At 68.3% G+C, this 57,671-nt stretch carries 49 protein-coding genes, 1 tRNA gene and 2 pseudogenes (1 of these 52 running past the window's edge); 21 read left to right on the top strand and 31 right to left on the bottom strand.

Annotated elements, in window-relative coordinates; all coding sequences use genetic code 11:
• From LBW94_RS28465 to LBW94_RS28445, 4 genes and pseudogenes are all read left to right on the top strand, one after another.
• Positions 1–252: the 3' end of an NADPH-dependent F420 reductase gene (locus LBW94_RS28465; protein ID WP_225059908.1), read on the top strand. Its footprint begins 366 nt before the window's first position; only the last 252 of its 618 coding nucleotides appear in the window; its start codon lies beyond the left edge, outside the window; it ends in the stop codon at positions 250–252.
• 97 nt (positions 253–349) lie between these two features.
• Positions 350–1,669 carry an NAD-dependent epimerase/dehydratase family protein gene (locus LBW94_RS28460; protein WP_323137953.1) on the top strand — a complete coding sequence of 440 codons (1,320 nt, stop codon included), beginning with the start codon at positions 350–352 and terminating at the stop codon, positions 1,667–1,669.
• A 154-nt stretch (positions 1,670–1,823) separates the two neighbouring features.
• Positions 1,824–2,675 carry an LLM class flavin-dependent oxidoreductase gene (locus LBW94_RS28450; protein WP_225059907.1) on the top strand — a complete coding sequence of 284 codons (852 nt, stop codon included), beginning with the start codon at positions 1,824–1,826 and terminating at the stop codon, positions 2,673–2,675.
• A 66-nt stretch (positions 2,676–2,741) separates the two neighbouring features.
• A pseudogene (locus LBW94_RS28445) lies at positions 2,742–4,010 on the top strand (IS3 family transposase).
• Between the two features lie 115 nt (positions 4,011–4,125).
• On the opposite strand, the gene LBW94_RS28440 reads toward LBW94_RS28445, so the two are convergent.
• A complete protein-coding gene (locus LBW94_RS28440; protein ID WP_225059906.1) occupies positions 4,126–5,478 on the bottom strand; it encodes an acetyl-CoA C-acetyltransferase in 1,353 nt (450 codons plus the stop codon).
• Positions 5,479–5,667: 189 nt separating this feature from the next.
• On the opposite strand from LBW94_RS28440, the gene LBW94_RS28435 reads away from it, so the two are divergent.
• Positions 5,668–7,029, top strand: a complete 1,362-nt coding sequence (locus LBW94_RS28435; protein ID WP_225059905.1) for a 3-oxoacyl-ACP reductase — start codon at positions 5,668–5,670, stop codon at positions 7,027–7,029.
• A complete protein-coding gene (locus LBW94_RS28430; RefSeq protein WP_323137952.1) occupies positions 7,026–7,898 on the top strand; it encodes a MaoC family dehydratase in 873 nt (290 codons plus the stop codon). Before LBW94_RS28435 ends, LBW94_RS28430 begins: the two co-directional genes overlap by 4 nt.
• A gap of 122 nt (positions 7,899–8,020) precedes the next feature.
• Here LBW94_RS28430 and LBW94_RS28425 read toward each other — a convergent pair whose 3' ends face one another.
• The 6 genes from LBW94_RS28425 to LBW94_RS28400 form a co-directional block, all read right to left on the bottom strand.
• Entirely contained in the window at positions 8,021–8,620 is a 600-nt protein-coding gene (locus LBW94_RS28425) for a TetR/AcrR family transcriptional regulator (RefSeq protein WP_225059904.1), read from the bottom strand.
• A gap of 141 nt (positions 8,621–8,761) precedes the next feature.
• Positions 8,762–9,928: a glycoside hydrolase family 3 N-terminal domain-containing protein gene (locus LBW94_RS28420; RefSeq protein WP_225059903.1), complete on the bottom strand. Its 1,167-nt coding sequence runs from the start codon at positions 9,926–9,928 to the stop codon at positions 8,762–8,764.
• 206 nt (positions 9,929–10,134) lie between these two features.
• Positions 10,135–11,322 carry a damage-control phosphatase ARMT1 family protein gene (locus LBW94_RS28415; protein ID WP_225059902.1) on the bottom strand — a complete coding sequence of 396 codons (1,188 nt, stop codon included), beginning with the start codon at positions 11,320–11,322 and terminating at the stop codon, positions 10,135–10,137.
• A 143-nt stretch (positions 11,323–11,465) separates the two neighbouring features.
• Complete coding sequence (gnd, locus tag LBW94_RS28410) at positions 11,466–12,494, bottom strand: phosphogluconate dehydrogenase (NAD(+)-dependent, decarboxylating) (RefSeq protein ID WP_225059901.1); 1,029 nt, start codon at positions 12,492–12,494, stop codon at positions 11,466–11,468.
• A gap of 260 nt (positions 12,495–12,754) precedes the next feature.
• Entirely contained in the window at positions 12,755–13,837 is a 1,083-nt protein-coding gene (locus LBW94_RS28405) for a DUF4185 domain-containing protein (protein WP_225059900.1), read from the bottom strand.
• A gap of 185 nt (positions 13,838–14,022) precedes the next feature.
• Positions 14,023–15,858 (bottom strand): acyl-CoA dehydrogenase, encoded by a 1,836-nt coding sequence (locus LBW94_RS28400; RefSeq protein ID WP_225059899.1) that lies wholly within the window; start codon positions 15,856–15,858, stop codon positions 14,023–14,025.
• A 281-nt stretch (positions 15,859–16,139) separates the two neighbouring features.
• Between LBW94_RS28400 and LBW94_RS28395 the strand changes: the two genes are divergently transcribed.
• Positions 16,140–16,742: an alpha/beta family hydrolase gene (locus tag LBW94_RS28395; RefSeq protein ID WP_225059898.1), complete on the top strand. Its 603-nt coding sequence runs from the start codon at positions 16,140–16,142 to the stop codon at positions 16,740–16,742.
• Positions 16,743–16,770: 28 nt separating this feature from the next.
• On the opposite strand, the gene LBW94_RS28390 is transcribed toward LBW94_RS28395, so the two are convergent.
• The 3 genes from LBW94_RS28390 to LBW94_RS28380 form a co-directional block, all read right to left on the bottom strand.
• Complete coding sequence (locus LBW94_RS28390; protein ID WP_225059897.1) at positions 16,771–17,427, bottom strand: class I SAM-dependent methyltransferase; 657 nt, start codon at positions 17,425–17,427, stop codon at positions 16,771–16,773.
• 86 nt (positions 17,428–17,513) lie between these two features.
• Positions 17,514–18,587 (bottom strand): DUF4185 domain-containing protein, encoded by a 1,074-nt coding sequence (locus LBW94_RS28385; protein ID WP_416276980.1) that lies wholly within the window; start codon positions 18,585–18,587, stop codon positions 17,514–17,516.
• 480 nt (positions 18,588–19,067) lie between these two features.
• Positions 19,068–19,853: an alpha/beta fold hydrolase gene (locus LBW94_RS28380; RefSeq protein ID WP_225059895.1), complete on the bottom strand. Its 786-nt coding sequence runs from the start codon at positions 19,851–19,853 to the stop codon at positions 19,068–19,070.
• A gap of 91 nt (positions 19,854–19,944) precedes the next feature.
• Here LBW94_RS28380 and LBW94_RS28375 point away from each other — a divergent pair, with 91 nt between their 5' ends.
• A complete protein-coding gene (locus tag LBW94_RS28375; RefSeq protein WP_225059894.1) occupies positions 19,945–20,184 on the top strand; it encodes a hypothetical protein in 240 nt (79 codons plus the stop codon).
• Positions 20,185–20,394: 210 nt separating this feature from the next.
• On the opposite strand, the gene LBW94_RS28370 is transcribed toward LBW94_RS28375, so the two are convergent.
• The 8 genes from LBW94_RS28370 to LBW94_RS28335 all read right to left on the bottom strand — a co-directional run bounded on the left by LBW94_RS28370 (position 20,395) and on the right by LBW94_RS28335 (position 24,915).
• Positions 20,395–20,589 carry a hypothetical protein gene (locus tag LBW94_RS28370; RefSeq protein WP_225059893.1) on the bottom strand — a complete coding sequence of 65 codons (195 nt, stop codon included), beginning with the start codon at positions 20,587–20,589 and terminating at the stop codon, positions 20,395–20,397.
• Between the two features lie 148 nt (positions 20,590–20,737).
• Positions 20,738–21,112, bottom strand: coding sequence for a hypothetical protein (locus LBW94_RS28365; RefSeq protein ID WP_225059892.1), 375 nt, complete (start codon positions 21,110–21,112; stop codon positions 20,738–20,740).
• Positions 21,109–21,390, bottom strand: coding sequence for a hypothetical protein (locus LBW94_RS28360; RefSeq protein WP_225059891.1), 282 nt, complete (start codon positions 21,388–21,390; stop codon positions 21,109–21,111). Before LBW94_RS28360 ends, LBW94_RS28365 begins: the two co-directional genes overlap by 4 nt.
• A 138-nt stretch (positions 21,391–21,528) precedes the next feature.
• Positions 21,529–21,699, bottom strand: coding sequence for a hypothetical protein (locus LBW94_RS28355; protein WP_225059890.1), 171 nt, complete (start codon positions 21,697–21,699; stop codon positions 21,529–21,531).
• 280 nt (positions 21,700–21,979) lie between these two features.
• The gene (locus LBW94_RS28350) at positions 21,980–22,492 is read right to left on the bottom strand and encodes a hypothetical protein (protein WP_225059889.1); all 513 of its coding nucleotides are present in this window, start codon (positions 22,490–22,492) and stop codon (positions 21,980–21,982) included.
• A 25-nt stretch (positions 22,493–22,517) separates the two neighbouring features.
• Positions 22,518–23,162: an AAA family ATPase gene (locus LBW94_RS28345; RefSeq protein ID WP_225059888.1), complete on the bottom strand. Its 645-nt coding sequence runs from the start codon at positions 23,160–23,162 to the stop codon at positions 22,518–22,520.
• Positions 23,156–23,782: a 3'-5' exonuclease gene (locus LBW94_RS28340; protein ID WP_225059887.1), complete on the bottom strand. Its 627-nt coding sequence runs from the start codon at positions 23,780–23,782 to the stop codon at positions 23,156–23,158. The genes LBW94_RS28345 and LBW94_RS28340 overlap by 7 nt, the downstream gene beginning before the upstream one ends.
• The gene (locus LBW94_RS28335; protein WP_225059886.1) at positions 23,779–24,915 is read right to left on the bottom strand and encodes a radical SAM protein; all 1,137 of its coding nucleotides are present in this window, start codon (positions 24,913–24,915) and stop codon (positions 23,779–23,781) included. The genes LBW94_RS28340 and LBW94_RS28335 overlap by 4 nt, the downstream gene beginning before the upstream one ends.
• Before the next feature lie 292 nt (positions 24,916–25,207).
• Between LBW94_RS28335 and LBW94_RS28330 the strand changes: the two genes are divergently transcribed.
• The 4 genes from LBW94_RS28330 (at position 25,208) to LBW94_RS28315 (ending at position 29,704) form a co-directional block, all read left to right on the top strand.
• Complete coding sequence (locus LBW94_RS28330) at positions 25,208–26,608, top strand: IS1380 family transposase (RefSeq protein ID WP_225059885.1); 1,401 nt, start codon at positions 25,208–25,210, stop codon at positions 26,606–26,608.
• Positions 26,609–26,803: 195 nt separating this feature from the next.
• Positions 26,804–28,039 (top strand): helix-turn-helix domain-containing protein, encoded by a 1,236-nt coding sequence (locus LBW94_RS28325; RefSeq protein ID WP_225059884.1) that lies wholly within the window; start codon positions 26,804–26,806, stop codon positions 28,037–28,039.
• Positions 28,040–28,935: 896 nt separating this feature from the next.
• Entirely contained in the window at positions 28,936–29,250 is a 315-nt protein-coding gene (locus LBW94_RS28320) for a hypothetical protein (RefSeq protein WP_225059883.1), read from the top strand.
• 103 nt (positions 29,251–29,353) lie between these two features.
• Positions 29,354–29,704 carry a hypothetical protein gene (locus LBW94_RS28315; protein ID WP_225059882.1) on the top strand — a complete coding sequence of 117 codons (351 nt, stop codon included), beginning with the start codon at positions 29,354–29,356 and terminating at the stop codon, positions 29,702–29,704.
• Here LBW94_RS28315 and LBW94_RS28310 read toward each other — a convergent pair.
• The gene (locus LBW94_RS28310; protein WP_225059881.1) at positions 29,694–29,882 is read right to left on the bottom strand and encodes a hypothetical protein; all 189 of its coding nucleotides are present in this window, start codon (positions 29,880–29,882) and stop codon (positions 29,694–29,696) included. The two genes, LBW94_RS28315 and LBW94_RS28310, sit on opposite strands and share 11 nt — an antisense overlap.
• 389 nt (positions 29,883–30,271) lie before the next feature.
• On the opposite strand from LBW94_RS28310, the gene LBW94_RS28305 reads away from it, so the two are divergent.
• From LBW94_RS28305 to LBW94_RS28295, 3 genes are all read left to right on the top strand, one after another.
• Positions 30,272–30,664 (top strand): VOC family protein, encoded by a 393-nt coding sequence (locus tag LBW94_RS28305; RefSeq protein ID WP_225059880.1) that lies wholly within the window; start codon positions 30,272–30,274, stop codon positions 30,662–30,664.
• Positions 30,661–31,536 carry a sigma-70 family RNA polymerase sigma factor gene (locus LBW94_RS28300; RefSeq protein ID WP_225059879.1) on the top strand — a complete coding sequence of 292 codons (876 nt, stop codon included), beginning with the start codon at positions 30,661–30,663 and terminating at the stop codon, positions 31,534–31,536. The genes LBW94_RS28305 and LBW94_RS28300 overlap by 4 nt, the downstream gene beginning before the upstream one ends.
• 199 nt (positions 31,537–31,735) lie before the next feature.
• A complete protein-coding gene (locus tag LBW94_RS28295; RefSeq protein ID WP_225059878.1) occupies positions 31,736–31,927 on the top strand; it encodes a recombinase family protein in 192 nt (63 codons plus the stop codon).
• Here the strand turns inward: LBW94_RS28295 and LBW94_RS28290 are convergent.
• Positions 31,902–33,197, bottom strand: coding sequence for an IS4 family transposase (locus LBW94_RS28290; protein WP_225062800.1), 1,296 nt, complete (start codon positions 33,195–33,197; stop codon positions 31,902–31,904). The two genes, LBW94_RS28295 and LBW94_RS28290, sit on opposite strands and share 26 nt — an antisense overlap.
• 545 nt (positions 33,198–33,742) lie before the next feature.
• On the opposite strand from LBW94_RS28290, the gene LBW94_RS28285 reads away from it, so the two are divergent.
• Positions 33,743–34,180, top strand: a complete 438-nt coding sequence (locus LBW94_RS28285; protein WP_225059777.1) for an AAA family ATPase — start codon at positions 33,743–33,745, stop codon at positions 34,178–34,180.
• A gap of 221 nt (positions 34,181–34,401) precedes the next feature.
• Here LBW94_RS28285 and LBW94_RS28280 read toward each other — a convergent pair.
• A tRNA-Gly gene (locus LBW94_RS28280) sits at positions 34,402–34,472 on the bottom strand.
• Between the two features lie 128 nt (positions 34,473–34,600).
• Between LBW94_RS28280 and dcd the strand changes: the two genes are divergently transcribed.
• The 3 genes from dcd to LBW94_RS28265 all read left to right on the top strand — a co-directional run bounded on the left by dcd (position 34,601) and on the right by LBW94_RS28265 (position 38,481).
• A complete protein-coding gene (gene dcd / locus LBW94_RS28275; RefSeq protein WP_225059776.1) occupies positions 34,601–35,176 on the top strand; it encodes a dCTP deaminase in 576 nt (191 codons plus the stop codon).
• Positions 35,177–35,674: 498 nt separating this feature from the next.
• A complete protein-coding gene (locus LBW94_RS28270; RefSeq protein ID WP_225059775.1) occupies positions 35,675–37,000 on the top strand; it encodes a UDP-glucose dehydrogenase family protein in 1,326 nt (441 codons plus the stop codon).
• 113 nt (positions 37,001–37,113) lie between these two features.
• Complete coding sequence (locus LBW94_RS28265) at positions 37,114–38,481, top strand: Hsp70 family protein (protein ID WP_225059774.1); 1,368 nt, start codon at positions 37,114–37,116, stop codon at positions 38,479–38,481.
• Positions 38,482–40,126: 1,645 nt separating this feature from the next.
• On the opposite strand, the pseudogene LBW94_RS28260 reads toward LBW94_RS28265, so the two are convergent.
• The 3 genes and pseudogenes from LBW94_RS28260 to LBW94_RS28250 all read right to left on the bottom strand — a co-directional run.
• Positions 40,127–41,398: pseudogene (locus LBW94_RS28260) on the bottom strand (YibE/F family protein); the annotation flags it as partial.
• A 402-nt stretch (positions 41,399–41,800) separates the two neighbouring features.
• Entirely contained in the window at positions 41,801–43,060 is a 1,260-nt protein-coding gene (locus LBW94_RS28255) for a pyridoxal phosphate-dependent aminotransferase (protein WP_416276979.1), read from the bottom strand.
• Positions 43,061–43,117: 57 nt separating this feature from the next.
• Entirely contained in the window at positions 43,118–44,455 is a 1,338-nt protein-coding gene (locus tag LBW94_RS28250; RefSeq protein ID WP_225059772.1) for an XRE family transcriptional regulator, read from the bottom strand.
• A 256-nt stretch (positions 44,456–44,711) separates the two neighbouring features.
• Between LBW94_RS28250 and LBW94_RS28245 the strand changes: the two genes are divergently transcribed.
• On the top strand, positions 44,712–45,161 hold the full coding sequence (locus tag LBW94_RS28245; RefSeq protein ID WP_225059771.1) for a hypothetical protein: 450 nt from the start codon (positions 44,712–44,714) through the stop codon (positions 45,159–45,161).
• A gap of 781 nt (positions 45,162–45,942) precedes the next feature.
• On the opposite strand, the gene LBW94_RS28240 is transcribed toward LBW94_RS28245, so the two are convergent.
• From LBW94_RS28240 to LBW94_RS28230, 3 genes are all read right to left on the bottom strand, one after another.
• On the bottom strand, positions 45,943–46,293 hold the full coding sequence (locus tag LBW94_RS28240) for a hypothetical protein (RefSeq protein WP_225059770.1): 351 nt from the start codon (positions 46,291–46,293) through the stop codon (positions 45,943–45,945).
• Positions 46,290–46,646: a hypothetical protein gene (locus LBW94_RS28235; RefSeq protein ID WP_225059769.1), complete on the bottom strand. Its 357-nt coding sequence runs from the start codon at positions 46,644–46,646 to the stop codon at positions 46,290–46,292. Before LBW94_RS28235 ends, LBW94_RS28240 begins: the two co-directional genes overlap by 4 nt.
• A 651-nt stretch (positions 46,647–47,297) precedes the next feature.
• On the bottom strand, positions 47,298–50,768 hold the full coding sequence (locus tag LBW94_RS28230) for a (Fe-S)-binding protein (protein WP_225059768.1): 3,471 nt from the start codon (positions 50,766–50,768) through the stop codon (positions 47,298–47,300).
• Positions 50,769–51,264: 496 nt separating this feature from the next.
• Here LBW94_RS28230 and LBW94_RS28225 point away from each other — a divergent pair, with 496 nt between their 5' ends.
• On the top strand, positions 51,265–52,050 hold the full coding sequence (locus LBW94_RS28225) for a hypothetical protein (protein WP_225059767.1): 786 nt from the start codon (positions 51,265–51,267) through the stop codon (positions 52,048–52,050).
• Positions 52,051–52,219: 169 nt separating this feature from the next.
• On the opposite strand, the gene LBW94_RS28220 is transcribed toward LBW94_RS28225, so the two are convergent.
• The 4 genes from LBW94_RS28220 to LBW94_RS28205 all read right to left on the bottom strand — a co-directional run.
• Complete coding sequence (locus tag LBW94_RS28220) at positions 52,220–53,515, bottom strand: S1 family peptidase (protein WP_225059766.1); 1,296 nt, start codon at positions 53,513–53,515, stop codon at positions 52,220–52,222.
• Positions 53,516–53,644: 129 nt separating this feature from the next.
• Positions 53,645–55,009 (bottom strand): S1 family peptidase, encoded by a 1,365-nt coding sequence (locus LBW94_RS28215; RefSeq protein ID WP_225059765.1) that lies wholly within the window; start codon positions 55,007–55,009, stop codon positions 53,645–53,647.
• Positions 55,010–55,195: 186 nt separating this feature from the next.
• Positions 55,196–56,395 carry a hypothetical protein gene (locus LBW94_RS28210; protein ID WP_225059764.1) on the bottom strand — a complete coding sequence of 400 codons (1,200 nt, stop codon included), beginning with the start codon at positions 56,393–56,395 and terminating at the stop codon, positions 55,196–55,198.
• A gap of 72 nt (positions 56,396–56,467) precedes the next feature.
• A partial coding sequence (locus tag LBW94_RS28205) for a LuxR C-terminal-related transcriptional regulator (protein ID WP_266272314.1) occupies positions 56,468–57,671 on the bottom strand: 1,204 nt, incomplete at its 5' end.

Below are 57,671 nucleotides of genomic sequence, written 5' to 3'. Positions count from 1 at the left end.
GTCAAGGCGTTCAACACCGTCTTCGGGCACGTCCTGGCCCGGGGCGGCCAGCTGGATGTGTTCTTCGCCGGCGACGACCCGGCGGCCAAGGCGAGCGTGGCGGCGTTCATCGAGAGTCTGGGCCTGCGGCCGCTGGATGTCGGTGGCCTGGAGATGGCGCACTGGCTGGAAGGAGCGGGCCTGCTGATGATGGGCCTGGCCCGCAGCGGCGCGGGTTTCGACATCGCCCTCGGCGCCGAGCTCCTCGGCTGACTGCGCCCACACTGTCCACTTTCCCCGGCGACATCACCGCAGCCGGTCGACGGCACGGGGAGAACGGCAACTCCGCCAACCCTGACAGGGAGTACTGATGCGCGTCTTCGTCACCGGCGGAACCGGCCATTCCGGTTCGTTCATCATCCCCGAGCTGATCGCCGCCGGCCACGAGGTCACGGGCTTGGCCCGATCGGACACGGCCGCCGCCGCGCTGACCGCGCTCGGCGCGACGGTGCGGCGCGGCGGCCTCGAGGACCTCGACGAGCTCGGGGAAGCGGCCGCGGCTTCCGACGGTGTCGTCCACGTCGCCCACCGGCAGGACCTGCTCCCCACCGGTGGGATGAGCGCCGTGGCCGCGGCGGAGCTCCCGATCATGCACGCCTACGGTGAGGCGCTCGCGGGCACCGGCAAGCCGCTGGTCGTGGCCGGGAGCATCGGATCACCCGGCAACCTCGGACGACCGATCGTCGAGGAGGACCCGGCCCTGCCAAGCGGCGATGAGCACAAGGGCACCCTGCGGGCTCGCAACGCCGTGGAAAGGGCCGTGATCGACCTCGCCGAGCGAGGGATCCGGTCGTCGGTCGTGCGGATCGCCAACATCGTGCACGACACCACCGATAATGCCGGCTTCCTTCCCCTGCTGATCGCACTGGCGAAGGAGAAGGGTTTCGCCGGTCACCCCGGAGACGGCACGAACCTGTGGAACGCGGTACACGTGCGCGATCTCGCCTCACTATTCCGCCTGGCGCTGGAGAAAGGACCGGCCGGCAGCTACTGGCACGCGGTCGAGGATGGAGGTGTTTCCTTCCGCGAGATCGCAGAGGCCATCGGCAGCCGTTTGGACCTGCCCGTCGTGAGCATCCCCGCGGACGAACTGATGACGCCGGGATACTTCGGCTTTCTCGCGAACATCGCCACCCAGAGCTACCCGGCGTCCAACCTCATCACCCGCCGCACCCTGGGCTGGGAACCCAACCAGCCCGGCCTGCTCACCGATCTGGACAACGGCCACTACTTCCCCGCCGTCACCGCGCCAGTCCACGACGACGTGGCCACGCTGGAGGACTTCGTCCGAGGCGGCGAGGGGGCTCTCGCGATGGTCGACGAGAACGCCGTCTGGCGGGAGGCGGAGAGCTTGCCCTGGGGTGGGGAATGGCGAGGGCCGGACGGGTTCGCACGCCTGACCCGTGAGATCGACGTGCTGGCAGAGCTCACCGCACGCGGGCACGAGATCGTCCGGGCAGGCGACGTGGTGGAGCTGCGGCTCGACGCCGTTTTCACCTCTCGCAAGAGCGGGCGGCAACTGCCGATGACAGTTGTGGAGCACTATCGGGTCCATGACGGGAAGATCTACGGCGCGGACGCCTTCTACAAGGACACCCAGGCTGTCAACGACCTGGTCGAGAACGGTTGACTCACGCGGTCTTCATCCGCGCCCCAGTCGGGAACGACCTCGAATTCACATGCCGCGTCTCACCCGGCTCCGTAACCCCGGGGGCAGGCCGAAACCAGGTCGGCGGCGACGTTTGTCGTGGCTGGTCGCACACGAATGACTGAAGGAGACACCGATGCCCGACTATGGTCACCCTCTGCGTTTCGCCACGTTCATCTCTCCCGCCAACTCCCCAACGCACCGTCCAGTCGAATTAGCGCAGCTCAGTGAGCGGCTCGGTTTCGACTTCGTCACCTTCCAGGATCATCCCTACAAGGCCGACTTCCTCGACACCTGGACTCTGCTGAGCTGGGCGGCCGCGCGGACCGAGCGCATCGGCCTGTCCGGCAACGTGCTGAACCTGCCGCTACGCCCCCCCGCCGTGCTTGCCCGCGCGATGGCCAGCCTCGACCTGCTCTCCGGTGGACGAACGAGCCTCGGGCTCGGGGCCGGCTTCTACTGGGATGCCGTGCAAGCAGTCGGCGGACGGCGGCTGACCCCGCTGCAGGGCGTGACGGCCCTCAGCGAGGCAATCGACGTGATCCGCGGGGTCTGGGACGCCGACGTGCCCGGCACCCTCACTGTCGAGGGCGAGTTCTACAAGGTCCACGGCGCCGAGCGCGGACCCGCACCCGCACACCACATCCCGATCTGGCTCGGCGCCCACAAGCCGAAGATGCAGGACCTGGTCGGACGCAAGGCCGATGGCTGGCTGCCGTCCCTGCCGGTCATGGAACCCGGCGGCCTGCCCAAGGGAAACGCCATCATTGACGACGCCGCACGCGCTGCAGGCCGCGACCCCCGCACCATTACCCGTCTGCTCAACATTTTCCCAGGCCAGCAGACCGCGGAAGCCCTAGCCCAGATGACCCTCGAGGACGGCGTCAGCACCTTCATCCTGGCCAGCGACGAGCGGGATGTACTCGAACGCTTCGCCGCTGAAACGATCCCCGCAGTACGCGAACATGTCGCCCACGGACGCGAGTAGGCATCCCGGTAGCTGAATCGCCCCGGGTTCGGTGCTTACCCTCTTGCTTGAGAGGATGGGCTGGATATGCCAGCGAAGTATGACGCAGCGACCAAGGCCAAGGCTGTGCGGCTGGTCGCAGACCACCGCGACGACTACGACAGCGAGTGGGCCGCGATCACGGCCGTGTCGGCCCGGCTCGGCATGACCGCCGAGACACTGCGGAAATGGATCCGCCAAGCCCAGATCGACAAGGGCGAGACCGACGGCGTGTCCTCGGACGCGGCGAAGACGATCCGGGAACAGAAACGCAAGATCGCCGAACTCGAGCAGACGATCGAAATCCTTTCCGCCGCAACGTCTTTTTTCGCGCGGGCGAACGACCCGCGACACCGTCAGTGTGTGAATTCCTCGCCGCTCACCGTGACCGGTTCCCGGTCACGGCCATGTGCCGGGCACTGACCAGCCGCGGCGTGAAGATCGCCCCACGCACCTTCCACGCCTGGTCGCGGCGTGCGCCGTCGAAACGGGCGCTGTGGGACACCACGATCACCGAGCTCCTGGCCGGCTACTACGAGCCCGGCGAGGACGGCCGGCGGCGCCCGGAATGCCTGTACGGGGCCGAGAAGATGTGGGCACATCTGCAACGCCACGGTATCCCGGTCGCCCGGTGCACGGTCGAGCGGCTGATGCGCGTGAACGGGTGGCGAGGTGTGGTGCGGCGCAAGAAGATCCGTACCACGGTCCCGGATCCGGCGGCGGCCCGGGCGCCGGACCTGGTGGACCGGCAGTTCCGGGTGCCGGCCCCGAACATGCTGGTCGTCGCCGATTTCACCTATGTCAGGCTGGCGAGCGGGGCGTTCGTGTATGTCGCGTTCGTCGTCGACGCCTACGCGGGCCGGATCGTGGGCTGGGAATGCTCGCCCAGCAAGCACACCGTGTTCGTCGAGTCCGCGATCCGGCAGGCCGCCGCACTGCGCAGGCGTGAAGGCAGGCCGTGGGACGGGTCCACGATTCATCATTCCGACGCGGGAGCTCAATACACCGCGGTGCGCTTCGGGGAGACTCTGACGCTGTCGGGGCTGCGGGCCGTCGATCGGGTCGGTCGGTGACGCATACGATGATGCGTTGGCGGAGACCACAATCGGTCTCTACAAAACCGAAGCGGTCCGCGACGATTCACCGTTCCGGACCGGCCCGCTGCACCGGCTGGCCGATGTCGAGCTCGTCACCGCGGACTGGGTGTCGTGGTTCAACGGCTCGCGGTTGATGCACCGGCTCGGTCGTAAACCACCGGCCGAGTCCGAGGCCGACTACTATGCCACTCCGGTCGAACAACCGGCCGGAGACAGATAAACGGGTGCGCACAAAACCCGGGGCGATTCAAGAAAGGGGTACCCCGGCCCGTCGCCCCGGGACCGGGGTACCACCATCCTTTCTATCGCGTTTCCGCCCGGAAAGGTTTCTCGAGTCAGCGTTCGATGATCGCGACGACGCCCTGACCGCCCGCGGCGCAGATGGAGATCAGGGCGCGGCCGGAGCCCTTTTCGGCCAGTTGCTTGGCGGTTTGGGCGACGATGCGGCCGCCGGTCGCGGCGAAGGGGTGTCCGGCGGCCAGGGAAGAGCCGTTGACGTTGAGTTTGCCGCGGTCGATCGCGCCCAGGGCGCCGTCGAGGCCGAGGCGTTCCTTGCAGTACTGGTCGGATTCCCAGGCTTGCAGGGTGGCCAGCACCACCGACGCGAAGGCCTCGTGGATCTCGTAGAAGTCGAAGTCCTGGAGGGTCAGGCCGTTGCGGGCGAGCAGGCGCGGGACCGCGTAGGTGGGGGCCATCAGCAGGCCGTCGGGGCCCCAGACGTAGTCGACGGCGGCGACCTCGCTGTCGACCAGATAGGCCAGAGGGCTGAGGTGGCGTTCGGCGGCCCATTCCTCGCTGCCGAGCAGCACCGCGGAGGCGCCGTCGGTGAGGGGGGTGGAGTTGCCGGCGGTCATGGTGGCGTCACCGGCCTTGATGCCGAACACCGGCTTCAGGGTGGCCAGCTTCTCCAGGGTGGAGCCGGGGCGGAGGTTGTCGTCGCGGGTCAGGCCGAGGAAGGGGGTGATCAGGTCGTCGAAGAAGCCGCGGTCGTAGGCGGCGGCCATGTTGCGGTGCGAGAGGTAGGCCAATTCGTCCTGGGCCTCGCGGGTGATGCCGAATTCCTTGGCGGTGATGGCGGCGTGCTCACCCATCGACAGGCCGGTGCGGGGTTCGGCGTTGCGCGGGATCTCGATGCCGACCATGCTCGGGCGCAGCCGGCCCACCAGCTTCACGTAGTCGATGTTGCGCTTGGCGCGGTTGGCGTCGAGCATCCAGTCGCGGGCGGCTTCGCTGACCCCGATCGGCGCGTCCGAGGTGGTGTCGGTGCCGCCGCCGACGCCGGCCTCGATGCGGCCCAGCGCGATCGCGTCGCCGACGGTGACGACCGATTGCAGGCCGGTGCCGCAGGCCAGTTGCAGGTCGTGGGCCGGGGTGTAGGGCGACAGCTCGCTGCCCAGCACGCTCTCCCGGATGAGGCTGTGCTCGCCGAGCCGTTTGAGCACCGCGCCGCCGGTGACCATGCCGAGTCGTTCACCCTGCAAACCGAAGCGGGACACCAGGCCGTTCAGGGCCGCGGTGAACATGTCCTGGTTGGAGGCGTGCGCGTACGTGCCGTCGGAGCGGGCGAACGGGATCCGGTTGCCGCCGAGGATCGCCACCGGACGGGTCTGCCGGGTGCGCGCATCGGCGCCCCCGGCGGCCGCGGTCCGGGCTTTGCTGGTGGAAGCCGTGCGGGCCTTGGTTGTCACTCGAGTCTCCACTGTCTCGTCGGGGGAATGTCCGGGCTCGGGGCGGTCGATCACGCTCCGTGCCCCAGCGCTGCGGTTTACATTAAACTTACTCCGGAGTAAGTTAATTGTCGACACCGGCCGTGACGTCCGGCCTGTCCGGCACCCCCGGCATCGGCCCCACCGACATCGAGGAAAAGGTAGGAACAAGTGGCATCGAGCAAGAGCAAGGGTGCTCCCAACCTCTACGGATCCTTCGTGCACTCGGCCCCCGGCGCTTTCCTGGCGAGCAAACTGGGGCTGCCGAAACCGGAGAAGCTGCGCCGGTATCGCGCGGGCGAGCCGCCGCTGCCCGGTCCGGTACTGCTCGGCGGTAAGGGCCGGGCGGCTGATGCGGTGCGAAACCTGTTGCCGGACTACACCTTCGTCGATGCCCTCACCCCGGGGGTGAAATTCGGGGCGCTGGTCTTCGACGCCACCGCGCTCAGCTCGGTGGCCGAGCTGGAGCAGCTGTTCACCTTCTATCAGCCGGCCATGCGCAGCCTCGCGCCGTGCGCGCGGGTGCTGGTGGTCGGCACCACCCCGGAGCTGGCGGCGAGCGTCGAGGCGCAGATCGCGCAGCGGGCGCTGGAGGGCTTCACCCGCAGTGTCGGCAAGGAACTGCTGCGCGGGTCCACGGCCAACCTGGTCTACCTGCACCCGGAGGCCGCCCCGGCCGCGACCGGGCTGGCGTCCACGCTGCGGTTCGTGCTCTCGGCCAAGTCGGCCTTCGTCGACGGCCAGGTGTTCCGGGTGGGCCGGGAGGATTCCGCCGCCCCGGACATCGACTGGGACCGGCCGCTGGCCGGGAAGGTGGCCGTGGTCACCGGCGCCGCGCGCGGTATCGGCGCGACCATCGCGGAGGTCTTCGCGCGGGACGGCGCCACCGTGATCGTGGCCGACATCCCGGCGGCGGGGGAGGCGCTGTCGAAGACCGCCAACACCGTCGGCGGCACCACGCTCGCCCTGGACGTCACCGCGCCCGACGCCGCGGACCGGATCGCCGAGTTCGCCACCGAGCGCTTCGGCGGGCTGGACATCATCGTGCACAACGCCGGCATCACCCGCGACAAGCTGCTCGCGAACATGGACGAGGGCCGCTGGAATTCGGTGCTCGACGTGAATCTCGCTGCGCCGCACCGGATCACCTCCGGCCTGCTGGCCAAGGGGGTGCTGAGGGCCGGGGGCAGGGTGATCGACGTGTCCTCGATCGCCGGTATCGCGGGCAACCGTGGCCAGACCAACTACGGCGCTTCCAAGGCCGGGGTCATCGGCATGGTGAACGCCGAGGCGCCGAAGCTGGCCGAGCACGGCGTCACCATCAACGCCGTCGCGCCGGGCTTCATCGAGACCGCGATGACCGCCGCGATCCCGGCCGTCACCCGGGAGGGCGGCCGGCTGCTGTCCTCGCTGTTGCAGGGCGGGCAGACCGTCGACGTCGCCGAGACCATCGCCTACTTCGCCGGCCCGGCCTCGAACGCGGTGAGCGGCAACGTCGTTCGCGTCTGCGGCCAGGCCATGATCGGAGCATGATGAGCGACGCTACCGGCACCGTCTCGCTGTCGGAACCGCCGAAGACCGGCAATCTGTATCTGAAGGCGGCGCTGGGCGCGGTGCCGCTGCTGTCCTCGCGCAAGTCCGTCATTCCGGACCGGGCCGTCGAATTGTCCGGCGTCCGAGTCGATCCGGATCAGCTGGCGGCGTACTGCCACGCCACCGGACTGCGTTTCGGTGACGCGCTGCCGCTGACCTATCCGTTCGTCCTCACCTTCCCGCTGGTGATGCATCTGGTGGTGGCGCGGGACTTCCCGTTCGTCGCGGTCGGTGCGGTGCACGCGGAGAACGTGATCGAGCGCACCCGCGACATCTCGGTGAGCGAGCCGCTGGACATCCGCGCGCACGTGGAGAATCTGCGGGAGCATCCGCGCGGGCTGCTGGTGGACGCGATCAGCGAGATCAGCGTGGGCCGCGAACAGGTGTGGCGGCAGGTGACCACCTTCCTGCACCAGCAGAAGACCTCGCTGTCCGGCGGCCCGCGGCCGGCGCCGAAGCCGGACGAGGCGCCCCCGCCGCCGCTGCGCACCCTGAAGGTCGATCAGGCACGGATCCACCGCTACGCCGCCGCCTCCGGCGATCGCAATCCGATCCACATGTCGGCGTTGAGCGCCAAGGCTTTCGGCTTCCCGCGCGCGATCGCGCACGGAATGTGGTCGGCGGCAGCGATTCTCGGGGCCATCGAGGGACGGGTCGCTTCGGCGACCACCTATTCGGTGAAGTTCGGCAAGCCGATCCTGTTGCCCGCCACCGTGAATGCCTACGCCGACCGGGCCGAGGGCGGCTGGGATCTGGCGTTGAAGCACCCGCGCAAGGGATATCCGCACCTCACCGCTACGCTGCGCTGAAACTTCGGCCCGCCGGGGAGATCGGTCCCCGGCGGCCGGACGAGCGGGCCGCACATCTTCCCGGCCGCGCATCGGATCGCATGGGGGATTCGATGCGCGGCCGAAAAGGTCTGCGGCCCGCGCTATTCGGGCTTCTTCTTGCCGGCCAGACCACGCCAGGCGAGATCGTCGAGCAGGTCGACGGCGTCGGCGACGGCCACCTCACCACTGGCGATACGGTCGGCGATCGCCTCGCCCGCCCCGATCACCGCCACCGAGACGATGTCGAAATTCGTGCCCGGCTCGGCGTATTTCGCGTTGGACGCCAGCAGTTTCGCGGTCAGTTCGATGACCCGCTCGCGGCTGTTGGCGATCTCGGAGGCGAACGGCTGCTGGTCCAGCGCCTGCCGGTAGAGCACCTGCCAGGACAGCCGGTTCTGGTCGACGTAGGAGAGGAACGCCTCGAGTCCGGCGCGGAGCTGTTCGTGCGGGGTCAGTTTCGGATTGCCGGCGACCGCGACCGCCTCGATGAAACGGATGCTCTCCCGCTGGATGCAGGCCCGGAACAGCTCGTCCTTGGATCCGTAGTAGAGGTACAGCATCGGCTTGGAGATCTTCGCCTCGGCGGCGATGGCATCCATCGAAGTATCGTGATACCCCTTGCGGGAGAACACCTCGACGGCGGCGTCCAGCATCTGCTGCTCACGAACCGCTCGGGGAAGCCGTTTCGTCCCGCCTGCCATTCACTCTCCTAGGACATGATCGAAACCCTCATCTTACTCCGGGGTAAGTTTAGGGCGCCGGGCTTCGCCGGACAGTCGCCGGGTTGTGATCATTCATCACGGCGACGACCGCCGGTCGATCGGGTCCTCGGAAGCAGCCAGTCAGCAGTGCAGCGGCACGCCCTTGAAGCGGGCCAGCCGCAGCACCGAGGCGTCCACCCGGTCGGCGGGCAGCTTGCCGGAACGGACCTCCTGCTCCAGGTGGTCCAGCACCTTCGACACGTCCGTGGTGGTGATCCACAGCGCGGAGTCGGCGCCGGCCTCGAGCGCCGCGGCCACCGCTTCCTCGATGTCCATCCGGGCGGTGATCGCCTTCATGCCGCTCAGGTCGTCGGTGAAGATCGGCCCGTCGAACGGCGCGGCGCCGTATCCGGCGCCCTGACGCAACAGCGTCATGGCCTCCGGGCTGATGCTCGCCGGAACACCCGACTCGGTGAGGCCGGGCACGTCGAGATGGCCGACCATGACCCCCGCGCCGGAGGTGATCAGATTGCGGAACGGCACCAGATCCACCTGTTTCAGCTGATCCAGCGGCGGGGTCTGCACCGCGCCCTTGTGCGAATCGCCGGAACCGTGGCCGTGCCCGGGGAAGTGCTTCATCACCGCGCCCAGCCCGGCGTCGTGCAGCGCGCGGATCATGGCGTCGGCGTAGCCGGTCACCGTGTCCGGGTCGTTGGAGTAGGAGCGGTCGCCGATGACGCTGTCGTCGGGCTGGTCGCTCACGTCGACATCGGGCGCGAAGTCGACGGTGATGCCGAGGTCCTTCAGCGCCTTGGCCCGGGTCAGGGTCTGCTGGTAGTAGTCGTCGGCGCTCATGCTCGCCGCGGCGGCGCGGGCCGAGGGCGCCTCGCCGATCAGATTGCCCACCCGCGAGACCCGGCCGCCCTCCTCGTCGATGGTGACCATCAGCGGCACCCGGGCCAGCGAGGTGACCTGGTCGAGCTGCTTGTTCGCGACCATCGCCTGATCGGTCCAGCCGCCGATGAAGATCCCGCCGACCTGCTCGTTGCGGACCACGGCCTGGGCGTCGGCGGTGCCGGTGACACCCACGGTGAGCAGCTGGGCGAGCTTCTGCCGCTCGTTGAACTGCGCGAGATAGCCTGCGGCGCAATCGGGTTGGGCGGTGACGGGGGCAGCCTGCGCTGGGCTCGGCGCGATCGGCGCGGTGCTGCTGCCGGGCGTCGGGGTCGCGGTACCGTCGGTGGCGTGCGAACAGGCACTCAGGCCGAGCGCGAGCACAGTGACCACGATCCCCGGAATTTTGCGCATATTTCCCGACCGTAGTCGGCCCGCGGTCGTCCGCCTACTCCGACACCCGTTGCGCACCGCGTGTCGGCCGCGAGTGGGTGTCGTGTCGGGCATCGATCGGGTCCGGTACGGCCTGCGCTGCGGGGCTCCGATTCGCCCGAGGGTGTCCCCGGTCAGGTGGCGACGATTGCCGAAGGTGGCGCGCGACAATGACGTTGGTGTGCACGTCAGCGGGCGCACTGGATCAGCGCGTGCTCACCGTTGCTGCGCCACGGTTGCCCGGTCGCGTCGAGGGCGGCGACCCGGTCGGCGCTCAGGCCCGCGATCACGTCCGATTTCAGCGTGCGCAGCGCGGCCACCGGTGAAGGGAAATAGCCGACCAGGTCCGCGAACAGGGTCGTCGGCGGCAGATACCGGTCGCCGACCAGCCGCCGATAGTTCAGATCGCCCTTGCACACGGTCAGCGCGGCGCCGTCGAACGCGGCCCGCAGATCGTTCGGCATCTCGTCGAAACCCAGTGGGGCGCAGAAGAATTCGTGCGTCCGCGCGGTCAGCGCACCGTTGCACTGGGCCTGCCACAGCCGGTCGCCCAGCCGCCCGGCGGCGCCGCCGGCCGCGCGCAACCGCCGCAGGGCCGCCAGCAGATCGCTCATGGTGGCGTCGGAGGTGAAATACGGCTGCGGCTTCAGCCAGACGGTCGCGGTCGCGACAGTTCCCGAGGTCAGCAGGTGATCGAGCAGTGCCAGATCCGGCAGCAGCTCCCGGCCGGCGTTGTCGGCGATCAGGTGCAGTCCGGCCGCGGGCGCGGCGGTCAGCGCCGCCCACAGTTCCCGGCGGTCGTCCACCAGCAGGCCGTCCGATCGGGTGTCGGAGCCCGCCACCAGCTGGAAGCCCAGATCGGCCTGATTGCCCCAGAGAGCCGACAGCAGCAGGGCGTCACGGGCGGCTGCCTCCGGCGCGTCGGCAAGTTCGTCCAGGGCCGCGAGCTCGGCCGTCACCGCCGCACTGTCCAGTTCGGCGGCCTTGGTGGGACCGAACGGGTCGATCCCGGCCCAGATCCCGGGCCCGAAATACCCCGTGGCCTCCAGCAGCCGCCGATAGAAGTAGCTCTCGGCCCACAGAAACGGTAGCTCGCCCCAGGTTCGTCCCCACCACGGCTCACCCCACCACGCCCAGTCCTCCGCATCGAGGGCCGCGGTGCGCAACGGTTCGACCGTGCCGTGCAGCGTCTCCGCGAGCAGTGCCCGCAGCGCCGCCCGCTCCCGCTCACCGTAGGGGTGCGCCTCGACGACCCGCTCGATCAGCTTCGGATGCCGATCGTGAAAGACGCTGCGCGCGAAGGTATCCGGCGCTCCGGCCAGGATCACCGGCGCCTCGTCGTCACTGCCACCCGCACCGCGCCCGAGACTGCTCACGCCCTCGATCCTGCCGTATCCGGATCCGCGCACCCCGGCCGGGGAGCCGGGCTGCCCGCCTCGTGCGCCGGGCCGACCGGAGGTGCCGGAAATGACGCCGCACCCGCAGCGATGCGCCGATCCGGGTGCGGCGCCTGCGTTACCTACGCGGACGGCAGCTCGTTGTGCCCGCCGAAGGCCTTGCGCATGGCCGAGAGCACCTTGTCGGCGTACAGCGATTCGCCGCGGGAGGAGAAGCGCTGGTAGAGCGCGGCGGACAGGACGGGGGCGGGGACGCCCTCGTCGACGGCGGCGTGGATGGTCCAGCGGCCCTCGCCGGAGTCGGAGACCCGGCCGCCGAAGGATTCCAGCGACGGATCGGCGTGCAGGGCCTGCGCGGTCAGGTCGAGCAGCCAGGAGGCGACCACCGAACCGCGGCGCCACACCTCGGTGACCTCGGGCACGTCGATGTCGAACTGGTAGTGCTCCGGATGCTCCAGCGGAGTCTCCTCCGCGGAGTGCGTCCCGGCGTCCGCCTTGCCGATATTGGCCTTGTACAGGATGTTCATGCCCTCGGCGTACGCCTGCATGGCGCCGTACTCGATGCCGTTGTGCACCATCTTGACGAAGTGGCCGGCGCCGGCGGGACCGCAGTGCAGATAGCCCTGTTCGGCGGGGGTGGGCTCGCCGGTGCGGCCGGGGGTGCGCGGCGCGGTGTCGACGCCGGGCGCGATCGACTGGAGCAGCGGTTCGATGTGTTTCACGGTCGCGGCCTCGCCGCCGATCATCAGGCAGTAGCCGCGTTCCAGGCCCCACACGCCGCCGGAGGTGCCGATGTCCAGGTAGTGCAGCCGCCTGGGCGCCAGCTCCCGGGCACGCCGGATGTCCTCGTGGTACCGGCTGTTGCCGCCGTCGATGATGATGTCGCCGGGTTCCAGCAGGTCGGCGACCTGGTCGATCACGGCGCCGGTCGCGCCGGCCGGGATCATCACCCACACGACGCGCGGCTTCTCCAGCAACGCGACGAACGCCTTGTAATCGGTCGCGCCCTGGAAACCGTCGCCGAGTTCCGCCTTGAATTCGGCGATCTGGTCCTCGTGGCGGGAGAAGCCGACCGCGCTGTGTCCGTCCTTGACGATGCGGCGCACGATGTTCGCGCCCATTCGGCCGAGTCCGATCATTCCCAGCTGCATAACTTCTCATCTCCTCGAGTAGTCCGAGCTCGGGTCCGAGCCCACGTGCCGGTCCGCCGGCGATTCAGCACCGCCGACTGCCGCAACCCGCCTCGATTCTCCCCGCTGCACCCCCGTTACCGCGCGCCGGTGCCGGGGTGCGCCACGGGCGGCGGTGTAACGGTTGCCCGGGAGGAGCCGATAAGCAGATCGGTACCGTGCGGTTGCCAGACCCCCGACCCGGCAACCGCACGGGCCTCGTACCCGGTGGTGTCACGCACCTACAGCGGCGTTCGCATCAGCACCACGTTGTACTGATTGTGGATCGTGAGCAGGAAATACAGATCGCGCCCGGTCTGATACGGGTAGATCATCGGCGCGTACTGGGTGGGCAGTTCCCGCGAATCGATCAACTGCCGCGGTTCGCTCCACGGGCCCTCGGGGGCCGGGGCGGTGCGCAGCACCACCGAGTTGCCGCCGTCGGTGGTCATCATGACGTACTGGTGCAGATAGTCGTTCCACTGCACGGACAGTTCGGCCACATCGCCGACGATCGGCGCGGCGGCCTTCGCGTCGCCCGGCTTCCAGTTCTTGCCGTCCCAGTACTCGTAGGCATCGACGTTCGCGACATCGGCCTCCTTGGCGCGGGAGACGAAGCCCGGATTGCCGCGCCCGGCCGGAGTGCCGTAGCGGTACACGTACCCGCCGGCCTTGACGAACGCGTTCTGCTGGAAGTTCTCGAAACCGTCCTCGTTGGCGCGGCGGGTGGTGGGCAGCTGCGCCCAGGTCTGCCCGTCGTCACCGGAGACCGCGAGGGTGGAGAAATTGGTGGTCCAGTGCCCGTCCGCCTGCCACTCGTGCACCGACATCAGGCTCAGGTACTGCACGCCGTTCACCGAGATCGCGGCGGTGGGGATGAAGCTGACCTCGATGCCCGGGATCTTCGGGCTGGGCAGCGGATTGTCGACGAAGCTGGAGTAGTGGACGCCCTGGCCCGGGTCGGCCGGCGCGCTGCGGAAGATCACGTTCGACCGCCAGGCCCACAGGCTGCCCGCCAGCAGATTCGGCACGCCGAGTCCGGCGGTGTCGCCGTAGACGGTGAGCATCTGCCCGCGCCCGTCGTCCCACATGATGCCGAGATCGGTGCCGATCACGTTGGACTGTTCCGTGCGGTTCGGGCTGTTCATTCCGGTGGCCTGGTAGATCGCCTGGGTCGCGCCGGTCAGATGCGGCAGGCCCATGGTGCCGTTGAGGACCGGGATGGGGTTGATGTCGTTGGGGTTGGCGTGCGCCGCGCCGAAGCCACAGGCCAAGAACACGACCGCCGCGCTCGCTCCGGCAAGTGCAGACAGTCGTCCGGTCATCGTCGCGCTCCTTCGTCGTCGGCCGCCGGTTATTCTGCCTCCTCCGAGCCCGCGATGTGAGCCTTGCACAGCCCTATTTTTTCGCCCACGTTACGGAGATCACGGTTGCGAACCGATTGCCGGACAATGCGGCAGGCCCCGCCCCGGAACCTGTGTTCCGTGAGCGGGGCCCGGTTCGGCCTGCGTCAGAACGCGGCTTCGTCCAGCTCCATGATGTCGTTGTCGAGGTTTGCCAGCACGCCGCGGGTGGCGGTCAGCTCCGGCAACTGGTTGCGGGCGAAGAACTGCGCCACCGCGATCTTGCCGGTGTAGAAGTTCATGTCCGCACCGGTCGCACCGTTGTCCAGTGCCTTGATCGCAACCTCGGCCTGCTGCAACAGCTGCCAGCCGATCAGCAGATCACCGACGGCGAGCAGGAATCGCACCGAACCCAGGCCGACCTTGTACAGCTCGCTGGGCTCCTCCCCGGCGCCGAGCAGATGCCCGGTCAGGGTGGCGGCCATGGCCTGCACATCCTCCAGCGCGGTGGCCAGCAGCTTGCGCTCGGCCTTGAGCCGGCCGTTGCCGCCCTCGCGGTCGATGAACTTCTGCACCTGCCCGGCCACGTGGCCCAGGGCCACGCCGCGATCACGGGCGATCTTGCGGAAGAAGAAGTCCTGCGCCTGGATGGCGGTGGTGCCCTCGTACAGCGAGTCGATCTTCGAATCCCGGATGTACTGCTCGATCGGGTAGTCCTGCAGGAAGCCGGAACCGCCCAGGGTCTGCAAGGATTCGGTCAGGTACTGGTAGGCCCGCTCCGAGCCGACGCCCTTGACGATCGGCAGCAGCAGGTCGTTGACCCGGGCCGCCAGCTCGGCGTCCGCGCCGGACACCTGCTCGGCCACCACCACGTCCTGGTGGGCGGCGGTGTACAGGTAGATCGCGCGCAGGCCCTCGGCGTACGCCTTCTGCATCGCCAGGCTGCGGCGCACGTCCGGGTGGTGGGTGATGGTGACGCGCGGGGCGGCCTTGTCCGACATCCTGGTCAGGTCGGCGCCCTGCACCCGCTGCCTGGCGTAGTCCAGCGCGGTCAGGTAGCCGGTGGACAGCGTGCCGATGGCCTTGGTGCCCACCATCATCCGCGCGTGCTCGATGACCTGGAACATCTGCGCGATGCCGTTGTGCACCTCGCCGACCAGCCAGCCCTTGGCCGGGACGCCGTGCCCGCCGAAGGTGACCTCGCAGGTCGCCGAGACCTTCAGGCCCATCTTGTGCTCGACGTTGGTGACGAACACGCCGTTGCGCTCGCCCGTCTCACCGGTCTGCGGATCGAAGTGGAACTTCGGCACGAAGAACAGCGACAGGCCCTTGGTACCCGGCCCGGCGCCCTCGGGGCGGGCCAGCACCAGATGCATGATGTTCGGGAACAGGTCGTCGGAGTCGGCGGAGGTGATGAACCGCTTGACACCCTCGATGTGCCAGGAGCCGTCCTCCTGCTTGACGGCCTTGGTGCGCCCGGCGCCCACATCGGAGCCGGCATCCGGCTCGGTGAGCACCATCGTGGCGCCCCAGCCCTGCTCGACGGCGAGCTTGGCCCACTGCTTCTGCTCGTCGGTGCCGTTGTCGTAGAAGATGTTCGCGAAGCCCGCGCCCGCGGAGTACATGAAGGCGGCCGGCTGCGCGCCCAGGATCAGCTCCGCGATGGCCCAGTAGGCGGTGCGGGGGAACGGGATACCGCCGAGCTCCTCGTCGATACCCAGCTTGTCCCAGCCGCCCTCGGACAGCGTGCGGTAGCTCTTCTTGAACGATTCCGGCAGCGTGACGGTGTGCGTGTCGGGGTGGAAGACCGGGGGGTTGCGGTCGGCGTCGGCGAACGACTCACCGAGCGGGCCCTCGGCCAGCCGGCGTACCTCGTTCAGCATCTCCTTGACGGTGTCCGCGTCGAGATCGCCGAATGCGCCGGATTCGAGGATCGATCCCAGCCCGAGCACCTCGAAGAGGTTGAACTCCAGGTCCCGGACGTTGCTCTTGTAGTGACCCATTTTTGTTCTCTCCGTTGAGTAGGTGCGGATCGGTTGTCCCGTTCCCGCCCGTTGTCCACCGTGCCCCGTTCCTCCGTATCTATCGGCGGGGTTGCTACCGGTGGGTAACTTACACTGTATATTACCCGCGGGTAACGCATCGATCCAGGCGTCCACCTGCGGATGTGATGCGGGAAACACTGTGATGTAGAACACGTTTTCGGCGAGGATTCGTGGTAGCCGCGGGCTCGCCACCCGGTGTGTGCGCCCGCGCGGCCGGGGACGGCGGTTACGGTGGGTCGGTGCGCCTCGAGACCAGTGCCGGACCGGCGGAGATCGACCTGGACGAACCCGCGCAGCCGCGCCTGCTGCTGCTGTTGACCCACGGTTCCGGCGGCGGCGTCGAGGCGAAGGATCTGCTGGTCGTGCGCGATCGCGGACTGGCCGCCGGTGCGGTGGTCGCCCGGGTGACGCAGCCCTATCGGGTGGCGGGCCGGCGGGCGCCCGGTTCGGCCCCGGCGCAGGACGCCGCGTGGCTGGAGATCGTGTCGGCGTTGCGGGACCGGTTCCCGGGTCTGCCGCTGGTGCAGGGCGGGCGCAGCAACGGCGCCCGGGTGGCCTGCCGGACCGCGGTCGCGGCCGGGGCGGCCGGGGTGCTCGCACTCTCCTTCCCGCTGCATCCGCCGGGGAAGCCGGAGAAGACGCGGCGGGACGAATTGCTCTCCGCGGCAACGAAGGTCGACGTGGTGGTGATCAACGGCGAGCGCGACCCGTTCGGCATTCCGGAGGCCGCCGACGCCGCCGAGGTCCGGATCGTGCCGGGCCAGCCGCACTCCTTCCGGGCGGGCTTCGACCTCATCGGCGCGACCGTGGATCCGTGGCTGGCGCGGTGGGGTTCGCGTTGATCGGTGCGATCGCGGTCGGCGCGGTGGGTCAGAGCGCGATCGTGCCGTGATCTCCGGGGGCTATCCGGGTCATCAGTACCAGGATGTCCGGGTGATCGGCGTCCGCACGCGATACTCGGTCGGCCACCCGTTCCCGTAGCTGCCCGGCCAGGCAGGCCAGGTCACGCAGGATGTCCTCGGGGGTGAACAGTGTCGCCGGATCGTGTTCGGCCGCCACCGGATCGGCGGGATCATGGCCCAGCACGAGCAGGAGGCCGTCCGGGATCAGGAGATCGGCGGCGCGCCGCAGCACCGCGCGGCGCTGCTCCGGCGGCAGGTGCAGACAGGTCAGCAGCACCAGCTCGAAAGGGCCGTCCGGGCCGGCCGCCGGGTCGGTGACATCGGCGCAGTGCCAGGTGATCCGGCCGCGTGCGGAGCGGGACAGCCGCGCCGCCAGGGTGCGGCCCTTGTCGATACCGACCTGGGAGAAGTCCACCGCGGTGACCTGCCAGCCGTGGGTGGCCAGCCACAGGGTGTGGCGGCCCTCGCCACAGCCGAGATCCAGGGCGCGCGGCGGCTCGCCGGTGCGGGACGGCAGCAGTGACCGTTGCAGGGCGGTCGCCTGTTCGGCCACGATCGGGTGCGGCGGTGTGCCCCAGACCAATTCGCTGTGCGCGTACCGCGCGTCCCAGTCGGCCGCAGTCATGGCCCGAGTCTAGGGACCCGGATACGGGACCGGGCCCCCGGCTCGGCGGCGAGTCGGGGGCCCGGAAGTGTGGCGATAATCGCCGGTCAGAGCGAGGCGCGCATCAGCACCACGTTGTACTGGTTGTGCACCGTGGTGAGGAAGTACAGATCACGCCCGGTCTGGTACGGGAAGATCGACGGGGCGTACGCGGTCGGCAGCTCCCGGGTGTCGATGAGGACCTCCGGATCGCTCCACGGGCCCTCCGGGGAGGACGCCTTGCGCATCACCACCGAATTGAACGGGTCGGTGGTCAGCATCACGTATTGACCGAGGTAGTCGTTCCACATCACGGACAGTTCGCCGACATGATCCGCGATCGGGGCCGCCGCGTCGACGTCGTCCTTCTTCCACTTGCTGCCGTCCCAGTACTCGTACTCCGCGAGGTTGGTGATGTCGCCCTCGCGGACCCGGGACACGTAGGCCGGATTGTTACGGCCGGAACGGGTCCCGTACTCGTACACCCAGCCGTCGTTCTTGGCGAACGCGTTCATCTGGAAATTCGCGTTGCCGCCGTCGTTGGAACGGTGGGTGAAACCCAGATCGGCCCACGACTCGCCGTCGTCGCCGGAGGCGGCGAGGCCGGAGTAGTTGGTGGTCCACTGGCCCACGTCGTCCCAGCTCTTCACCGACATCAGGCTCATGTACTGCACGCCGTTGACGGAGATACCCGCGGTCGGGATGCGGCTGATCTCGATCAGCGGAATTTTCGGACTGGCGACCAGATCGCGCGCCTGACCGAAGATGTCGTGCACGACGCTGTCGAAGAAGATGCCATTACCCGGATCCTGGCTGTGGCTGCGCACCAGAATGTTGCTCCGCCAGGACCACAGACTACCGGCCAGCAGATTCGGGAAACCGATTCCGGCGGTGTCGCCGAATGCGGTGAGCATTTCACCGTTTCCGTTGTCCCACATGATCCCCAGGTCGGTGCCGAGGACGTTGTAGTTCTGGGTGCTGTTCGGGCTCGCCATACCGGTGACCTGAAATACCGCACGGGTGCGACCCAGCAGATGCGGCAGACCGGCGGTGCCGTTGAGCACCGGAATCGGATTGATCGCGTTCGGGTTTGCGGCGGCAGGCGTGGTCGCGGTCAAGAGCAAGGCCGAGGCACCCGCCATCACGGACAGCAGGATGTTTGCGGTCTTGGTCAAAGTCGATGGGCCTTCCGGTTCGGTCGAGACGAACACGGCCTTCCCCCCGAACACACACTGTGCGACCGTGCACAATCATTCGACTGGCTGGCAAATTGCAAGAAATGTTAACAGCGAACGGCGACAATTCGCGTCATTTGTTTCGGGAACTCGGGGTGTTGCACGCGAGGCGGACGGAGCCGAGTGCCCGTCGGGCCCTCGGTTCCGGAGATCGTGCCGCGACCCGGTCGGCCGGTTTCTCCGCGGCCGGCCCGCGGCGCCGACGCCTCCGAGGAGGTGCGGTACCCACGGGTCGGCGGTCATCGTCGACAGCAGTGCACAGTCGGCGCCGTACGGCGCGACAGTGTCGCTGCACCCGTCACATCGGGAATCAGGCCGTGCTTGACCTCCATCACGGAAAAGTCCGAACCTGGTGGAGCGTAACGGATGTCGGCGGCCGGTGCCAGATCAACCGGCCGTGTCGGCCGCCGTTCGGCACAGCAGCAGCTCCGCACAGCGTCGAGGATCGTCGTAGAACGGGGTGTGACCGCTGCCGGGCAGCGTGACGTGCCGGGCGTCCGGCAGCCAGGCCCGGGCGCGCCGGCTCTGGGTGGCGTAGGTCAGCAGCAGATCGCGGCTGCCCCACGCGATCGTGACCGGAATGCGACGCAACCGGCCGCCGTCGCGCAGCCGGGCGTGCGGGAAGGAGGCCAGCGCCGCGTCGAATCCGGGCGCGTCGAGCCCGCCGCTCGCGGTGTCCAGCGCGATGCGAGCGCCGAGCGCCCACGGCTTCCCGAACAACAGACCGAGAAATACGGTGCGTCCCGCCGCGGTGCCCAGGATCGCGGGCAGCGCGCGCCGCAACCGCAGCCCGAGCGCCTTCGACCCGCCCAGCGCGGCACGGCACCACCACACCCCCGCCGCCGACCAGAACCCGATGGGCGAGAACACGGTGACCGAACGGGCCCGCCCGCGCGCGGCCAGATCGAGCGCGATCAGCCCGCCCATCGAATTCCCCGCCAGATGCGGCCGATCGAGCCCGTGCTCGGTCAGAAAGGCATCGAGCGCGTCGGTGAGCGTGTCGACGGTGGTCTCCGGCAGCGCCGGAGACGCCCCGAACCCGGGCAGGTCCACGGCGAACACCTCGAACGACTCCGCGAGCAGCGGCAGCAGCGGTTCCCACACCTGCCACCGGCTGCCGACCCCGTGCACCAGCACCAGCGGCTCGCCCCGGCCGACTCGATGGTGATGCACCCGCGTCTCCCCTCACCGCCCTGCCGACCGCGCCACCGTAGCAGTCGTTGACCACCCGCCAACAGCTTTCCCCGGCGGTACCATGACAGGTATGGCTGGCCGAAAGGTGACACTGTCCCTGGACGAGGCGGCTTGGACGTACGCCGAGCAGGCCGCGGCCCGAGCGGGAATGTCCCCGTCGGCATGGATAGCCCGCGCGGCCCGTCGCGAGGCGGTGCGCTGTTGCGCCCCCGAGCCCGAGCCGGGCACACTCGACACCGCGGCCGACACGGCCGCCACCGACGAAGCGGAATTCACTGCCGCAGAAGAGGATTTGCGTGCGCAGGGGTGAACTGTGGAGCTACAAAGCTCAGTTCATCGGTAAAACACCAGGTCACGCCGTACTTCGTGGGGCTCTAGGGGCGCGCCGCTGGCTTTCCTTCTTCCAATCGTCGCGGGTGCGAGCCTGCTTGCCCTGCATCCACTTCCGGTCGACGTAACACCGGTATCTGTCTTCCTCGTCGTGGTCCACCGGACCACCCCCTGAAAAGCATGATGCGTTCTACAAGAGGTCGTGCTCGTCGGCGTATTCGAACCAGGCTTCACGAGGCATGCGACCGTGTGCCTTCCACAGCTCGTATTCCTCGGAGACGTAACCGAAGGTCGTAGCCCAGTCGTCGCCCAACTGCCGATGGATCGCAGCAGTCAGCTTGGAAACCACCGTGATGTGGGCGCCCGCGAATGGGTCGTCTATCACCGGCCCGAATGTCCAGCCTCGGCAACCAGTCTCGGGGCGAGCCTGTGGTCCAGCGACGCATACGACATGTGTTCGGCGGTGGCGTCATCGGTACACCCGTACGCCCACAGGTGATTGTCCATCCGCGGTCCGGTCTGGTTGGTGTAGGTCAGACCACCGCCCGCCGGCCGTCGAGGCCGATCAGCTCGAAAGCTCGTGCCCGCGCGTCCAGGACTTCGGGATCGGTGCGTTTCGGAAGCGTTCGCACGGCCGCCGGTGTGCGGAACGCGGTCAGCGTGCCGTGACCGCTTGCGCAGTAATGAATTTCGGTGGTGAGCCACCGCGGAACGGCAGGAGCCACGACCCGCCACACCGCGACGATTTGGAAGTCCTCGTCGCGCTCGCCGCCGCAGCTCCGGCACGGCCGGTAGGTGTCCACCGGAACCGCTAGGAAGGGATGCCGCGGTAACGAGGTGTAGCTGTCCGGAAGGCTGATGAGAAAGCTTCGGCGGTCGGTGTCGGTGTCCGGCACGGTGTGGTTCACAGGAACAGCTCCCCTATCCGCGATGTGTCAGCCAGCCGCGCCAGCAATGGCAGCGCGTCATGGTGTTGACAGACCGCATTCCACAACGAGTCCGGCATGGCGTCGCTGCACTCGCCGAGCGCGGGAGCGTCGGAGTCGAACGACACCGGCGGCTTGCCGAGCACCCGGATCTCGAGAACCCGAATCACGCCGTCGTCCACGAACCACACCGCCTCGTCCCCGTTGGCGTTCTCAGTGCTCATCGGCAGCCCCGAGGTATCGCCGGAATCGACCTTCATCGTTCGCACCTGTCCCCCGGCAGTTCCATACGAGCGATTGCTCTGTCCAGCACCCGGTTCAATGCCTCGGCCAGGACCGAGTCTTCGGGCTGGGGGGAGCCCGGCGGCGTGAGATCGCCTGTGGGGGGCGTCCATTCGTCACGCATCAGACTCGTTGTCCTTGTCCTTCGCGATCCGTTGCTGAATTCCTTTCGCGGTTCTGTCCCGAGGAATTCGCGATGGTAACGCCACGATCATCCCGTAGACGGTCATTGCCGCCATCGCGCCGACAAGCAGCAGCACTAGGTCGCTTCCCCAGTTGATGATCATGGTCGTGTCCTCCCTGTAATCCACTGGTCGACAGCGGATTTCGCCGCGTTGACATCGGTTGCCGATGCCTCTCTGACGATCTGGCCGTCTCTGGCAGCCCGCCAGCTGCATGTTGTCTGTGTGGTGGCCTTGATCCGGATCTCGTGGTCGCCCTACGCCCGCGTCAGCCACCACTCGACGGGGGAGCCTTTCAATCGCCACGGCCCGTCCGCGTCGGCCGGCCGGATCGGGCCGAACGGGACATCCAGTTCCGTCCAATTTGCGCGCATGCGAAGCTGAGTCATGATGCGTTCCAGTGAATTTCGCGCGGCATCATGGAGAGGCTCGACTCGCGGCGGTCCTGGCGTGAGTCGACTACGCAACTGAACGCCGTGATCACGGTGTGCATGGTCGGCCTGAGCGCATCTTGTGGCGCGACAATCCACCGCCGGCAGTCCGAGAACGGATCGCCAGGAGACGGCAGGAGCAAGGTCGCTCCGTTGGGCACGATCTGCGCGTTGTGCGAGTTGAGCGCGGCGACGGTCCCGAGATCCGAATCCAGCCGGTGAGGCAACGTGAGGAACGTCCAACGCTCCCCGTGCGCGAAAATCGGGCCCGCGGCGTAACTCCGGAAGCGGGCCCGCACCAGCTCGCCCACCACAGCAGGCATGGTGACCGCGCCCACATCGGTGGCTCGCAACAGAATTCGGCTGTTGGTGCTGTCGATCCGGCAATACAACCTGCCGTTGGTTCGGTAGTGGTGAGCCTGCATCAGCACCCGATCGGCCACTGTCTGACCGGTGAAGGTCGTCATCGGGACCCCTCAGAGCTGTCCGATTTCACGACCACTCGCGCCTTTCCTGATCTGTGGCGGTGAGGCGGCCGACGACGAAGGCGGCTGTTTCCACGACTGCGCGTTCGACACCGCCCGCCGGCAGTAGCTCGTGTTCGATCCCGAGCCGGGACAGCACCTTCCCCACGTGCGTGTCCGCCAGGGCCCGGAACTTCAAATCCGTGTCCCGGGGCTTCTCCGAGCCGAGCGGAAGCACCGGGTCCAGGACGGTCCGGAAGATGAGGTCGTAGTTGTAGGCATGTGCGCCAACCATCGCTTCGAGCTTCTCGATCTCGTCGGGGTCGGCGTCTCTGCCGGTGTATTCGAGTGCCGCTTCGTAGTAGCCGAGCGCATCAGGGACCGCTCGGTCGATCAGCACCACATCGGCGATCAGCCACGCCTCCACCTCGTTGGAGATGCCCCGAGCGATGATCCACAGCGTCGAGATCCACGTGTGCTCGGACAGGATCGGCAACCCGATCTGCATCGCCTGCAAGCCGAGATCCCCGGCAATCACGACTTCGATGCGCTGGCTCCGCAGTCGTTCCGCGAGCGCGTACAGGAACGTCGTCTTGCCGGTCGAATGGGTGCCTACGACGGCGACCGCGACCGGCCGATGCTCGGCTAGCGTCGATCTGTTCACGTTCACCACAAACCCCCTTCGGGTTCCGGGTCGGGAATGAATTCGGGCAGCGCCGCGGCGTTGATGACCCCGGGCCAATCGAGGCCGCTTTCCACCGTCAGGCGGCACAGCAGCAGCCATGCAGCCCAGGTGTCGTAGGCCGCTCGGTGGTAGCCCTGTCCCTTGACTGCACTGGTATCGAGGCCGCCGTGGACGATCAACTTGTCCAGGCTGTAGCCGCCGAGTCCGGGCCACACCTGTTTGGCGAACCGGAGGGTGTCGAGTATGAGCGGGGGCGTCCACTCGGGCAGGTGCTGGCCGACCACCGATTGTTCGACCTTCGCGCTGTGCGCCACCAGGATTCGGCCGTCGATGGCGATACCGATTTCCGGAGCGACCTCGTTCCAGACGGGCGCGCCGGCGACATCGTCATTGCGGATGCCGTGTACCTTGCGGGTCACAATCGACGTGATCGGCTGTTGGGGCCGGATCAGCCAGGACCGGACGGCGTCGGCCTGGTAGGTCGGCCCGTCGACGGTGAGCAAGCCGAATTCGATGATCTCGGGCGGGTTCTGGCCGTTTCCCTCCACATCGACGACGGCGAAACGCTTGTCGTGCAGGACGTTGGGGACGGCGAGCGGCGTGCTCATGGGGTCTCCTTGATCGTGGGCCAGCCGATATCGGCGCGGCCGTGGTGGCTGGGGTGGTGCGGGCGGGCGGCATCGTGGACCTGGAAAGCGAAGGTGTGTTGCATCAGGTATCGCGGCGGTTCAGCGAGCCCGGACACCACGATCGCACCATCGGTCATCCCGAGGAACTGGCCTCCGAGTCGCTCGGTCATCTCCGCGACGCGTGCCCGGTCCGGCCGCTGCCAGGCTTCCTCGCACTTGTGCTGCTGGGAGCCGGGGCAGATGTCGCAGAGTCCGCGGATACCGTAGTGCCCGTTGTAGTCGGCGACCCCGTGCGCGTAGGTCACCGCGCATGATGTCTTGCGGAACAGCGGCGACCCGACCCCGTGTTCGGCGGCGCCTGCGAGGATGCGCTGTTCGAGCGTCTCGGGGAACACCTTCCGCCGCGCCGCCTCGTCGTACGGCTCCGGCAGCCCGTTGGCCTGGTAGTACGCCCGGATCTGTTCCTTGTAGAACAGGCCGGTGAACACCGTTGCGTGCGCGTGGTAGCTCAGCTCGAAGGCTCGCCGCAAATGCTCGTCGGAGTCGTTCAGCCCCGCAACGATCGGCCGCCAATACAGAATGACCCGATAGCGGTCGGCGTGGTCGTGCGCGATGCGCAGCGAGTTGGCGGCGATGCCGGAATCAACCGGTTCCACCTGTTCGTTGTCGATACCGGAGTGCGTGACCAGCACCGTGAGCCGAATGTGTCTGAGCGAGTTGAAGAATGCGCAGTCTTCGTGCTCGATCCGCCACCGCGTGATCACCAACACCTGATTGGTCAGCTCGCGGGCGTCGAGCATCCGCAGAGCCTCGAACAGGTGTTGCTTTACGCGCGGCAGCATCGGATCGGTAGCCCGGTTGAGCAACTGGATCGGAGTGATGTGCGGTTGAAAGTACTGGTGGTCCAACAACATTCGGACCGCGGCGGTGTCGGTCATCAGCGCCTTCGGCACCTTCATGTCGTAGTTGTCGAACAGGTGCCGGACGCAATATCCGCAGTCCAGAGGGCATCCCACGATCCAGTTGACCGATAAGCCGGACTTGCGGTACTCGATCACATCGCGCAGTTCGGGCCGCATGCTGTCACGCTCATGCCGACCCAGCAGGGGCACCGGCCTCAGTATCCCCGTCGTCGAAAGATGTTGTGGAAGTTCGCTGTTCACGTCGAACCCTTCGGATTTTTCGCCCCTGTGTCTCGGGCACCCGGGCCGAGGGAGTCCAACTCGCCCGGAACCGAGGCCATGGACTCAGATCACCACCATCGCTGCGCTGGCGGGAGTATTAGCCTCGATCCACCGATGAAATCGGTGGATCGAGCGTGTTGAAATGAAGAAAGTGCCTTCTGAACTGGGATGATTGGAGTTCTCACACAACAATCTGGACCAGATCCGAAAGACACTTTCAGTGCGATTGTTCCACAGGTTCGCCGAGGACTCGGCGAGGTTCGATGACGATGGGCTCGTGTCGTGCGCGGGGCTGGTACCGGTGCTGACGCTCGCCGAGCAAACCGCCCTGACCAGAATTTTGGCAGAGAAGATCACCATCAACTCGCCGCGGATCAAGTCCGGGTCAGCGAACCCGGCACCGAAGCTGGTCACGCTGATCGCGGGAATGGCTGCGGGAGCCGACTGCATCGACGACGTCGACCTGCTGCGTAGCGGCGGGATGAAAACCCTGTTCAACGGCGTGTACGCGCCCTCGACAGTAGGAACTCTGTTGCGGGAGTTCACCTTCGGTCACGCCAAGCAGTTGGAATCGGCGATGCGCGAACATCTGGTCGCGTTGGCCGATCGCACCGATCTGCTGCCCGGCGCGCAGGTGCGCACGTTCGTCGATATCGACTCGCTGCTGCGTCCGGTGTATGGGCATCAGAAGCAGGGCGCCTCCTACGGTCACACCAAGATCGCGGGCAAACAGGTTCTGCGCAAGGGTCTTTCACCGCTGGTGGCCACGATCAGCACCGACCTGGCAGCCCCGGTGATCGCGGGAATGCGGTTGCGTGCCGGCAAGACTGGCTCGGGCAAGGGTGCCGCGTCGATGGTCACCGCCGCGATCGGAGTCGCCCGTTCGATCGGCGCCGGTCAGGTACTGGTGCGCGGCGACTCGGCCTTCGGCAACCGCAAGGTCGTGCGTGCCGCGGTACGCGCCGGCGCACAATTCTCGGTGGTCATGACCCGCAACACCGCAATTCAGCAGGCCATCGACACGATCGCCGAGGATGCGTGGACTCCGGTGCGCTATCCCGGCGCGGTCCGCGACCCCGACACCGGCGACTGGATCTCCGGCGCGGAGGTCGCTGTAATCGCCTACACTGCTTTCGCTTCCACCAAAGACCGCATCACCGCCCGGCTGATCGTGCGGCGGGTGAAAGATGCCCGCTACCCCGACGCGCTCTTCCCGGTCTGGCGATATCACCCGTTCTTCACCAACTCCACCGAACCGGTCGCCGACGCCGATATCACCCACCGAAAACACGCCGTCATCGAGACCGTCTTCGCAGATCTCATCGATGGCCCCCTCGCTCACGTCCCCTCCGGGCGTTTCGGCGCGAACTACGCGTGGGTCCTGTGCGCCGCGATGGCCCACAACCTGCTGCGCGCGGCCGGGACCATCGCCGGCGGAAACCACGGCCGAGCACGCGCGGCCACCCTGCGCCGCAAAATCATCAACATCCCCGCCCGCCTGGCCCGCCCGCAACGCCGCCCGGTCCTGCACCTGCCCCGCCACTGGCCCTGGGCAGATACATGGCACATGTTGTGGCGCAACACAATTGGCTACCAAGCACGACATCCTGCCATCACCTGACCACCCCGGCCCGAACGGCCCCGAACCGAACACAACGTGGAAAAGCTGGGTAGACCAGCGGCTACCCCACACCCGAAACCTGCTGGTCTACGTGCCAAAGGCACGCAGACCAGCACGACACCCAGGTCAGTGGATTCAGGATTAGGCTGTCTACAAATCCCCGATCGCGAACTGGAGACAGAGGGGTGGTGCGCGATGGTGAAGAGCCCGGCAGGCTGGGCACGGATGAACCCTGATAGGACCGGCCGCACTCTGCGCGAACTTCGTGCTGCTCGGGGCCTTTCCCTACGTGAACTCGCGTCCTTGGTGAACTACAGCCACCAGGGCTTAGGACACATCGAAACCGGCCTCCGGTGGCCGGCGGACCGCGGATGGATCGAGCAAGTTGACTTAGCCCTCCAAGGAGAGGGCAGGTTGATAGCGGCATGGGACGAGGACCAGCGGGAACGAGCAAAAGCCACGGACACCGTGCGGATGCTCGATCGCGCCCGGCAGGAGTCACAACAACTGTTGGTTGCGCCGGACGGCGTGACGCTGGACGAGTTGCATCACGGCATCATCAACGTGGCGAAAGCAGCCCGCTTCGAGTCCTACGACGCGACCCTTGCGCAGGCCCTCGGCATACGCGCCGAGTTGCTGCGGCGCCTCAATCAAGTGGCGTACAGCCCGGATGATTCGCGTGATCTGTACGTGGCGCTCGGGCGGACTTGTGGCATCCTCGCCTACCTGACACTTGACCTCGGCCAAGCCGAGGTCGCTCGAGTTCATGCTCAGGCCGCGTTCCGACTGGGTGACCGTGCCGACCATGACCAGTTGCGGGCGTGGTCTCGGGGTACGCAAGCTCTCGCATTTCGGTTCACGAAGGACTTCGAACTGGCTCGCGACGCCGCCCAGGACGGTTTGAACTACATCGGCACTTCGACGGGAACCATGGGGTCACGGCTGTTGTGTGGACTCGCCGCGTCGATCGCGAACCTTGGAGATTCTGCTCGGGCATTAGAGCTGCTGGAGGACGCCGACCGGATGCGGGATTCGAGCGGACCAGACGAAATCCCGGGTCTGTTCAGCTTTTCGGAGGCCAAGCAGATCTACTATCACGGGTTCTCGTTGATGTGGGCCGATGACGACAAGACCTTGCGGAAGTCCATCAAGGCATCGCAGGAAGCGTTGGATGCATGGCATGTGCAGCGGAGCCCAGGCGACGAAATGCTTTCCACGATCTACTTGTCGATGGCGAATGCCCGCCTAGGCGATCTGGACGGTAGCTTGGCCGCCGTCGCACCAGTACTAGAGACTCCGATCGAGGCGCATTTCTCCTGGGTGCGCAAGCGGCTGAACCAGTTGGATGGGTTGCTGGGAGAGAACTTCCCCGATAGCAAGGTTGCTTCCGACATGCAGAAGACGCTGAAGGCGTACGTGCACGCACGCTAACTTCACGGAGTAGGAAGGGCTGAACGTGGTGCGGATCGGCGTGACCGGGCACATGAACATGACCCCGGACACGGTGCCTCTGGTTACGACGAGATCACCAAGCGTCTCGCTGCGCTTGGTTCCGGTGATGTAGTCGGCGTCAGTTGCATTGCGCGCGGGGCCGACTCCGTGTTCGCACGGGCGGTACCCGATGCCGGCGGTAGGCTCGATGTCGTGCTTCCATCGCGGAACTACCGAGAGCACAAGGTCAAGCCCGATCACGCACCATTGTTCGATGAGCTGATCCGTCGCGCCGAATTGGTTCGCGTCATGAACTTCGACGAGGCGGGCGTTGCAGCATACGAGGCCGCGAACGAAGCCGTTCTCGGGTCTTGTGACCGCCTGATCGCAGTGTGGGACGGGCACGGCGTTGACCCTGGCGGAACGGGTTCGGTTGTCGCGCTCGCTCGATCACGAGGACTTACAGTCGATGCCGTTTGGCCGGAGGGTGCCGCTCGAGGTTGATCGGCGGCGCGGGGCAGGGCCGCACCCTGATTAGCCACTGAATAGCCCAGAGGGAAAGCTGGGCCAATTTGTGAGGTAACTCACATATGTTGTGTCATATGCCCGAGTTGCATGATTGTCCCATGGTTGGGACGGGTCGCTAGGGCGCGCCATCAAGGGTGCCGATTGGTAGCTGGCACGCACCCGGAGTGTGTGATGTTCGGCGGCTTCGTGACCTGCCGTCGGCGAGGTGCTGGCGGGACTTGCCGGGAGTGAGACCGTCATTTTGACCGTAAGATTCACCGGTAGCTATCGTGAGGTATAGGGAGCTTCCGGGAGCGTCCATACTGACGAATGTCGGTGCGCTGCAATAGATTAAGGGAGGTTCCGGGAAGTGACGGGAGGTGTGGGGAATGGCCGCTGACCTGGTGGTTCGCAGGGGTGAACTGTGGAGCTACAACCCACATGGTTCGACTCGCCGTCGCAACATCGTGCTCATCTCCAGTGACGGCATCAACGAATCCCCCCGCCCCTGGCTGATCGCCACCGAGGTCCTCGACGAGGATCCGCAGGACATCCTGGCCGTCACCCTCCCCGGCCACGGCTGGATGCACGCCGGCAACCTGGGCCGCATCTACCGCGGCTGGCTGGCCGAGCGCCTGGGCACCCTGGACCCCGACGTGGTCGAGCGCATCGACACCGCGCTGCGGGCCGCGATGGACCTGTGAAATTCCCACCCGACTGTTCTCGCGCGCCCGAATGGTGCAGGATCACCACGGCGGCTTCTCCGCCCGAATGCCCGATTCGTCATCGTCGGAAACGAGGAAACTGTTGAGGATTTCGCTGATCGCCGCCACCCTGGTCGCCCTCCCGCTGCTGGCCGCCTGCGGCTCGAGCAACTCCCAGTCCACGGACCAGAAGACCGCCGCCCAGCCCGCGATCACCCAGGCCGACCTCTCCAAGGCCCTGGTCGACAGCGGCCTGAAGGACCAGAAACTCGCCGACTGCGCCGCCAAAGTCTATGTGGACCAGGGCATCTCGCAGGACGGCCTGCGCGCGATGACCAAGCCCGGCACCAACGCCCAAGCCTCCGACCCGGATTCGATGGGCCTGAGCAAGGACGACGCCGACAAGGCACGCGCCGCAACCCAGAAGATCGTCACGGACTGCATCAGCAAGTAGAGCGAGAAGCCCCTGTCCCCGAAGATCGGGGCAGCACCCGCGCAATGACATCCGGCGCGATCACGGCGACGAGCAGCCTGATCACCGCGCCCTGCAAGGCCGGGCCGAGGATGCAGAACGGCACGAGCGGAATGCCGATGATGGTGGCACAGGCGACAGCGCCGAACACGGCCCCCACGACCGCACCCCCGCCCCGCCGTTGGGCAGCGGATCATGGTTGACCGCACTCACCTGATGCCCGGCACCCCGCAGGGTCCGGCCCGTTGCCGCTACGCCGCCGAGGACCAGGGCCTGCTGACCGTGAACACACGCTCACGACCCCGGCCGCCTACATCCGCCCTCGGACGCGCGCTGATGATGAAACGTACGTTCGACATGCGGCACGAGGTGTTCCGTTTTCGATCAGCTGAATCATGTATCGGGCCTGGACGCGTGCTGCCGAGCCGCACCGCGAGCGCCCGGTAGCCGCTGGGGTGGACGGGGTCCTGTTACCTTCTCCTGTCAGCACTCGTCATAGGTGCGACGACCGAATACGAACGATCGTCGCGCCAGCGAATGGAGAACGGGATGCTGACCAACATCATGTACGTGACGATCTACGTCACCGATCAGGACCGCGCGCTGGGGTTCTACACCGAGGGGCTCGGCCTGGAAAAGCAGATCGACTTCCCGGGGCCCGACGGACGTTTCCTCACCGTCGGCGTTCCCGATAGCTCGGTGCAGATCATCCTGTGGTCGCATGCGGCGGCCGCGGGACAGCCGGCCGACGTGGACCGGCATGCCGCGCCCGGTCCGCTCGTCCTCGAATCCGACGATCTGCGAAAGGATTTCGAGATCCTTCGCCAGCGCGGCGTCACCTTCGAACAATCCGAACCCGAGGACTACCCGTTCGGGGTCCGCATCGAGACGATGGACCCGGACGGCAACCGGATCTCGCTGCGTCAGCAGCGGAAGCCGTGACGTCCCACCCGTCCAGCCTCGTAACCGAGGCGTTCGAAGCCCAGCGCGATCGGCTGCGTACCGTCGCGTACCGCGTGCTGGGCTCGCACGCCGACGCCGAGGACGTGGTTCAGGAAGCCTGGATGCGCCTCGTCCGCCAGGACACGGCGAACATCGGCAACGTGGCGGGTTGGCTGACTACCGTGGTCGGCCGCATCAGCCTCGACCTCCTGAGATCCCGCCGGGCCCACCCCGAAACCGCCTACGGGCAAGATTTTTCGGATCTCTTGGTGACGCCTGATGACGATCCTGCGCCGGACGAGCAAGTGGTGTTGGCCGATTCGGTCGGCCTCGCCCTGCTCGTCGTGCTCGACTCGCTCACCCCGAGCGAGCGCCTGGCGTTCGTCCTGCACGACATGTTCGCGGTCCCGTTCGATGAGATTGGTCAGATCCTGGGCAAATCCGCCGACGCCACCAAGATGATCGCCAGCCGCGCCCGCCGCAAGGTCCAAGCCACGGACCGGTCGGCGGTCCCCGGCCGCGAGCACCGAGAGGTCGTCCAAGCGTTCCGCGCCGCCGCCCTCGGCGGCGATTTCCAAGCGCTCCTGCGCGTCCTCGACCCGAACGTGAAGTTGACCGTCGACACCCCCGATGGCGTGGTTGTCACCCTCGGCGCCACCGAGGTCGCCGCCGGCGCGCGCATGTTCTCCGGCGAGGTCGCCCGCCACCGGCCCGTGCTGGTCAACGGCATCCCCGGCCAGATGTCCTGGCGCTCCGACGGAACCCCCCTCTCCGTCATCGCCTTCGCGGTCACCGAGGGCCGGATCACTGCCATCCACATCGTCGTCGACCCCGCCACACTCGCCTCGATCCATCTGCCGGACCCGGCCTGAGCCTGTGCCGTCAGGGTCGACCTGTGCATGTGCAAGGCCATCCGGACCGACCGACCGAGTTCCTCGCCGCCGCGGCCGTGCGGACAGCGCTGTCTTCGGCGTTATGGGATCTTTCGCGTCATCGGCCGTACGCGTGCGGCGGCTCGGCCGCTCTCTCGAGCACCTGATCGAGTTGTCCAAGACCCGGTAGGAGCGCGGCGTGGACTTCGTGGTGCTGGATCAGGGCATCGACACTTCCACCGCGATGGGACGCATGTTCTTCCAGATCCTGGGTTCGATCGCCGAATTCGAGCACGCGCTGGTGTCCGAACGCACCCGCGACGGACTAACCGCAATGCCGCTCAGTTTGGCATTGTGCCCGGTTGTCAACCGGGCACGATGTGTACGTTGATCTGGGTTTTGTAGGTGGTGCGGTCGATCGGGCCTTTGGCGCGGTGTTTGGAGATGGCGCGTTTGACCACGCGGGGGCTGGTGCGTTCCCGGCGTGGCGGGAGCGGGTCGGCCAGGATGGCGCGGCCGATGGCGCCGATCAGGTCGATGGTGGTGCCGGCCAGGACTGCGGCGGCGTGGATGAGCTGGTCGCGGGCAGTGTGCACGGCGATGGTGAAACTGGCGCGGTCGGCGGTGAAATCTCCGCTGGCCAGGGCGGTGTCGGCGATGGCGGTGCGTAGTGCTTGGTAGGTGATCAGCAGGGCATAGATCTCTTGGGTGACACCGCCGGGAGTGCGGGCACGTAACACCCGCCCGCCCAGTATGGTCGATTTCAGCTCGAGATAGCTGGTTTCGATCTCCCACCGCTGATGATAAAGCCGAACCAATTCGGTTGCAGGGTACTGGGTTTCGTCGGTCAGGGTGGTGATCAGACGGTAGCGGCCGACCCGGCGCGGGCCACCCTGGCAGCGCACGACGATCTCGGCGTCGACCACGCGCACCAGGACCGGGCCGACCCGCGCCAGCCACGACCGGTCCTGCAGATGCTTGATCGGCGGCAAGACGCGGTTGTCCTTGCAGCGAATCAGTAGCTCCGCCCGCGTGGCGGAGATCTTCTCGATCAGGGCCGCGACCGCGAAGTTGCGGTCGGCCAGCAACAGCATGCCTGGTTTCAGGCAATCGAAAAGCTGTGGTGCGTAGCTGGTTTCCCCGGTCAGGTAGGGGCCGGACACCGCGTCGATGACGGTGCGGGTGCCGCAGGCGACCACGGTCAGCAGCCGCAGCATCGGATACCCGGCCGCGGCGTCGGGCCGCCCGGTCTGGCGGCCGAACATCGCCGAGTTCGCAGTGCTGTCGGGGGTGAACATCGTGGTGCCGTCGATCGCGCACACCAGCAGCCCGCGCCACCGCACCGCACCCACGCCCGGACCTGCCACCAACGCGAACAAGGCCCGCAGCGGCGCGGGGCCGACCCGCCGCAACGCCTGGGTCACCGCCGAAGACGCTGGTGCTGGCACCGGCACATCGCCCAGGCCGCTGACCAGCCGCGCCCACACCTGCCGGTAACCGATCTGTTCGAACAACGCCCCGGCCAGCAGCAGATACACCACCACCCGCGAGGGCAGCACACGCACCCGCCGCTCAGTGGCCCGCGTGGCCTCCAACGCGGCATCAACGAGGTCGAACGACACGATCTGGGTCAACTCACCCAGATGCCCCGGCGCGAACACCCCCGCAGCTACCGCCGCACGCCGGGAGATGACAGACTGAACCGACAGCGGAACTCCTTGGTCGAAGGCTTGTCTTTGGCGGACAACACCTCTCTACCAGCAGTTCCGCTGTCTTTTCTACCCAGACCTCCAGCCCCGCAACAACATCCCCTTGACAGCTGGCCCACCACCCAAACTGAGCGGCATTGGGACTAACCGCGGCCCGGGTGCGTGGGCGCACCGGCGGGCAGAAACCGAAACTCGGGCCCCGCCAGGTGGCCCTGGCCCGGCAGAGGTACGACGAAACCGACGACCGCGGCAAGCGCCGCTACACCGTGGAGCAGATCGCCGCCGAATTCGTTGGTCAGCCCCGATCACGTCGGAGACACCATCGGGCTCAAAGACATTGAGGCCGCCCGCCGCGCCTACCGCCGGCGCGTACGCGCGCAGGTCGACGAACGCCTCACCGTGGTCACCGGCTACCTGCCCGCGCCCTCGCGCGCGCCCGCGGCGCCGAGACCGGCGAAGTCGCCACCACAGCTTCGCGCCCACCTCGAGGAGTGAACATGCCCCAGCTGCGGAACCGGCCGTTCATCGCCACCAGGAAACATCGCCGCTTCGTCGAGTTCGCAGACACCGTCAAGCGCGACCGGACCATCGGAATCTGCTGCGGCGCAGCAGGAATCGGCAAAACCCTCTCCGCATCCCGCTACGCCCGCCGGGACAAGGCCGAACCCCTGCTCGCCACATGGGGTCCCCGCGAGGAATCCGACAAGGACGTCTACGCCACGCCGGCGCGTACGCGCACCGTCTTCTACAGGCCCACCGTCGCAGCCGCCCCACGCGAACTGCGCGAGGACCTCGAACGCCTGCGCAGCCGGTCAACATCTGCACCGACCAGCCTGTGGACACCCGCTGTACTCCCCGCCCGACTACATCGAGCTGATCGCCATCGACGAATCCGAATGCGAGTCACAGCCTCGCCCATCGGACCCGGTCCATAGGCAGACGTGCAGGTCCTGACCTCATCGAACCATTCCCGAACGCCGCCGCTATCCGGGTGCAGGTTTGTTCGGGCGCAGCTTGTGAGGGGCGAATTGTCCTGTCCTGCTGCGGTCTTGGCTATCCGCCCGTGATCGGCGCAGATGTCGCACCGTTGGCTACAGTGAGGAGGCCAGCCGCCGGACTGCTGACCATCTTGGCAGCTCAGCGCATGTTTTGAAAGAGCCGGTGACGGGAATCGAACCCGCACTCTCAGCTTGGGAAGCTGATGTTCTACCACTAAACTACACCGGCGGCTGGGTACCGGATCGGTACGAGACGCGTCGGCGACTCTACCAGACCGGGGGCGGGCGGTAGCAAGTTCGCTGGTGCGGGGCGGGGGTGTGGCGGCGGGGGAACGGGTGGGCACTACGCTCTTGCGCGTGCTGCTTTCGGATCGTGACATTCGTGCCGAGCTGGCCAGCGGACGGCTCGGGGTGGAGCCGTTCGATGCGTTGCTGGTTCAGCCGTCCAGTATCGATGTGCGGCTGGACGGGTTGTTCCGGGTGTTCAACAACACCCGGTATACGCATATCGATCCGGCGCAGCGGCAGGATGAGCTGACCACGCTGGTGGAGCCGGTGGCGGGGGAGCCGTTCGTGTTGCATCCGGGTGAGTTCGTGCTCGGGTCGACGCTGGAGGTGTGCACGTTGCCGGATGATCTGGCCGGGCGGCTGGAGGGGAAGTCGAGCCTGGGGCGGCTCGGGTTGCTCACGCATTCGACGGCCGGATTCATCGATCCGGGGTTCAGTGGGCACATCACTTTGGAGTTGTCGAATGTGGCCAATCTGCCGATCACCTTGTGGCCGGGGATGAAGATCGGGCAGTTGTGCCTGTTCCGGCTGACCAGTCCGGCCGAGAATCCTTACGGGAGTGCGGCGGCGGGGTCGAAGTATCAGGGGCAGCGGGGGCCGACGCCGTCGCGGGCGTATCTGAATTTCCCGATCGCCAAGATTTAGGCGGCCGTCACCGGGGTGGGTCACAGGTTCGCCGAGCGTACTATGTGCAGGTCCGGGCGGGTGGGGCCGCCGGAGATATCGCAGGCGGTCAGTTCCCGGATGCGGTCCGGGGGTGGTATGGGGTGCCGCGATGCCCACTACCGAGGTCGGCGAGAAGGCGTTGCGCCCGGACATCTCGGAACGCCTGCGCGCCGAACCTGATACCGCGCCGGCGGCGGACCCGCGCGGTTGCCCCGCGGTGGGTCATTCGACAGCCCGCGGCGAGCCGACGGATCGGCCCGCGACCGGGCCACGCGACGACCCCGGGTGGGCCGCCGGATCAACCTGGCGGCGGCCGCGCCGGACCACCCCGTGGCGGGCCGTCGCACAGCGCGCCGAGTGGCCCGGAATCGCTTCTACCAGGCGGTTCGACGGCGATCCCCACCTGTACACCTGCTGTTGCCCGGTCTCTCGCCTCGATGACGCAGTGCGGCCATCGCGGCTGGATATCACTCGAATATGCGTCTCACGGTGTTCGGGACCGGTTATCTGGGAGCCACCCATGCGGCCTGCATGGCTGAGCTGGGGCACGAGGTGATCGGCGTCGACGTCGATCCGGGGAAGGTGGCCAAGCTCGCCGACGGGGTCGTGCCGTTCTACGAACCCGGTCTGGAAGTGGTGCTGCGGCGCAATCTGGACGCGGGCCGGCTGCGGTTCACCACCTCGTATCCGGAGGCGGCCGCGCATGCGGACGTGCACTTCCTCGGGGTCGGGACGCCGCAGAAGAAGGGTGAGTACGCCGCCGACCTGAAATACGTGCACTCCGTGGTGGATACGCTGGCACCGCTGCTGGAGCGGCCCGCGGTGATCATCGGCAAGTCCACGGTGCCGGTCGGTACCGCCGCCGAACTCGGCGCCCGGGCCCGCGCCGCCGCGACGGTCGACGTCGAGGTGGCCTGGAATCCGGAATTCCTGCGCGAGGGCTTCGCGGTGCAGGACACCCTGCGCCCGGATCGGCTGGTGCTGGGCACCGATCGCGACCGGGGGGCCGGGTCCGCCCGGGTCGAGGAGCTGGTGCGCGAGATCTACGCGGAGCTGCTGGCGGCCGAGGTGCCGTTCCTCGGCACCGACCTGGCCACCGCGGAATTGGTGAAGGTCTCCGCGAATGCCTTTCTGGCGACCAAGATCTCGTTCATCAACGCGGTGTCGGAGGTGTGCGAGGCGACCGGCGCGGATGTGACGGTGCTGGCCGACGCGCTGGGTCACGACGCCCGCATCGGCCGCCGATTCCTCAATGCCGGACTGGGTTTCGGCGGCGGATGTCTCCCGAAGGACATTCGCGCCTTCATGGCCCGCGCGGGCGAGCTCGGCGCCGACCACGCGCTGGCCTTCCTGCGCGAGGTGGACAACATCAACATGCGCCGCCGGACCAAGGTGGTCGACATGGCCGCGAAGGCTTGCGGCGGAACGCTGCTCGGCGCGAACGTGGCCGTGCTCGGCGCGGCGTTCAAGCCGGAATCCGACGATGTGCGTGATTCCCCGGCGCTGAACGTGGCGGGCATGATCCAGCTGCACGGCGCCGTGGTCACCGTGTACGACCCGAAGGCCCTGGAGAATTCGCGGCAGATTTTCCCGACGCTCAATTACGCCACCTCGGTGGTGGACGCCTGCGATCGGGCCGACGTGGTGCTGGTTCTCACCGAATGGAACGAATTCACCGCATTGTTGCCCGAGCAGCTGAATCCGGTGGTGCGGCGGCGCACGGTGATCGACGGCCGCAACTGTCTCGATCGCGCCCGCTGGCGTGCGGCCGGGTGGGCGTATGCGGGACTCGGCACTCCGTAGTGTCGGACCGGCAGGGTACAGTGACGCACACCGCAGTGTGATGCGACGTTGGCCATCTGCAGGGGGTCGCGGCCGCGCACACGTCGTGGAGCGTGAAACGAGATGGGCGGCACATGAGTTCGGTACTGGGAGTCTCGGTGGGGGCCGGCGCCGTTCGTGTGGCGCGGCCGCACGCCGGGAACACCGCCGAATTCTTCACCGCTGATCGCTTCGACCTCCAGACCCAGCCGGTCGAAGGGCAGCGCGGCGAGGAGATCGCGGCCGACCTCATCAGCGGAATCCACCTCTCGACAGTGGATCTCGATGCCACGGCCGTGGGCTACCGTGACGACCAGCATGCTCGCACGTTGCGGGCCGCCTTCGCCCGGCGGCAACTGGTCAACTACGAGCTGGTGCCGGAAGTCATGGCGGCCGTGGAGTTCCTGCTCGCCGCGGGCGAATTGCAGGGCTACCGCACCATCGCCCTCTACGATCTGGGTAGCTCCGGGTTGTCGGTCAGCGTCGTCGATCTGGTCACCCGCCAGCTGCACTACAGCGAGCGCACCAGCGATATCGGCGGCGACTACCTGGACGCGCTGATCCGGGAGCAGCAGATCGCCTCCGGCCGCATCGCCCATCCGGCCGATCCCGCGGGCCTGACCGCACTGGACACGCTGTGCCGGCGGGCCAAGGAGCAGCTGAGCGGGAACACCGCGGTGGCGATGCCGTCCGAGTACGGCCTGGTGCTGATCTCGCAGGAGAATTTCGAGGCGCTGATCCAGCTGGCGGTGGAATCCTCGGCCCGGCTGACCCGCGAGGTGATCACCCGCTCGGAACAGGCGGTGCAGGCGGTGGTCGCCATCGGCGGCGGCGCGCACATCCCGCTGGTGTCCCGGACCGTGGGCCGCTGGACCGGTATGCCGGTGGTGGTGCCGGCCCAGCCGGAGACCGTGGTGGCCCGGGGTGCGTCGCTGCTGGCCCGGCCCTCCGTCCTCGCCGCCCCGACCCGCCCGGTGCCGAGGGTGACCGGAGCGGTCGAACGTCCCGTCGCGAAGACGAAAGCGGTGGCCACGATCGCGGAACCCGCTGCCCCGCTGAAGGAACCGGGGCCGAGCCGGCGCCGGGAACTGAGCGTGGCCGGTGTCGCGGTGGGCGCCCTGGTGGTGATCGCCGCCCTCGGTTCCGCATTGGGCTGGGGTCCGCAAGTGCTGCGAGGTGATTCGCAGAAGAGCAGCGCACAGCCGAGTTCGGCCGTCACCACTGCCGTGCGCCCGCCGGTCGACCCCACGGCAGCCCGATCCACCGACGATCCGACCAACGTCCCGATCTCGGCGCCGCCGCAACAGTATTCACCGACCACCGTCGAGGCCACGTCGACCACACCGGGCCCGAACACCATCGTGGTGGTGCCCGGCCTGCCTCCGATCGTGGTGCCGACCATCCCGCCGGGCGTGCTGCCGCAGATTCCGATGCCCGGCCAGCAACAGCGCCAGCAGCGCTGATTCCGGCCGGCGGTCCGAATCGGCTGCTGCCGGTGGTCGGCTGCGCAGTCGGCACCACCCGCCTCCGAGGATGGCCGGAGTCGCCTCCGCCGTCGGTGAGCCGCCGCGGCAGCACCGATCTCCCCGTGATGCCACCGGTCGCCGACCGCGATCCGCGTTGTACCCGCGCCGAATCGAGTGGCGGACAGCGGTATCGGTGGCGGAAAGGCCGGGCGCCGGAGGGTTCCGGCCGATCCGGTCAGAAGTTGTAGTCGTCCGTCGACGAGTGCCGTCCGTGGCGGCCCTGCCGGGTCTCCGAATCGGCCGGTGATCCGCCGTAACCTGTTGCGGCAGGCCGCTCGCCCTGGGGGCGGGACAACTCGCCGGAGTGGGGGTCCGGATCGCCGAGGCGGCGGGGCGGGGTGGCCGCGAACGCTCCCGTGTTGTAGGTGGTGGGGCCGTAACCGCCGAGTTCGTAGCTGCCCGAGTCGTAGCCGGTGGTATCGCGGGTGTTCGGCGGATAAGACGGGTCGCCCCACGGCGAGAAGCCGCCGGACTGCGGCGCGTCCGGCGCCGGCGTCCCAGCCGGGAAGTGCTGCGGCGGCTGGGCTTTCGACTGCGGGTGGCCGAGTCGCGCGGGGGTGCCGCCCGATCCGTACGCCGGGCCGCCCGTCGCCTCCGGCGGGAACCGGTGCGGGCGGCTGTCGGTGAAGGCGTCCGGCTCGCGCCGCTCGTAGCCGGTGGGCCGGCTCGGCGGCTGCTGGCCGTGAGCCGGGGGCACGGCGGTGAATTCGCCGGAGCCGTACGGTGCGGGGGGTTGCCGGGTGGGCGGCGGCGTGGCGGCCGGCTGCTCACCGGACCGGTAGGGATCGGCGGGACGCCGTGCGCTCGCCGGATACTCCCCGGACCGGTACGGGTCCGCCGGGGCTTGCCCGGATCGGTACGGGTCCGCCGGATACTGCCCGGACCCGTACGGATCGACCGGATACTGCCCGGACCGATGCGGATCGGCTTGGTGCTGCCCGGACCGATGCGGATCGGCTTGGTGCTGCGCGGACCGTGGTGACTCTGCCTGGTACTGCGCGGATCGGCGTGAGTCGGCTTGGTACTGCGCGGATCGGCGTGAGTCGGCTTGGTACTGCGCGGATCTGGACGACTCGCCCGGATACGGTCCGGACTGTGGCGGGGCGGCCGGATACTGCCCGGAGCGGTACGGATCGGCGGACTGCTCACCGGTCCGCGGTGCGGCCGGCTGCTCGCGCGAGCGGGCGGCGGCGGCCGCTTGTTCGCGAGCCCGCGCGGCGCCCGCCTGTTCGCGGGAGCGGGCCGTCGGCTGCTCGCGGGCGGCCGGGTACTCGCCCGAGCGATAGGGGTCGACCGGAATCTCCCCGGACCGGGGGGAATCCGCCGCCGACCGCGGCATGCCCCGGCCCGGCGTTCCGGCCGGGCGGCGGGCGGGGTCGGCGCTGCGCTCGCCGTCGGGGCGGCGGGTCCGGCCCCCTCCCGGGCCCTCGTGCAGATCCGCGTAGTAGCGGTCGAGGTCGTCGTCCTCGTGGTTGTGGTCGTGGTCGTGTGGATGCTCGCCGGTGGGCGGCTGCGGCTCGCGGCGCCGGGGCGGCTCCTCGGCGCGGCGGCCGCGGGTGCGCGGCGGCTCGGCCTCGACCGACCGCCGCCCGCGCCGGGCCGTACCGCGCGGCGCCGCAACGGATTCCGGCGACGCCCCGAACGGCCGCGCCAGCACGACCGCGATCGCGGTGGTCAACGGCACCGACAGCGCCAGGCAGATACCGCCCACCGCGGACCGGGTGATCTCGATCGCGACCGCGTCACCGGTGATCACATCGGTGATCGAGCGCCCGGCCACCGAGAACATCAGCAGCAGCGGCAGCGCCCCACCGGCGTAGGCCAGCACCAGGGTGTAGACGGTGCTGGCGATGTGGTCGCGGCCCACCCGCATGGCGGCGGCGAACACCTCGCGGCGGGAGGCGGCTTTGTCCAGGGTGGCCAGCTCGAACGCCGCCGACGCCTGGGTGATGGTGACGTCGTTGAGCACGCCCAGGGAGCCGATGATGAATCCGGCCAGCAGCAGTCCGGTGATGCTCACGTGCTGCAGATAGGTTGCGACGTTGGTGTTCTGCTCTTCGGACAGCCCGGTCACGTGGGTGAGTTTCAGGGTCACCCAGGACAGCACGGCGGCCAGCACCATCGCGCTCAGCGTGCCCAGCAGCGCCGAACTGGTCCGCAGGTTCACCCCGTGCGCGAGATACAGGACCGCGTAGAGGATCAGCGCCCCGGCGACCAGTGCCACCGGCAGGGCGGGTTTCCCGTCCAGCAGGGCGGGCAGCAGGAACAGCACCAGCACGCCGAACGCGAAGCCGAGGCCCAGCACCGCGCGTAGCCCGCGCCAGCGCGCGACCACCACGATCACCAGGGCGAAGCACACGACGATCAGCGTCAGCGGCAGTCCGCGCGAGAAGTCGTCGAACGAATAGGTCGGTACGCCGCTGGGGTCGTTCTGCCGCACCAGCCGGATGTGGTCACCGGCGTGCAGGTCGGGTTGCCCCGGTCCGGGCGCGATTTCGAGCAGTGTGTGCTTGCCCTGCTGCGGCCCGGAGTCGATGGACACGATGCTGCGCTGGCAGTTGTAGGAGTTCGGCCGCGGCGCCGCCGGGGTGTCGTCGAAGGCCTTGCCGTTGGAGAGGCTGCCGCACGGTCCGATGTCCTGCATCCTCACGGTGCCGGATTCGGTCTGCATCGCGCCGCCGACTCCGTTCTGCATCGGCAGTGGGATGGCGACGTGCTGGTGACTGGGCCACATCCAGACCGCGCCGATCAGCACGAGCACGCCGATTCCGGTGAGCAGCCCGATCACCACCCGTTTGGCCGCCGTTCCGATCTCGAGCGGACCGGAGTGATGGTGGTGATGGTGGTCGCTCACCGAGTCCCTGCCTGTCGTCGTGTGCCCTGAGCGACGAGCCTAAAGGATTCACCTTGGCAACTTCTCGAGAGTGGAGCGGCCGCCGATCTGGAGCTCACGGTCGCGACGGGCCCGCAGCCACCCGGCAACCATCGGAGTGTAGGCAGCCGGGTACCGAACGGATACCGCGGGGGAAAGTTTTGGGAGGGGCGGCGGAGAGCAGGGGGATGTCTCCGCCGCCCGGGGGATTCGGCGCCCAGGGGGGGTAGGCGGCCGAACCCGGGGCCGAGCGGCCCAGGGGGGTAGGCGGCTCGGCCAGGGCACCCGAAGGTGCCGAGGACTACTGTACACAAAACCGCCCGCTTTGCACCAGTTGGTCGTCAAAAACCGAGGGTTTTCGAACTTCGGGTTGGTTTTGTGGCCCTATTGCCGGTAGCTGGCCAGGAAGTTACCGAACCGCTCGATCGCCACCGCGAGATCACGTGCCCACGGCAGCGTGACGATCCGGAGGTGATCGTGGTGCGGCCAGTTGAAACCGGTGCCCTGCACCATCAGGATCTTCTCCTGCAACAGCAGATCCAGCACCAGTTTGCCATCGTCGCGGATCTCGTACACCTCCGGATCCAGCCGCGGGAAGGCGTACAGCGCGCCCTTCGGCTTCACGCAGGTGACGCCGGGGATGGAGTTGAGCCGTTCCCAGGCCACGTCGCGTTGTTCCAGCAACCGGCCGCCGGGCAGGATCAGATCCTCGATGCTCTGATGTCCGCCCAGCGCCACCTGGATCGCGTGCTGTGCGGGCACGTTCGGGCACAGCCGGGAGGAGGCGAGCAGGTCGATGCCCTCCAGGAAACCCGCGGCATGCTCGCGCGGACCGGTGATGACCAGCCAGCCGGACCGGTAGCCCGCCACCCGGTAGGTCTTGGACAGGCCGTTGAAGGTCAGGCACAGCAGATCGGGCGCCAGCGTCGCCAGCGAGATGTGCTTGGCGTCGTCGTAGAGGATCTTGTCGTAGATCTCGTCGGCGAGCAGCAGCAGCTGATGTTTGCGGGCCAGGTCGACCAGCTGTTGCAGCACCTCGGTGGAGTACACCGCGCCGGTCGGATTGTTCGGATTGATCACCAGCAGTGCCTTGGTGCGGTCGGTGATCTTCGACTCCAGGTCGGCGATATCGGGCTGCCAGCCGTTGGACTCGTCGCACAGGTAGTGCACGGGGGTGCCGCCGGCCAGGCTGGTCATCGCCGTCCAGAGCGGGTAGTCCGGCGCCGGGATCAGCACCTCGTCGCCGGAGTCCAGCAGCGCCTGCATGGTGATGGTGATCAGCTCGGAGACGCCGTTGCCCAGGTAGACATCGTTGACGTCGAATTCCGGGAAACCTGGCACCAGCTGATAGCGGGTGACGATCGCCCGGCGCGCGGACAGGATGCCCTTGGATTCTGAATAGCCCTGCGCGTAGGGCAGCGCGGCGATGATGTCCCGCATGATCACGTCCGGCGCGTCGAAGCCGAACGGCGCGGGATTGCCGATGTTGAGCTTGAGGATGCGATGGCCCTCGGCCTCCAGCCGCGCGGCGTGCGCATGTACCGGCCCCCGGATCTCGTAGACGACGTTCTGGAGCTTGGTCGACTGCTCCAGGATGCGCGGGGGCCGATGATGTGACTGGCTGGTAGGACTCACGATGTCAATGGTGCCACCCGGCAGCAAGGCGTTTGTTCACCCCGCCGGAATGTTATGAACGGCCGTTCAGGATGTGGGGCTACCCGGCAGCATCCCGCGCGAGACGGTGGCCCCGCAGAATTCCTCCAGCCGCTCGTCCAGCCGGCGGGCCTCCCGGGCGTCTCGGAACCGCGGGCTCGCGATGTGCCGCCGCAGCCCGGTCAGCCGCTCCTCCAGCTGGGCGATGCGCTTGTCCTCGTCCAATTGCAGCACCGGTTGCAGGGATTCGGTCGCGCCATCGAGGCTGCCGTTGATCAGGTGGGCGGCCGCGCTGTCGACCCGGGCCAGCGATTCCGCGCCGTACGAGCGTTGCTGCAACGGACCGGAGGCGTACAGTTCGATGGCGCGCTGGGTCGCGGCCAGCGCCGGTTCCGCCTGTCCGAGATGGATATAGGTCGCGCCGGCGTAGTAGTGACTCTTCGGCTCACCGAAGCCGAAGACGCCGCCGATCTCGTCGTGCAGGGTGTCGGTGCCGGCGCCGCCGCGCGCGGTGTCGGCGGCCCGGATACAGCGTTCGGCGTCGACGGTACTGCCCAGTTTCGACCAGATGCGGGCCTCGATGTTGTGCAGGCGCGCCTGTGCGGTCGCGGATTCCGCGTACTGCTGCCCGCCCTGCGCCAGCAGCACCGCACGCCGCGGCCGCTCCGACCAGTACTCGATGAGCGCCTGCATGCCGCGCGTCCACGCGCGTAATCCGTTGTGCCCGCACAGTTCCGCGTAGGCCCAGGCCGCGCGGGCCTGTTCGCCCGCGGCGTCGTGGTAACCGAGATCGGTGCTGGCATTGGCGAGCAGTCCGGAGAGAATTCCGGCGATCAGATACAGATGGCTGGTGTCCGAAGGCTTTTGACGGCCCTCCAGCAATCGGTACACCCGGCGTCGCACGCGCAACATCTCCACCATCATCGGGGCCGGCGGGACGTGAACATAGTCGTTGGCGATGCGGAGAACGTCGCTGTCGAGTTGTTCCAGAGCGGTCGGCCCTAAATTGGAGGCCTCGGCCCGGCCCGCGTGCTCGCTTGCTTCGTGGGCAGCAGCCATGATCAGATCCCTCTCCGAAATTGCCGCCAACGCATCGGCTCTCATCGCACCCGCGTCCACGAGGTCCAGAAGTTCCGCGTCGGAGGAATAGTGGGCGCCCACCGAATCCGGTTGCTGCGCATCGTCTTCTGTCGCGAATCCATCGATCGACGGCGCGTCGATCAATGCCGCGAACCGTGCCCGCACGACTTCGTCGGACCTGGCCAGAGAGGTGTCCAGCGCAGCCTGATTGACCGGGCGCGGATGCACCCGGACGCCGCCGGCCTCCCATTTCGAAACCAGCCGTTCGTGAACCCCGAGATGAGCGGCGAACTCCCGAATACTCATCCGCTTGGCATCGCGGAGAGCCCGGGCCTCCCTGCCTGACCACTGCCGTACCACGACGTCATTCCTTCCGAACGAACCGGTGCTGTCCAGGGTACGAGTGGTCGGTGATCTCGGCCACAGCCGAAATGGAGCTGGTATCAGGCAATTCGCCCAATTCTCGGTGAGGGGCAGTGAAAGGGCAGTGGTGGGCGGGTGGCCGGGCGTTCCGGATTCGCCCCAACGGGGCGAACCTGGTAGGGAATCGAGGAGAGCGCCCGTGAACGTCGAGAAACTCCACACCGTCGAGGAATGGGTGACGTTCTACCGGCAGGACTTGGCATTGCCGGTCACCGAACGCGGCGGCTTCGTCATGCTACCCGTGACGGTTCGGCTTGCCGTGGTGCATCTTCCGCTCGTGCGGGCCGAGCGGGTGCGGGAATCGCTGGCGCAGCAGGGTATCGGCGGTCCGGTACTGGCCCGCCAGATTCGCTGGAGCTTTCTGGTGACGCCGGACGGCCGGCCCGGCCCGCAGGTATTGGACGTATTGAACCGGCTCGATATCGGAATTCCCGCGGCGGGCAGTGCCATCATGCTGCCCACCGGATTGGGCCGCTGGACCCGGGAGGGCTGCCACTGGGTGGTCCCGCCGGGTCCCGGCACCGAACTCCCACCCCTGTCCGTGGTGATCACGACAGCGCTGGCGGTGGGGTCCGGCGGCGAGGACTGACCGCAGACCGGTCCTCGCCACCGGGCGGCCGGGTCCGCCCCTTTCCCGGCAGTCGACGGGGCGGACCTCGGCCACGTTCAACGGCCGCGAAGGCACGGGGCGAGGCCTCGATACACAGGTGGGGCCGTGCACAATTCCCCTGTGCGCAGGTGCGTGGTGACCGCCTGCGGGTGGTTCTGTGTCATTCGGTAGCTGCGAAGTCGCTGAAATTCACATATGCGTCGGATTCGAACAAGATCGATCCGTCTGTCGAGATCTGGTTAATGAAGCGCAAATTCGAGCCGATCGGTCTGATATCGCATTTCCGATACGGTCGACGGGAATGCCCGGATTCTGTGATAGGAATTCGCCGGTCGGTGTCCGATCATCGGCAACCCGGTCGGTGACCGGTGGAGGAAACGGATTTCGAGGGAATTCCGGAATGAAGAGGATGCGTTGCGTGGGGACGGCGGCCGTGGCCGCCGGTCCGCTGTCCGATGGCGCCGACGAGGCGGCCGCCGGCAGCGGCGCTGGCCGGCCGGTCAACGGCGGCGGCGCCACCCCACGACGCCGATCCGGCACGGCTCGGCGCCGGGCCGGATCGACACGCCGGTCCGCAGTGGTGGCGCCCCGATGGGCGCCGCTGCCGACGGCCGGTAGGTGATCGCGGCCCTCGCCGGACCGGGCGTAAGCCCGTGACCGGCGATCGGGGGGTCGTCGAACGGCCGGTGGCAGCTCCGCAGACTGCCGTCGGCCGCCGCTGGATCGCCCCGGCCTCATCGAGGCCGGGGCGATCTCGCGTTCACGGGCCGGACGGGACCGAGCGTGGCGACCGGCTCCGCCCGCCCGCACAGGACGGGTCGTCCGCGGGACCGGTGGCGGGCCCGACACACGGGTCGCCGCGGATCGTGGGCGGGATGGTGGGCGACAGGTCCGACGGCCGCTGCCCTCGGCCGCTGTCGCGCGGACCGTTCTGCGGCTGCGGCCGGCACACCAGGATGTCGCCGGACGGGGTCACGAACACGCCCCCGGCCGTGGGATCACACGGCATCCCCGGCTCCACCTGCGCGAAGGCCGGCGTGTTCGGCAGCACGGTGAGCGTCGCCGCGGGGAGACCCGTCGCCACCGCGGCGAGCGCCCCGCGCAGCCTCACTGCTGCTCCGCCGGCTGCCAGGTCGTCCGGCCGTCACCACGGTCGTCGATACAGGTCATGATCCGGTTCTGCGGATCCAGCGCGACATTCGGCTGGTCGACGGTGCAACTGGTGCCGCGCGAGACCGGCGGCGTGGTGAGGGTATGGGTCTCGGCCCACACGGTACCGACGTTGGGGAATTCCGAGCAGCTCAGCAGTGACCCTTCGGGGGTGACGAAGTGGTGGTCGACGGCCGGATTGCACGAGTCGCCCATCACGGGATCGGCGTGCGCGGTCTGGATGATTCCTCCGGCGATCAGGCAGGCTGCCGCTGTCGCCGCGACGGCGCCGAGTCCGAGATTCAGCCGGGTCATAGGGGGCTCCTTCCGGGCGGATGCGTGGGTCGAGGCCGGAAAGAACCGAGGGTAGACAGGCTGTCGGCCGATTTCGGCGACGCTCGGGTCACGAAGCCGTAAGGTGGCCGTGAGCTGGTCGTATGCCGGACCTTCGGACACTTTGGTGATCATTTTCGGTAACATGGCAGTCTCGCCCCCAACCGGAATCCGCCACCCGGCCCGCGACACGCGAACTCCGCGCCGAGCCGCCGGGTCGCGCGATTCGATCCAATGATCCGCTCCGTGATCCGAGTGGCTGTCTACTGAGTCCGTCTTGCCCGGTTCGGGGTACTCGAGCTTCGCGTCCAGTCGCCGGGCTATGCGTGACTCGATCCAGTGATCCGCTCCGTGATCCGGGCGGACTGGCCGCTGAGTCCGCCTCGGCTGGTCCGAGGTACCCGAACCCCGCGCCGAGTCGCCGGCTGCGCGATTCGATTCAGCGGTCCGAGCGGGCCTGGTCGGTAACGAGTCCGGGTCGGTATGGACCTGCCGACCGCCGGGTTTGTTTTGCTCGGCGCGCCGGACCGCTGGCGCCGGACCGCGAATCGGCCGGTGAACTGGATCGGGGTGGGCTGCTGTGCAGCCCACCCCCGATCAGGTCGGTCCGTCCGGCGCGGGGCCGGACGTTCGTCAGCTCTTGCGGCCCGGTGCCTTGGCCCCGGATTTGAAGCCGAGTCCGCCCGGTTTGGCGGTCGGCAGGGTGGGCTTTCCGTTGCCGTTGGACGCCGTTGCCGAGTCCTTGGACTCGGCTGACGCCTCAGCGGCCGATTCGGTGGCCACGGTGGTCTCCGTTTCGGCGGCCGGTTCTGCCTGGGTTTCCGGCGCGGTGGATGCTCCGGCTTCCGGTTCGGGCTGAGTTTCCGGTGCGGTGGCGGCCGGTTCGGCGGGTGCTTGCGTGGCCGCCGCGCTGCCCGGTGCCTTCGGGCCGGGTCGCTTGAAACCGGACTTCATCGCGAGGCCCTTGGCCGGGATCGACGGCTTGGTCTCCGTCGCGGCGGTGGCCGGTTGGGCCGGAGCGGCAGCCGCCGCCTCCGAGGCGGGTGCCGCCGTGTACTCGGCCGTGGTCTCCGTTGATGCCGGAGTCGCCTCGGCCTCGGCGGGTGCCGCCGCGGTTTCGGCGGGCGCAGGGGTTGCGGCGCTGCGGCCGCCGGGCGCCTTGGCCCCCGGCCCTCGTCCCGGTGCCTTCCCCGCGCCCTTCATGGCGAGCCCGCCCGGCTTGGCGGTAGGCGCTGCGGGTGCTTCGGCGGCGGTGGCCGACGCCTCGGCGGCCGGGGCCACGGCCTCGGCCGCGGGGGTCGACGCCTCGGCCGTGGGGGCAGCTGCCGGGGCAGGTTTGGCACCGGGTGCCTTCGCACCGGGTGCCTTCGCGCCGGGTGCCTTAGTCGCGCGCTTCATCGCGAGTCCGCCGGGCTTGGCCGTGGGTGTGGCGGGTGCCGCGGTGGCGGGCGTCTCGGTGGCCGGTGCCGATGCGGTGTCGGCCGGTGCCGCCGTGGTGTCGGCCGCCGGGGCCGCCTTCGCACCCGGCGCCTTGGCCGCGCCCTTCATACCCAGTCCACCGCCGGGCGCCTTGGCCGCCCCCTTCATCCCGAGTCCGCCGGCCTTCGCAGCCGGCGCCTCCGTGGCGGGGGTGTCCGCCGGTTCCGCGGCCGGTGCCGCCGGTGTGGCGGTCGCGCCGCCGGGCGCCTTGGCGGCGCCCTTCATGCCGAGTCCGCCGCCGGGCGCCTTGCCGCCCTTCATGGCCAGGCCCTTGCCTGCCGCCGGGGTGGCCGGGGTGCTCTCGGGTTCGGCCGCCACCGCGGTGGGGGCCGGTTCCGCGACGACCGGGGCCGGTTCGGGCGCGGCCTGCTCGGGTTCCTGGACCACCTTCAGATTGGCCGACAGGGTGGCGGGCTCGACCCGGGTGATGGCGCTCAGCATCAGCTGGGAGACGTCGACGACCTCGGTCTCCTGGCCGATCTCGCCGGAATCCTTGCGCGCGGTCACGCCGTCGGTCAGCATCACGCGGCAGAACGGGCAGCCGGTGGCGATCACCGACGGGGTGTTGCCACCGTTCAGGGTGGACAGCGCCTCGTCGGTGCGATCCAGGTTGATGCGCTTGCCGAGTTGCTCCTCCATCCACATGCGCGCGCCACCGGCGCCACAGCACATGGACCGCTCGCCGTGCCGGGGCATTTCGGTGAGGGTCGCGCCCGCGCCCTCGATCAGTTCGCGCGGCGCGTTGTAGATCTTGTTGTGCCGGCCCAGGTAGCAGGGGTCGTGGTAGGTGACCTGCTGCGACACCGGAGCGACCGGGACCAGCTTCTTCTGCCGCACCAGGCGGTTGAGCAGCTGGGTGTGGTGCACCACCTCGTAGACGCCGCCGACCTGCGGGTACTCGTTGTTCAGCGCGTTGAAGCAGTGGGCGCAGGTGACGACGATCTTCTTCTTGCTGTCCGCGACGCCCTCGAACACCGAGTTCAGCAGTTCGATGTTCTGCATGGCCAGCTGCTGGAACAGGAACTCGTTACCGGCGCGGCGAGCCGAGTCGCCGGTGCAGGTCTCGTCCGCGCCGAGCACCATGAACTTCACGCCCGCGGTGGCCAGCAGTTCGGCGACGGCCTTGGTGGTCTTCTTCGCCCGGTCCTCGTAGGCACCGGCACAGCCGACCCAGAACAGGTACTCGTAGCCGTCGAAGCGGTCCGCGTCCTGGCCGAAGACCGGGATGTCGAAGTCCATCTCCGAGATCCAGTTGAGCCGGTCCTTGGCGTTCTGGCCCCAGGGGTTGCCCTTGTTCTCCAGATTCTTGAACAAGCCGGCCAGCTCGGACGGGAATTCCGATTCGATGAGCACCTGGTAGCGGCGCATATCGATGATGTGGTCGACGTGCTCGATGTCGACCGGGCACTGCTCCACGCACGCACCGCAGGTGGTGCAGCTCCACAGGGCCTCGGGATCGAAGATGCCGCCGGCCTCGGCGCCGCCGATCAGCGGCCGCTCCGCCTCCGCGCGGGCGGCCGCGGCGATCCCGGCCAGCTTGCCCTCGTCGGGCTTGCCGTCGGCGTCGACCAGGCCGACCTCGTCGCCCGCCGCGTCCCGGCGGCCACCGGCCAGCAGGTAGGGCGCCTTGGCCTGGCCGTGGTCGCGCAGCGACATGATCATCAGCTTCGGCGACAGCGGCTTACCGGTGTTCCAGGCGGGGCACTGCGACTGGCAGCGGCCGCACTCGGTGCAGGTGGTGAAGTCCAGCCAGCCCTTCCAGGAGAAGTCCTCGATGCGACCGGCGCCGAAGGTGTCGGTGTCCGGGTCGGCGGTCTCCATATCGATCGGCTTGCCCTGGGACAGCATCGGCTTCGCCGCGCCCAGCGCGACCCCGCCGTCGTCCTCGCGCTTGAAGTAGATGTTGAAGAACGCGGCGAACCGGTGCCAGGCCACACCCCAGTTGATGTTGCGGCCGACCAGCAGCAGGAAGGTGCTGCCGGACACCATCTTCACGAAGGCGAACACGGCGACCAGTCCGACGCTCTCCGGCAGCAGCTTGGCCACCTGCATGGTGAAGAAGTCGGTCCACGCGGTGGACTCGTGGTAGGTCGCGATCTTGCCGGCCTTCACCAGCACCATGCCGAGGCCCTCGATGAGCACGATCGACTCGATGATGTAGGCGGGCACGAACCGGGAGCCGGTGAACCGGGACAGCCGGGCGGGCACTCGCGGATGGTTCAGCTGGCGAATCACGATCAACACCACGATGCCGACGACGGTGCCGATGCCGAGCACCTCGTCCAGCAGATGGTAGAGGTGCCAGTTCCCGAACCACGGCCAATGGAATGTCGGATCGAAGGTCTGCCCGTACGCCTCGAAGTACAGGATGAAACCGCCGAGGAAGCCGATCATCACCAGCCAGTGCGCCCAGCCGACGGTCCGGAATTTGTTCATCCGGGTGTGCGCCAGGAATTCGACGATCATCGTCTTCAGGCGGGGCAGGAACGGGCGCCAGCGATCGGGGGCCGGTTGGCCGAGCATGATGGCGCGAACCATCTTGCCGACGCCGCCGAAGAATGATGCCCAAGCCACCAGGCTGAACACCACCCCAATCGTGCCCAGCGTCACTGTCAGGGCATTCATGTCGCGACCTTCCTTCGGTTCAACGAGCATCCGGCGGCAGGGGCTGGTGCCGCCGGGATTGCACGTATCGTAACGACCGCCAAGTTACCCATCGGTAACTTAACCCGCCACACCGGGGTCACGCCAGACGTGTCCCAGCTTGTCGGGGCTGGAGGTACCCGTTTTGTGACCGGTCTCACGCCGTGCGGAGCCCGATGAACGCATCGCTGTGAACGATCTTCTCGGTGAACAGCGTCGCGGTGAATCAGCCACGCTGGTTCGCTTACCACTGTAGGAAAATTATGATCTCGCTATGAGGGAGCTGTTCGACTAGGCTCACGAAGTCCTGGCCGCCGTGCGTATCTTCACACCGATCGGGGAGGGTCTGCGGGTTCGTTACCCGAGGGATGCATGGGCTCTCAATGGGGAGTTACGGACGGCGCACACTGATGAAGGATTGGAAAACCGAATGAGATTCCGCAGCGGAACTGCGGCGGCGGGAATGGTCATAGGTGCAATGACTATTGCACTGGGTACCGCGCATGCCGAGCCGGCTCCTGACGCCGCGCAGCCGGTAATCGACTACTCCGCCAAGCTGGTGGACAAGACGGTCGTCACCAAGCTGAAGGGGGGAACTTTCACGCTGGTCGACAAGCCGGTCACCACGCCCGGTGTTGCGCCGGATCAGAAGCAGCAGGTCGTCGATATCAAGGACAAGGCCGGCAACATCGCCATGGAGATGCCGCTGGACTTCCGGATCGCGGGCGTGCAGATTCCGCTCGCGCCGGTCCTGAAGGAGGACGGCACCGTCCTGGAGCTGACCCCGGCTCGTCCGGCCGGTCTGACCGTGGGCCAGCAGGCCGTGGTCGCCGTCGCCCGCCCGGTCGACCCGGCGGCCCCGGACGCGACCACCCCGGCCCCCGCCGAGACCGGTACGGCCGCACCGGCTCCCGCCGCTCCCGTTGCGCAGGCGAAGGACGTCGCCTCCGCGATGGAGAACCAGCGCGCGATGAGTGACTTCACCACCAAGTTCGGCATCGCCACCGCGGTCGGCGGCTTCGTCGGCACCGCCATCGGCGCCGTGATCGGCTGTGTCGTCACGATCGTCGCGGCGTGCGTGCCCGGTCTGCTCACCGGCGCCGGTGTCGGCGGCATCGTGGGCACCATCGCCGCCGGTGGCCCGACGCTGCTCGCGGCCGGCGTCGATCTGGTCAACACCATGCAGGCGCCCGACGGCACCACCCAGTGGGCGGATGCCTCGAGCAAGACCCAGCCGGTGGCCCCGCAGCAGCAGCCCAACTGATCCGGGTTCTGTTCTCGCGCACGGACCGGCCCGCCCCGAATCCCGGGGCGGGCCGGTCCGTTTCCGGATTACGGCTATTCGCGACGCAATTGCCGGACAGTTGCGAAAAGGGCCGGTGGCGTAATTTCGCCACCGGCCCTTTTGTGCTTGCCCGCTCGTACTCGATTGATCAGTTGGTGCGCACCCGCAGGCCCGGATTGTCCGCCAGCACCAGATCCAGCGGCTGCACGAACAGCTGCGGTCCGTTACCGGTGAGAACGCCGAGCAGCTCCGGGATCTCGCAGACCGGGAAGTCGGCCACCGTGGACGCGCTGGAGATGCCCAGTGCCATGGTGCCGCTCACCACCGGGCCGCCGCTGTCGCCGGGCAGCGCGCAGATGTTGGCCGAGAAGCTCTGCATCAGATCGTGATCGCCGACCTCCACTGTCTGGTCGACCGCGTTGATGACGCCGCAGCTGAAGCCGGTGCGGGCACCGGACTTGCAGACCGGAGCGCCCACCACCGGGCTCGCCACGCCGGTGATGGCGATCGGGCCCTGGCCCGGAACCCGGACGAGGTTGTTGCTGAACCGATCCCGTGCGCCGTCGTTGATGGCCACGATCGAGTAGTCCTGCGCGCCCAGCACCGACTTCTCGAACGCGCCGACCTGCGGGCCCAGGTGATCGCCCGGCAGCAGGTCGAACACGCCCGGGGCGTCGCCGGTACCGGCGGCCGGGATGTTCGGATCGCAGTGGCCGGCGGTGATGTTCACGGCGTTGTCGTTGCCGTCGACGCCGTTGAAGCCCAGCGAGCAGCGCAGCGAGGTGTGCCCGGCCTGCGAGGCGTAGGCATCGCCGGCGGCCGCCGGGCCGCCGCCCTCGCCCGCGACCGCGGTGGCCTGCGGCAACGTGTCCGGACCCTGCGGCGGGGCCGCCATCACGATGACCCGGGCCGGGTCGACGAAGCCGGGCATCGGCAGCCCGGCCTGGTCCACGCGGACCGCGACGGTGTTGTTCACGACGTCGATCACCGCGCCGCGCACCGACTTCGCCACGTCCTGCGGCTGGCCGGTCAGCCACTGCTGGAAGGCGTTCTTCTCGTCGCGCAGCGCCGTCTGGGTCTTCGCGACATCCTTGACCTGGAAGCCGACGGCCTGTGCGGACTGGCGGACGGCGTCCTGCCCCTGTCCGGGCACCAGCGCCACGACCGCCTTACCGGCGTTGTCCAGCCACGCACCGCCGAAGACGTCCGGGTACTGCTGCTGCGCGTTGGTCGAGAAGGCCGCCACCTGCTGTGCCAGCGCCGCGCGGCGCAGGTACTCGTCGGTGGACATCTTCAGATCCCGCTGCACCGCCGCGGCCAGGTCGGCCGGGAGGCCCGGCGCCGGAGCCGGGCTCGGCGCGGGGGCCGGATCGGCGGACGCGGTCATCGCCAGTGGACCGAGGACCAGTGCCGCGGCGGAGGCGGCGACGGCTGCTTTGCGCAAGTGTGGGTGTGGGTTTCGTCCCATGGTGGACGAACGACGGATGCGTGGCAGGAGCATGTGCCGACTATATGGGGTCGGGACGGTAATGCCTACTTATCGCTCGGTGGGTTCCCGGGATTTGCTCCGAATTCACCCGAGGTTCGGTTGTGTCCGCACACTGATACCCGATCCGACTCCGCCGCCGGAATTGACATCGATGTCGTCCAGAATCGCCCGAATCGGGATACCCAGTGATGCGGTGCCGCCGTATTGGGCGAGATCGATATTCGCCTCACGGCAGTCCGGGGCATCGGCGGCATTGGAACCACTGGTGATTCCGAGCGCCATCGTGCCGGACACGATCGCGCCGCCCGAATCGCCGCCCAGGGTGCAGGCGGTGCTGGCGAAGCCGCGGACGGTCTTGGTGTCGCCCTCGGCCGTGTACAGCTCGGTCTCGACGCGGTCGGCCACCACGAAACCGCAAGTGAACGTGGACGATTGACCGGACTTGCAGATGGGTGCGCCGACCACCGGATCGGCGGTGCCGGTGATGTTGACGGTGGTGCCGTTGGCGCCCCGCATCTTCGGCTGGTCCATACCCGCCCGCACGGCCCGGTCGTTCAGCTGGATCACCGAGTAGTCCAGGCCGGTGCGGCCGCCCAGCTTGGCCTGCACGAAGTTGCCGACCTGCACGCTGGACTTCAGGTCGCGGACGTTCGGCACGTACACGCCGGCCGCCTGGTCGCCGCTGCCGAGGTTCGGATCGCAATGTCCCGCACTGATATTCAGCGCGTTACCGGAGTTGTCGACGGCGTTGAAGCCGAACGAGCAGACGTCCACGCTGGTCAGCGACGGATCGTCGAGCGAGGTCTTGGTACTGATGTAGGTGTCGCCCGCCATCGGCCGGTGTTCGACCGGGCCGCCGCTGCCCGGGGACAGCACCACCTTCACATTGGCGATCAGGGTCGGCAGGTTCAGCACGTGCCCGGCCGGAGTGTTGGCGACCTGCAACACGATCTGGCTGTTGAGGAAGTCGATGGCGACCGAGTTGATCGCCGCGGAGATGTCCCGCGGCAGTCCGGCGATCCAGGAGGTGAGCTGATCCAGCGACCCCTCCAGATTGTCCGCGGAGATCGGCGTCAGCCGGGTCTGATAACCGTTCTCGGAGGCGATCCGGGCGGCGTCGAGCGACGTGACGGCCATCACCGGCTTACCGTCCGGATTCAGCCAGGCACCGGCGAATTCGTCGGGGCGCTCGGACCGGAACTCGCGAGCGTAGTCGCGCAACTGCTGGGCGCGGTCGGCGCGATCGATGTATTCCGCGGCGGTCATCTTCAGATCGCGGCTCACCGCCTGTACGAGTTCGGGCGGCAACTGATCGGCCGGGGTGTCGGCCGCCGGTGCAGGATCGGCCTGCGCGGCGCCGGAGACGAATACGGGACTGAGAAGAACGGTCGAGGCAACCGCGGTGGTGATCGCTCTGACCGTGGCGCGGCGCGCCGCCAACTTGCGCATGAAGTCCCTTCGTCAGGCACCTGGGTTGACCAGGTCTTTCGGCGGGTTGTAAGCCCTTGCGCGACAACAACCCTCGTCCGGCACGAGACCGATCGGCCGGTAGGTTTTCGGTATGGATCGGTCAGCGCACCACTCTAGGGCACTTTCGCGATGGTTTCGCTGCGAACGATCACACCGGGTACTCGGTTACTGCGGAATCTGGAGGGTGGGCAGCCGGGGCAGGTCCGGCGACGACCCGTACGGATCACCGTACGGGTAGGGATACGGATACGGGTAGCTCGGGGTGCGGGTGGTGGAACCCCGCGGTGCGCGACTGGTGGGGCGCGGCGTGGTGGTCGGGGTCGTCGGAGCGGGACTCGGCGGCGGGGTATCGGTGGTGGTCGTCGGTTCCGGTGGCGCCTCGGTGGTCTCGGGCGTCTCCGGGGTGTCCACCGGTTCCACACTGGACGGGGTCGGCTCGGGCGCGGGCGGCGGGGGCACGGCGGCCGTCGTGGGTGTGGGCGAGAGCCGGGCGTTCGGTGCCGCGGGCGACACGTTCGCCCGCCAGGCCACGCCGACCACCACCGCGCCGAGCAGCAGGCCCAGCAGCGCCGCCGCCGCTACCAGCGCGGTGGTCCGGCGCTGGCGTCGCGGCAGCCGGGTGGCGGTGGTCGCGAGCATCGTGGCCGGGGGGACGTTCTCGGTGGCGACGGTGGCCGCCGGAACGAGGGGTTCGGGTTCGGCCAGCGGCATCGCGGCCGAATACGCTTGTGCCACCCGGGGGTCGTTCAGGGCCGGCAGCACATCGGTGACCTGCAGGGCGGTTTCGGCGTGGGTCGGGTCCGGCGGGGTGGCGCCCGCCGGGGTGGAGAGCACCGCCGCCACCGCGGCCCGCGCGGCGGCCGCGGCCAGGCCGTAGCCGGCCGGGTCGGACTCCGCGGCCGGCAGATCGGCCTCGCTGACCAGCACCACGGCACGCAGGCCGAGATAGTCCAGCGCGTCCCGCAGCGACCGCACATACTCTTCCGGCCACTCCGCCGGATGGGTGGCGTAGAACTCCGTGGAGCCGACCAGATGTTCGGCGGCCAGATTGATCAGGCAGAACAGTGCGGTGGCGAGCAGATCCTCGGGCCGGTAGGCGGGACCGGAATCCACCGAGACCCCGGCCGGATCGCCCATCGCGGAGAGGAAACCCGTGATCGAATGAGTATGCCCGGGCGGCGGCTCGCCGCCCAGCTCGGTGTCGCCGTCGTCGGCCATGTGCAACACCGAGTCGCGCAGGATGTAATGGGGTTCGGGAGCTCCGGAGGCGGCACTGCCCACGCCGGAACCCGCACTGCCGACGCTGGTGACGATGGCGGCAATACTCACGTCCTCGGCGATCCGCAGTCCGACCCCTGTGGCCATCTCCCTTACCTCGCTTCGATGTACGGTGCGCCGTCGTGCACGGCTACCCGCGATGCCACACCGGGCGCGGTGTCACACCAAGAGCGAGCCGTGCCCCATGGCGCGGAGCATCGACAATAACTCCGACCGGGAACCGGCCCCGATGCGACGTCGGATCCGTGCGACATGATGCTCCACCGTCTTCGCCGAGATGTACAGCCGAGCGCCGATTTCCCGATAGGTCAGGCCCAGCAGCACCAGCTCGGCGACCTCGCGCTCACGTTCGCTGAGGATGGTGTCCGCCGGCGGCGCGGGTTCCGGCGCCGCCGGGACCGTCACGTCGGCGCGCATCGGACGCTGTTGCGGCCGGGCATCGGCACGGACGGTCCGGGCCAGCTTGAGCAGCGCCGTCGCCGTCGTCGAGTCGGTGGCCGCCAGCGCGGCCTCGCTGGCCAGCCGGGCGGCGTCCCAGATCATCCCGAAACCGGCCAGCCGCCGCACCGCGGCGGTGACGGCGTCGTGATCGACCTCACCGCGCAGCACCAGCACCCAGGTACGGCCCGCGTCGGCGAGCACCGCGGCGTGGGTGTCGCCGGCCTGCGCGGCGGCCTTGAGCCGTTGCGCAGGCGGCAGCAGCTCGTCCGGCCGCTCCCGGGCGATCGCGGCCTGGATCGCGTACCAGTGGAAGGCGTTCGCCCAGGCCGGCGGTTGACCGAGCCGTTGCAGCAACTCCGCGGCGGCCTCCACCAGCGTCGCCACCCGGTCCTCGTCCCGCAGCCGGACCGCCGCCAGCCACAGCTCACCGATCGGCAGCAGCGCCAGCAGATCCGCCGTCACATCGTCGAACAGCGGACCGGCGGCCTCCCAGGCCCGGGTGAGCGCGGCGTGATCACCGCTGCGGCGGGCCAGGCCCACGGCGGCGCCGTGGGCGAGCAGGCGGTCGCGGGGCTGCAACGCAGCGGGATTCAGCGCGGCGACGATATCGGCCGCACCCTGTTCGTCGCCGCCCAGCATCGCCGTCCAGGCCGCCAGCACCAGCAGGTGCGGATCCTGTTCGGAGCCGCCGCGCAGCGCGTCGGCGGCCCGGCGCGGCTCGCCCATGCTCAGGCACAGCAGGGTCGCGATCGAGGCCGCGGTGCAGGGCAGGAAGCGGTTCGCGCCGCCGCCCGGCGCGATCTCGTCGCGGGCGGCCTGGATCAGCGCCGAGGCGGCCGGAGCCGCGGCGGACCGGGATTCGGCCGGCGCGGCCGGATACGCCGGTTCGACCGGCGGCCGGACCGCCGCCGCCAGCGACGGC

Origin of the sequence: Nocardia sp. alder85J, assembly GCF_020176955.2 — a bacterium.
GTDB lineage: Bacteria > Actinomycetota > Actinomycetes > Mycobacteriales > Mycobacteriaceae > Nocardia.
Note: the sequence above shows the minus strand (reverse complement) of the source record. Positions and strands in the feature narration are given on the sequence as shown.

Bases quoted from the DNA above. Each gene is read 5' to 3' on its own strand.
- LBW94_RS28460 (WP_323137953.1), top strand. From the start codon at position 350: ATGCGCGTCTTCGTCACCGGCGGAACCGGCCATTCCGGTTCGTTCATC.
- LBW94_RS28450 (WP_225059907.1), top strand. From the start codon at position 1,824: ATGCCCGACTATGGTCACCCTCTGCGTTTCGCCACGTTCATCTCTCCC.
- LBW94_RS28430 (WP_323137952.1), top strand. From the start codon at position 7,026: ATGATGAGCGACGCTACCGGCACCGTCTCGCTGTCGGAACCGCCGAAG.
- LBW94_RS28425 (WP_225059904.1), bottom strand. From the start codon at position 8,620: ATGGCAGGCGGGACGAAACGGCTTCCCCGAGCGGTTCGTGAGCAGCAG.
- LBW94_RS28420 (WP_225059903.1), bottom strand. From the start codon at position 9,928: ATGCGCAAAATTCCGGGGATCGTGGTCACTGTGCTCGCGCTCGGCCTG.
- gnd (WP_225059901.1), bottom strand. From the start codon at position 12,494: ATGCAGCTGGGAATGATCGGACTCGGCCGAATGGGCGCGAACATCGTG.
- LBW94_RS28405 (WP_225059900.1), bottom strand. From the start codon at position 13,837: ATGACCGGACGACTGTCTGCACTTGCCGGAGCGAGCGCGGCGGTCGTG.
- LBW94_RS28400 (WP_225059899.1), bottom strand. From the start codon at position 15,858: ATGGGTCACTACAAGAGCAACGTCCGGGACCTGGAGTTCAACCTCTTC.
- LBW94_RS28390 (WP_225059897.1), bottom strand. From the start codon at position 17,427: ATGACTGCGGCCGACTGGGACGCGCGGTACGCGCACAGCGAATTGGTC.
- LBW94_RS28385 (WP_416276980.1), bottom strand. From the start codon at position 18,587: ATGGCGGGTGCCTCGGCCTTGCTCTTGACCGCGACCACGCCTGCCGCC.
- LBW94_RS28375 (WP_225059894.1), top strand. From the start codon at position 19,945: ATGGCTGGCCGAAAGGTGACACTGTCCCTGGACGAGGCGGCTTGGACG.
- LBW94_RS28360 (WP_225059891.1), bottom strand. From the start codon at position 21,390: ATGAAGGTCGATTCCGGCGATACCTCGGGGCTGCCGATGAGCACTGAG.
- LBW94_RS28355 (WP_225059890.1), bottom strand. From the start codon at position 21,699: ATGATCATCAACTGGGGAAGCGACCTAGTGCTGCTGCTTGTCGGCGCG.
- LBW94_RS28350 (WP_225059889.1), bottom strand. From the start codon at position 22,492: ATGACGACCTTCACCGGTCAGACAGTGGCCGATCGGGTGCTGATGCAG.
- LBW94_RS28340 (WP_225059887.1), bottom strand. From the start codon at position 23,782: ATGAGCACGCCGCTCGCCGTCCCCAACGTCCTGCACGACAAGCGTTTC.
- LBW94_RS28325 (WP_225059884.1), top strand. From the start codon at position 26,804: ATGGTGAAGAGCCCGGCAGGCTGGGCACGGATGAACCCTGATAGGACC.
- LBW94_RS28320 (WP_225059883.1), top strand. From the start codon at position 28,936: ATGGCCGCTGACCTGGTGGTTCGCAGGGGTGAACTGTGGAGCTACAAC.
- LBW94_RS28305 (WP_225059880.1), top strand. From the start codon at position 30,272: ATGCTGACCAACATCATGTACGTGACGATCTACGTCACCGATCAGGAC.
- LBW94_RS28285 (WP_225059777.1), top strand. From the start codon at position 33,743: ATGCCCCAGCTGCGGAACCGGCCGTTCATCGCCACCAGGAAACATCGC.
- LBW94_RS28270 (WP_225059775.1), top strand. From the start codon at position 35,675: ATGCGTCTCACGGTGTTCGGGACCGGTTATCTGGGAGCCACCCATGCG.
- LBW94_RS28265 (WP_225059774.1), top strand. From the start codon at position 37,114: ATGAGTTCGGTACTGGGAGTCTCGGTGGGGGCCGGCGCCGTTCGTGTG.
- LBW94_RS28250 (WP_225059772.1), bottom strand. From the start codon at position 44,455: ATGAGTATTCGGGAGTTCGCCGCTCATCTCGGGGTTCACGAACGGCTG.
- LBW94_RS28235 (WP_225059769.1), bottom strand. From the start codon at position 46,646: ATGACCCGGCTGAATCTCGGACTCGGCGCCGTCGCGGCGACAGCGGCA.
- LBW94_RS28230 (WP_225059768.1), bottom strand. From the start codon at position 50,768: ATGAATGCCCTGACAGTGACGCTGGGCACGATTGGGGTGGTGTTCAGC.
- LBW94_RS28225 (WP_225059767.1), top strand. From the start codon at position 51,265: ATGACTATTGCACTGGGTACCGCGCATGCCGAGCCGGCTCCTGACGCC.
- LBW94_RS28215 (WP_225059765.1), bottom strand. From the start codon at position 55,009: ATGCGCAAGTTGGCGGCGCGCCGCGCCACGGTCAGAGCGATCACCACC.
- LBW94_RS28210 (WP_225059764.1), bottom strand. From the start codon at position 56,395: ATGGCCACAGGGGTCGGACTGCGGATCGCCGAGGACGTGAGTATTGCC.